This is a genomic window from Prevotella sp. khp1 (genome assembly GCF_900102205.1).
Lineage (GTDB): Bacteria > Bacteroidota > Bacteroidia > Bacteroidales > Bacteroidaceae > Prevotella > Prevotella ruminicola.
Map to the genome: position 1 here is coordinate 749,729 of NZ_FNJZ01000001.1, position 57,671 is coordinate 807,399.

Consider the following 57,671-nt stretch of genomic DNA (forward strand, 5'->3'; position numbering starts at 1 on the left):
CCCTGCAGGGATATTGTCAACAACAAGCATAAACTAAATATTGTTTTCATGCTAAAACGCATCAACCTTTAAGCTTAAACGAATTTTCGATGCTGCTGAGCTCGGCTACAAAGGCCTTATCAATCTTAAGGCGCTGCTCGACAGCATTGCAGCTGTGGATAACGGTAGAGTGATCGCGACCGCCGATGAGCTGACCAATACGCGACGAAGGCATCTTGGTGTGCTTCTGAGCTAGATACATAGAAATCTGACGGGCCTGCACAAAATCGCGCTTGCGACTCTTGCTGAACACACTCTGCTGACTTACACCATAGTGGTTGCAAACCTTATCAAGGATATCGTCGATAGTAAGCGGATGGTTGTCGACCTTAACTGAACGCTTAATCACACGCTCGGCCAACTTCATATCGATATTTGAGTTGTAAACAATCGAGTAAGCCATCAGCGAGTTTACCACACCCTCCAAGTCGCGTACGCTGCCATTAGCAGTCTGGGCGATATACTCGATCACATCTGCAGGAATCTTCAGTCCGTCGCGCTTACACTTAGCGTTCAGGATATCTACACACAACTGCACGTTGGGCTTCTCGAGCTCGGCAATCAGTCCGCAGGCAAAACGGGTAAGCAGGCGGTCCTTAACACCAGTAAGATCTACTGGGGGACGGTCGCTGGCCAGAATAATCTGCTTGCCGATACGGAACAGGTGATCGAAGATATGGAAGAAAGTATCGAGTGTTTTTGGCGAATTTACCCACTCCTGAATATCGTCGACAATGAGCACGTCGATACTCTGATAGAAGTTGATGAAATCGTTCGTGGTATTCTGACGTACAGAATCGGTGAACTGTACCTGGAACAGACGGGCACTTACGTACAGCACGCGCTTGTTAGGATAAAGCTCGCAGCACTTCAGTCCGATGGCGTTGATGAGGTGGGTTTTACCGCAACCTGATGGGCCATAGATAAAGAAGGGGTTGAAGGTGGTTTTACCTGGGTGCTCGGCGATAGAGAGACCAACGGTACGAGGCAGCTTGTTAGAGTTACCCTCGATATAGTTGTGGAAACCCTTCTTGGTGTCGAGCTGGGGGTTGAGCTGCTGCTGACGGGGTGCATCGAGCACATTGGGCGACTTGTTAAGATGCTGGCGGGCGGGTACAGTCTCCAAGCTGGGACCCTCGCTCTCAACATCGGTAGTAACGTCGTGCCCCTTAGCAGTAGCGGCCTTAACCTCAACGATTCTGTAATTGAGTTTTACATTGGTACCAAACACTCGCTCTAATACCTTACTTAATAATCCAACGTAGTACTGCTCCAAGAACTCGAATACGTATCGGCTTGGAACCTGCACCAGAACCGAACGGTTCGCTTCGTCGAACGACTCGAACACGATTGGTGCAAACCACGTTTTGTACTGTTGCTCTGTAACGTTAGCCTGGATGAGACGAAGGCAGTTGGCCCAGAGCGCCTGATGATTATTATTCATTTGGCGAATGTTATATTTTTTAAATTTTAATCGAACAATATACAAGACTTAGGCTTGTAGAGTTTATTGTTGTTTCCGAGTGCAAAGGTAAAACAAATTTTTGAAACTTGCAAATGCCCAATTTTCCTCAATGTGTGTACACGATTTGTAACTGCTTAAAAACGTGATAGTTACGATGTTTCACAAAAGCAGTACCAATTTTGCGCACTTGCAAACGCACCAAACCCTGAAAATCAGGCACTTACGCGTGTGCGAACACACAAATAATAATGGCCAAGGTACAAAAAACGTACCTATGGCCAAAATTTGTTATTTAGACAAAATCTAATTTACTTGTCTTTCTTGCCGAAAACTGAGAAGTGAACATAGCGTTTTGGATGTTGCTTCAGATCAAGCATCAGCGAGTCGGCATGCATCATGGTGCTGTTCAGGTTGTAATACAGACTGGGGTCGCGCATCAGCAGTCCGAGGGTACCCTCGCGGCTGTTCAGGGCGGCAGTCATCTGCTCTACATTCTTCAGCGTGGTGTTAACACTGGTCATGGTGGCAGCAAAATCCATGTTGCTGATATCCTTGGTAATCTGGTTGGTGTTAGCCAGCACGCCATCGGCATTCTGCAGCATCTGGGGCATCTGACGGTTGAGCTGTGCTGTGAGCAGGCTCAGATCGTGCGAGGTGCGTGTCAGGTCGGCAGTAATCTGATCGACATTATGCAGCGAGTTGGCGATGGCAGGATCGGCCAACAGGGTATTTACGCTGGCCAGGATAGAGTCGAGCTTAGGCAGCATCTGCTGTACGGCTGGAATCATATCGGCAGCCTTACCCATAGCGCCTACCTTCTGACTGCCTGTGATGGTATCGCCAGGGGCCACCATACCGTCGGCAGCATTACCCAGCACCAGCAGCACTTTTACATTGCCCATCAGGTCGGTAGCAATCTCGGCACGACTGCCCTTGGGCACACTCAGTTCGGTATCTACATCGATAGCAGCCACAATCTCGCCTGTGTTCTGATAGTCGAACATGATTTCCTCGACCACACCTACACGGTAGCCGTTGGCAAAGATAGGACTGGCCACCGAGAGGCCGCTTACATCCTTGAACTTAACGTAATATTTGTTGTCGCCAGAAAACAGCGTCATTCCCTTTAGAAAGTGCAAACCAAAATAGAGCACCAACAGACCAGCAATGGCCACCAGGGCAATCTGAATTTCTTTCGAAAACTTTTTCATATCTTATAGCTTATAATTTATTTCTTTGATTTAAACTCGCGGATAGCCGCATTCACATCTACACGCTGACCGCCCTTGAAGGCAATGATAAACGCCTCGGGGATGGTGGCAGCCACCTGCTTGCGCAAGCGGTAGATCTCGTTGTAATCGGTTGATGCGCCAACGGTGTACTTGTACATACCGCCATCGCGATACGAATCAACATCGGTAAGACCCTTAAAGCGGGCATCGCCAGCCTTGAGCTTGCTGGAGCTTGAGAGTATCTGCACCTTAAACACAGGGGCATCGCTGCTGGCAGCTGCTGCAGCAGGCTTGGGCTCGGCCTTTGCAGATACCTGTGCCTCTACTACAGGCTTGGACTCGTTAACCTGGCGCACCTCTACGGGTTCAACCCTGGCCTCGGCTACCTGCTCCTGTGGCTCCTCAACCTGCACATCGGGCAGTGGGGCCAAACGGCGCTCTGGCTCAGCCTCTTCAATCTTCTTATAAGGGATGGTGATGTTACCACCATGACGCTTACGATAGTTCAGGAAGGCATTGAACATACCTGTGGCATACAGGGTTTCGGCACGGGCCGAGTTCATAAACTCCTCCTCGTCGCGGGTTGAGATAAAGCCCAACTCCAGCAGCGCACCAGGCATCGACGAGAGTCGCAGCACAGCCAGGTTGTCCTGCTGGGCACCCATATCCTGGCGGCCAGTGGCCTGGCACACGTAACGCTGCATGTACTTGGCCAGCTCAACGCTGTTCTCCATATTCTTATCCTGGATAAACTCAAACATGATATCGCTTTCGGGCGAGTTAGGATCGTAGCCATGATAGGTTTGCTGGTAGTCCTTCTCCATAAAGATAACCGAGTTCTCGCGCTTGGCCACCTCCAGGTTCTGCAGCACACCAGTCTGCTTGCCTGTACGCTTGCTGGTACCTAAGGTGTAGGTTTGGAAACCACGTGCCACCCTACCCTTTGGCAAGGCATTGATGTGGACAGAGATAAACAAATCGGCCTTGGCCTGATTAGCTATCTCGGCACGACGGTACAACTCTACAAACTTATCGGTTTTGCGGGTATAAACCACTTTTACGTCGGGACAGTTCTGCTCAACCATACGTCCGAAGGCCAACGCAAACTTCAGCGTGAGATTCTTCTCCTTAGAGACGGCACCCACGGCACCCGTATCGTGACCGCCATGACCGGCATCGATCACCAACGTAAAACCATTTTTACCAGCTGCCTGGGCCATCATAGCCCCTCCCAGCAGCAGCACACATAATATATATCTTAACCTAATCACGTTCCTAACCAATCTTCAATTTTTTAATTTTTACATTTTTACATTTACCTCGACTCCCGCTCCAGCGGCATCGGCCCCCATCGGCGGATTCTTCTTGGTGATACGTAGATGGATGCTCGACACCTGCGGAAACTGCTCGTGGATGGCCTTTACGATGCGACCTGCCACATGTTCGAGCAGCTTTGAGGGGATGTCCATCTGCTGTTTTACCAACTGGAACAGTTCGGCATAGTTCAGCGTGTCGGCCACATCGTCGGTTTCCATAGCCCCCTGGATGGGATAACCCACACGCAAGCTAACCAAAAACTCGCCTCCAACCTGTGTCTCCTGGGGCATCACCCCATGAAAGGCATAAAAGCGAACCTCGTCCAGATATATGTAACTTTCAATCTCCAATGTTTAATGTTTAATCTCCAATGTTTAATGTTTAATCTTTAATGTTTAATGTTGTTTAATCCTCCATCTGGAGTTCCTCCTCATCGTGGCAGCCAGGAGCGTACTTCTTCAGTGCGCGCTCAACACCTGTTTTCCAGGTATTGATACTCTCATCCTTGAGCGAGAGCGAAGCCACCAGCTTGATGACATGTTCGATAGGCATGCGATAACGCAGCACACCTGATATCAGTTTAGCGTAGTTCCAGTACTCGGGGTTGAACTTCTCAGAGAGGCCCTCGACGGTGGTTTTATAGCCACGACGGTTCTCGAACTGGAAATCGTAACGCTTGGTGCCATCGGGGTTAACCTGCTTAATGATCTTACCCGTGGTAACGGTCTTGGGCAGCACAATGCCATCCTCGTCGTCGGCCAAGCCTGTAAATATCTCGTAAGGGTAGCCATTCAGCAAGCCTACCAATGCCACCCATTTTTCGCGGTTATTCTGGAAACGTACCACGTCGCACTCCAACACCTCAGGACGCACCTCGGTTACCTCGGGTCGGGTGCCCAACAAGAAGATATCGAATGCCTGATTGGCCAACGTGAGCAGCAATTCGGCATCATCGGCCTTAACCGATTTGAGGCACTGGTTAAGGATGCTGGCCACACGCTCCTCGGACAGAGTAGCATCGCTGTGCTGACCTATGGCTGTGAGTTCGTGAGCAATACGCTCAACGAGTTCACTTCGCAAGTTTTCTTCCATATCAAACTATTTTTGCGTGCAAAGTTAGATAAATTTGCCGAATTATTTGTATTTTTGCAACCAAATAATACAAAAAAGCAGATTTTTATAAGCAAAATTAAGAGATATGAAACATTTATTGACACGACGAACCATCAGAAAATACACCCAGGAGCCAGTGAGCGACGAGTTGCTGAACCGCCTGATGAACGAGGCTGCACGCACCCAGACCATGGGAAACCTGCAGCTTTACAGCGTGGTGGTGACCCGAAGCGACGACATGAAAGCCAAGCTGGCACCTGCCCATTTCAACCAGCCCATGGTGAAACAGGCGCCTGTGGTGCTTACCATCTGTGCCGATTTTAACCGCACCAGTTTCTGGGCAAAATGTCGCAAGGCCGAGCCTGGTTACGACAACTTCCTGTCGTTTATCAATGCGGCTACCGATGCCCTACTCTACACACAGACGCTGTGCAACCTGATGGACGAGGAAGGCTTGGGCTACTGCTACCTGGGTACCACCGTGTATCAGCCCCAGCAGATTATCGACGTGCTGCAGTTACCAAAGCTGGTAATGCCTGTGGCTACGCTTACCGTGGGTTGGCCTGATGAGGAACCCGCCCTGAGCGACCGATTGCCACTTGAGAGTTTTGTGCATCAGGAGACATATCAAGATTATCTGGGTGCTGATATCGACACCTATTATAATTATAAGGAGAATCTGGAGGAGAATAAGAACTTTGTTAAGATCAACAACAAAGAAACGCTGGCGCAGATATTTACGGATATCCGCTACACCCGCAAGGACAACGAGGCGATGTCAACCACACTCCTCCAAACCTTAGAACGCCAAGGTTTCCTCCCCCACACCATCCTGCTGCAGAAAATTTAGGCACGGATTACACGGATTTACACGGATTTTTTTTCGTCCTCGCGATTTTAATTTTGGCACGGATTAACACGGCTTTAATAAATTAAAGACACGGCTTTAGCATTGTAAACTAAGCCGTGTCTTTTTTATAAAAAAGGCCGTGTTAATCCGTGCCTAAATATATAGCAAAAATTACAATCTCTTACTCGAGTGTGATAGGCTTGTACTTTGGTACGAGTGCCTTCATGATGCACCAACCTATCAGGTAGGCTACAGCACAGATACAGAATACTACCATGTAAGCAGCAGGCTTGCCTTCGAAGCCGAAGAACTGGAAGGCGGCACCCTGATTGGCTGCCCAGGTAAAGAACTCACCCGAACCCATGTTGATGGCCATTGAGCCGAAACCACCAGTCATAGTACCCAGACCAACGATGGTGCCGATGGTGCTCTTGGGGAACATGTCGCCGATGGTTGAGAACAGGTTGGCACTCCATGCCTGATGACCTGCACCCAGCAAGCCAATCAGGATGGCTGGCCACCAAGCGCTATAAGCACCAAGAGGCTGAGCCAACAGACCTAAAACTGGGAAACAAGCGAATATCAACATGGCACGCATACGACCCAGATAAGGGTTCATGCCCTTCTTATCAACAAAGTAGGTTGGCAGATAACCACCACCGATACTGAGAACGGTTACAATGAGGTAGAGCGTAAAGATGAGCGCAATACCCATAGCCGAGTCGGAGGTATAGCCGTACTGGTCGCTGAAGTAAGCAGGTGCCCAGAACAGGAAGAACCACCAAACACCATCGGTCATGAGCTTACCTACGAGGAATGCCCAAGTCTGACGATAGGTAAAGCACTTGAGGAATGGGATAGCCTTCTCCTCCTTCACCTCGCCGCGATCCTTCACCTCTTCAAGGTCGTTGTCCTGCTCAATGTAGTTCAGCTCGGCCTGGTTCACGAACTTGTTGCTGCGTGGCTTCTCGTACAACCACATCCACAAGCCCATCCACACATAACCAAGCACACCGATGATGACGAATGCCATCTCCCATCCCCAGGCACGGGCCAACAGGGGAATAGTGGCAGGGGCAGCCAGCGCACCTACCGATGCACCACTATTAAAGATAGAGGTAGAGAAAGCACGGTCCTTCTTTGGGAAGTACTCGGCAGTGGCCTTGATGGCAGCGGGGAAGTTACCAGCCTCGCCCACAGCCAGAATCATACGGCATGAGAGGAACAACCATACTGAGATGGTGGCAATGGCCACAGCGGCATCGCTACCAGCCTGAACGGCACGCAGTGCCTCGATACTGTCGTAGCCCTCGATATTCATGGCCACCCAGCCGCAGCCTGCATGCATCACAGCACCTGTGCTCCATACAAAGATGGCGATGAGATAACCCTTCTTGGTGCCCATCCAGTCGATGAACTTACCCGAAAACAGGTTGGCGATGGCATAGAACAACGAGAACAAACCCGTAATCTTACCATAGTCGGCATCGGTCCAATGGAAATCAACAGCGATAAAATCCTTCCAAGTTAAAGAGAGAACCTGACGGTCCATATAGTTTACTGTGGTTGCCAGGAACAGCAGCGCACAGATAACCCAACGGAAGTTGGACATTTTTGTAGTCTGTACTGGTGTCATATTATCTCAAATCTTTAACCTCGATGTTATCTTTATCGTTATAGTTCAAGTTCTCGCCAGCCATACCCCAGATAAAGGTATAGTAATAGGTGGCCGAAGCGCAATGAATGCTCCACTCAGGACTCATGATGGCCTGCTCGTTCTTGAGCCATACCACACGGGTTTCCTGGGGCTCGCCCATCACATGACTGATCTGATGACCCTCGGGCAGATTGAAATAGTAGTATGCCTCGATACGACGACCGTGGGTGTGAGGTGGCATGGTGTTCCATACGCTACCCTCCTGCAACTGGGTCAAGCCCATCTGCAACTGGCAGGGTCCCTCCTCAAGGGCAGTATTTACAATCAGCTGGTTGATGGTGCGCAGATTACTCTCGGCCTTGGTGCCCAGAGGCTTTTCCTTTGTACCAACAATCACAGCCTTCAGGCTCTGAACCTTACCGTTCTTACGACCATCGAGTGTAACCCACTGTGTTTTATAGTGCTTGTGGGCTGTAGCCGAGTTAAGGTAAAACTTAGCAGGGTTACTGGCATCCTTTGAGCGGAAGATAACCTCCTTGTTGCAGTCGATATCGTTACCCTTCTTGTCCTTACCCAGCCAGCCGCGACCCACGTAAAGGGCCTCGCTATAGCCGAGTGGATACTCCTGACCATCGACGATAACCACGCCAGGACCACCAGTATTGATGATACCCAGCTCGCGGTTGCGCATAAAATAATCGGCACGCAGCTGGGGATGAGTCTCCAGCTTCAGATCCTTGTTAACAGGCATAGCGCCTCCGTAGATAAAACGATCGTAGTACGAATAAGTGAGGTTAATCTCATCGGGCGCCATCACCTTCTCCATCACAAAACGGTCGCGCAGGGTCTGCGTGTCGTAATGCTTCACGTCGGCGGGGTGACAAGCCGTCTGGAACGTCATGTTCTGCTGGCCAAAGGCCATCATCAGATTTCCCATAAGCATCAAAGTAAAAATAGATTTCTTCATATTGTTATTAATTAATAATTTTGCAACGGACTACAGAACTTCATGATTCTTTTTTTCGTCCTCAATAATGCGCTTGCGGTTGAACCACATCATAGCGGCAGTAAAGACAGTAAGCACGCCCAGACCTACCCACTGCAGGTTGTTAACGCACTTGTAGATAGTCCAGCCAAACAGGCTCGAAGCAAAGTCGAGCGCACCAGCCTCGAAGCCCTCAGGAATCTTGGCGGCGTTATCGCCCGTCTGCTCAAACACGGTGTGGGCGGCCTGTGTAAAGGCGGGCGCCATATCGGTTACAAACCACAGGCCGATGGCCAGAGCCACCAAACCTACGATAAAGGTCTTAACCACGTTACCCTTGGTGTAAGGCAGCACCATCACAAACACATAGAACATGCCAGCCAACGAGGCCAATGGCAGGAACTGGTTGCCTGGCAGGATAACAGCCAAGCCCAGAGTTACAGGTATCAACAGCAGCGATACTACCAGCGTGGTGGGATGACCGATGACCAATGCTGGCGACATGCCGATATATACCTTCTTACCATTGAACTTCTTCTTAACCACCTCCTGAGTTTTCTCTGAGATAGGCATCAAGCCATCGATAAACAGCTTGGTGATACGTGGGATGAGCTCCATCACAGCACCCATGGTAACACCCAGGAACAGGATTTTCTTAATATCCAACTGAGCCAAAGCACCAATCAGCGCACCTACGATAACACCCAACACCAGGGGCTCGCCCAGCACACCAAACTTCTTTTTCAGGCCCTCGGCATCGATATCCAGCTTTGAGAAACCAGGAATCATATCCAAGCCCTTATTAACGAGCATGGCAAACGGGGTGAAACTCTGCACAAAAGGCTGCGGGATAGAGATACCCTCCATACCCTCGTAATAGCCCTGGAACTTAGGCGCTGTAAGGTCGGCCATTACCAACGTGTTGATGTAGCATACGATAGCGGCGAAATAGCCCCATGCCAGACTCTGATCCATCACGAAATAGGCTACGGCACCAATAAAGGCAAAGTGCCAGTAGTTCCACAGGTCGATATTAACGGTGCGGGTGGTTTTGGTGATGAGCATGAGGAAGTTTACACCCAGACAGATGGGGATAATGAGTGCGCCTACAGCCGTGTTGTAAGCCACAGCAGCTGCTGCCGGCCAACCCATATCGAACACGCCGAGCTGCAGGTTGTACAAACGCGAAATCTCAGAAAGCGGATCGCCAAAATTGTTAGTTAGCAGGGCCGTTACAATGCCCAGACCAACAAATCCTACACCTACGTAAAGTCCTGACTTCAAGGACTTTCCGAATTTTAATCCAATACAAAGTCCAATAATAGTAAACAGTATGGGCATCATGACTGATGCACCAAGACTGATAATGTAACTGAATACTTGTTCCATTGTTTTTAGTCGATTTTTGGTGCAAAGATACACATTTTTGCCGAACAACACGAGAAAGCGAACGTTTTTTTTACTCAAACGTTAACGTAAGTCGTCGTGCAGGTCAACCCATGCCTCTTCGTCGGGTATCACAATCACAAATCGTGAGCCGTTGGTATAGGTGGCATCCAGCTTCAGCTCGCCTCCAATCAGGCGCACCAACTGGCGGCATACTGGCAAGCCCAAGCCTAAGCCCTCGCTAAAGATATCACCCTTCTCGAACGTATCGAAAAGATTCTTGCGAACACTCTCACTAATACCAGGACCTGTATCCTCGACAAAGAACATCACCTTGAGTCCATCGGTCTTTACCGACAGCTTTACATGGCCCTCGGTAGTAAACTTCTTGGCATTGAACAGCAACTCGTTCAAGGCCTTGGTAAGATAGTCGCGATTGGTTTTAACCGTACGTGTATCATCCACCTGCACATCGGTAGTCAAATCGATGGTGTGCGGCGGGCGCGAGGCATAGATATCAGCCACATGCTGAATCAACTCCTTAATGCAAACACGCTCATGGGTATCCACCTTTACATCCTTACCGGCATTCGAGGCTACAATAAGCATACCCACCATGCGACTGATGAGGATGGCGTTGGTTTGCATAGTTTCTGTAATATTGCCGAGCTCCTCCTGAGGGATGCTCTCGTAATCGTCGCGCAGCACCTGGGTAAAGCCGTTGATAATGTTGAGCGGCGTACGTATCTGGTGGGTTATATCCTGCAAGAACTCGTTCTTCTTCTCGTCGGCCTTATGCGCCTGTTCGTTGGCCTCGGCCAAATCCTGGTTCATCCGCTCGGCCTCCACGTTGGTTTGCTTCAGGTTCAGGATATGACTACTCAGGGCCTGTTGCATCTCAGCAAAATTATTCTGCAGGCGACCTATCACATCCTTACGCCTACTGAAGCTGATGGCCTCGTGGAAGTGGCCGTTGGTAATGTAGCTGATTTGATGCGTCAGGTCGTTAAGCGGCTGCACCATCATCGACACCACATTGAGGCAGAATACCAGAATGAGCAGCAAACCAAACGTAAGCACAGGTATCAGAATGTAGAGCAGTTTGTTGTAGCTCACAAAGACATCGCTCTCATAACAAATCAGCGCCATGCTCCACGGGGCTTTGGTGAGCGACTGATAGAGCACCACGCAAGGCTCGCCATTCACCTTTACGTTGAGCATACCCTTCTTGCCGGCTATCATCTGGTGACCAAGCGAAATCAAATCCTGCTGCTTGGTGGGGTCGGCATCGTTGAAGATGGTACGACTCTTAAGCTTCGTGGTATCGGGATGCACAATATACTGGCCATTGGCACCCAGCAACATGACATACGATTTAGGATACGGCTTATACGACGATATCACCTCCGACAGCCAGTCGATGGCCAAGTCGGTTGAGATGACACTCATCAGACGCTTGTGGCGATCGTACATCGGCACGCAGTACGACACGATCATATCGTCGAAATCAGTCGACTCTACACCCTGCAAATCCTCGGCATAAGCCTCAACCCAGCAGGGTTTGCCTAAGGTGGCGGCTGTGCGATACCAAGGTTTGTCGAAATAGTTGTAAGGCTTCTCAATATTAGCCACTACCGTATCGGCATTTTCTGGATTATAGGCATAAACAGAGAAATAGCGGCCACGATCGGGGAAGAAATCGGGCGCCATAGCCACCGAACAACCATCAAAGTTTGGATTCTGCCCTACTACCAATCGGATGTAATTAAGCAGCGAGTCGGGGCGTATGTCGTCGCCCAGATGCCATACGGCAGTACGGGTGGCAGTCTCCACCTCGTTCATCAGCTCGTTTACACGCTCGGTACAGTTCTCGAGCTCAAGGTTGGCGCGCTCCATAGCCTGCTGCTTTACCAGCTGGCGCGAATAGAGGAACAGGGTGCCGATAGAGAATGTGAACACCACTACCAGGAACAAGAGGATGCCCAAACTGAGTTTGAGCGACAGCTTGCGTTTGATGCGATTCAATAATATACTCATGCCTCGTCCTCCTCTTCTTGATTTTTAGTTGCAACTTCGAGCAGTTTGTCCAGCAACTGAGTAACAGTAAACGTATGGGCATCAACCTGATTAGCCAGCTCTACAATCTGCTCGTGCGGCATCTCATGATGATGCTGGCGCACCTCGGTTACCAGTCGCGATATCTCGTTAACTGGTTCATCCATCTGGTCGGTCATATTCTGCAGGAAGGCCATCTTCACCCTATCAGCCTCGGTCTTATGCTTCTGAGCCTCGGTAAGCAGCCAGTTCTGCTCAACCAGCATCAGATTCTTGTGGTCGATCTCGTCGAGGTGATGCCTGATGGATTGTTGCATGGTAATAAAGCTGTTGGCCAGAACACCCACCTCGTCCTGGCGGTTACTGGTCTTGATAGGCACATCGTAATGACCGTTCTTAATCAAACGGGCCGACTTCTCGAGAGCGCGCAACGGGTGCAGCTCGCGATGGATAAATACTGAGCAGAACACCACGATAGCAATCAGAGATAGCAGTACCACAGCAAACATCAGCGGAATCATCGTGTTGTAGTTACCCATAATCTCGTCCTCGGGGCATGCCACCGTAATCTCCCATTTGGTTTTCTCGAAAGGCTTATAAGCTAACACACGGGGCGTACCGTTCAGGCTGAGCTGCTCGGTACCACTCTGGCCGTTCATCATCCTATAGGCTGTTAAGCTGTACTTCTCCTCAGGATACTGCTCCATCAGCTTAAACATGGCGCGTGGGCGCAGCAACGAGGTATCGGGGTGGATGACAAAAGCTCCCGAATGGGTCATGAGCGAACCTGTTACATTAGGCAACGGGCGCTGCTCGTGAACGATTTTCGTCAACCAATAGATAGAGATATCTACACCATACACACCTACTACCTTACCATCCTTGTGTATAGGCATGGCGTAGGTGATAATAGGCTCATCGTCGGTTCGGTAATCCTCGCGGGGCTCTGTCCACATATTCTTATCGCGGGCCATAGGCTCCTCGTACCACTGCTGGTGCAGATACGAGTCGTGGGCAAACTGCTCGCTTCTGACTATCTTCCCTTTCTTGCGATGATAGTAAATCATATAATCCTTTTCGCCACGATCGGGGAAGGTGCCAGGCACAAAGGCAGTGGCAATACCTATAATCGTGGGTTCGTTAGCCAGTATCTGCTGGGTGTACTTCCCAATCTCGAGCGTGTCGGTCATGTTCTGCTCTACCCACCAATGCGTCTGACGGGTTATCACCTCAATCTCGTGCAACTTCTGCCCCACCACAATCTCAAACTTATCAAGTATATCCTCGGCCTTACCCAGCGATTCGTCGTGAACCGCCTGGCGGGCATAATAGAACATCAAGGAGAAAGTGGCGGCAAACAATATTGACACGAACAATACCACCCACAAACTGAGCTTTGCAGATAGTGATTTTATGATGGTATATAGAAAGTTCGGTTTCATTGTTCCAAAATTAATAGAAGATTGTTTGGGTACAAAGATACAAAAAAAATTAATACAACCAAACTTTTTACCATATTTTTACAAAAAAAGATCGGAAGCCCGCATCACTGCGAGCTCCCGACAATGGACTCTATGTATGAAAGATTGTGCTGGTATTATCAGCTTACACGCAAACAGAGCATGGTTAAATCGTCGTTTGGATCGGCTCCGTTACGATGGGTGTTAACCTCGGTCTGCAAACGGTTAATCATCTGGCGGGCCGATACAAATGGAGTATAGCGCAGGATTTCGAGCAAGCGCTCATCGCCCAGCTGCTTCTGCTCCAGGTTCTCGGCCTCGTTCAAACCATCCGAGTAAACCAGCAGGGTGCGGCCCTTGATACTCTCAATCTCCTCGCCAATATACTCTACCTCGGGCCACAAGCCAATAGGTGCGTTAGGCTCGATGGTAAGGAAATCGGCAGCCTTGATGCCACAATCAACGATGGGAGGATTATGACCGGCATTACAGAAACTGAGGTGACCATTATCGAGATCAAGCAGACCGACAAACAGGGTTACGAACATACCATTGATATTATCGTCGCCCGACAGTTCCTTATTCATGATATTACAAATCTGGGCGGGCTGCAGGTGCTCATCGGCCAAGGTATGGAACAGGCGGGTTACCTGCGCCATGAACAGCGAGGCAGGAATACCCTTACCACTCACGTCGCCAACAGCAAAATACAACTTGTTATGGTCGAACACGTAACCATACAGGTCGCCACCAACCTCCTTGGCAGGCTCCATATAGGCAAACATATCAAGCCCGTGGTGCTTGGGGAACTCGTGAGGCACCATACTCATCTGGATATCGCGCGCAATCCGTAACTCGCTCTCGATACGCTCCTGAGCAGCCTTCACCTCGGCCAAACGGCGACTGTGACGACGGTTACGAACGGTATAGCTAGAGAAGAAGCCTACCATCAGCACAATGAAACCCGACAGGCCCCAGGTGCGCTGCTGGATAATGTGCTCTTCCTGCTCGATAATCTTCTCCTCTTTCTTCAGCGAGGCATAGATATGACCCAGCTGACTACCCTCGTCGTGCATGTACTTGGTAAGGGTGGTATCAAGGCGCTCGCAAATCATAGCGGCCTGCACGTAAGCCGAGTCGCGCATACCTGCATTCAGGTTGGCTTCGAACTTAGGCAGATAGTACTCGTGAATCCAGTCGAGCGAGATGCTGGGGCTATAAACAGCCAGCGCCTTATCCAGACTCTGGAAGATGATAGCAGCCTCGCGGTAGTGGTGGCTGGCCGAGAGATAGAAGGCGCGATTAAGGCGACCGATAACGGTGTGAGCCATATCGCTCTTCAGGTATTTATTGTAAGCCTCAGCAGCTTCATCAGGTCTGCCCAAATGCTCGAGCGCAACAGCCTTACATATCTGAGCACCAGCAAGATAGCCCTCAACAAACTGTGTGGTGGTGTGAGGCATATCCTTAAACTCGGGCGACTTGTAATACTCATCAACCGACTCCTCGCAACGCTCCACCCAAGGCAGCACACGATCGTACTGACCGCTGGTGGTGTAGGCACGGATGATAATCTCGAACAGCTCGAAATGGCGTGGATACCACTCGGCCAGTCGCAGCACACCATCCTTCATCTCGTTAGAGAGATCGAAGTACTTCCGGAACTGCTTTTCAGCCTCGTCATAGTCGCCTGTCGACACCATACCGTCGCCCACAAAGGTTCCTAAGCGGATATAGCTCTCGAGGGCAATCTGGTCCTGCAGCGCCTCGTCGAGCGAGAATCGCTGCATGGCATCAATGGCTGTAAGCATCGAAGTCTCGATATGACCCTGATAGCGCAGAATCATCGTCAGCTCCGAAGCAGCATAAATCTGAAACAAGCGCTCCAGCGAGTCCTCTGTGCCTTCCTTCAACATCTCGCGGAAAATGGGAACGGCCGCGTTAAACTGGTGATGTTTACTACAGAGAGGGTAAGCGTGATAGAACTTGCGGCAAAGGTCGGTAATCTGTCCAGCCTCGTACAAGCTATCACCACGTTGTTCCATGCCCTCTACGTTGTAGGGAGCAAGCAATGTGTAAAGAACATCGTCCTGAATCTGATAATCGTGTTGGTTGTCACATGATGTAAAGAATAGCAGAACTCCTGAAAACAATAAGGCCACTGCGGCCATCATACATTTTAATCTCATAATTTTTGTTTGGTGTTGGTAATTAAAAATCCCTTTTTGGTGTTGGTGTTACTGAAAACAATCCATTTTTGTGGCGCAAAGGTAAGCATTATATTTGGTACTACAAGCGCCTGTTAATTAATTTTAAGGAAACCATTTTTTGAGTTTTGGTTTTATGGATATGAGCTGTATAAAAATAAGTCCCACAACACAGGTTGCAGGACTTAAAATATAGTATTACAGAGGGTTATCGCGCCAAGAAGAACTTGCGGAACTCGCTCTCGAAATTAGGCGTCAGGAATCCGCGCCCCATCGCCAGACGTATCTCCTGGATGCTCCAGAACCGTCCACCATCAAGCTCAGAGGCCGAAGGGGTAACAGGACCATCGTAAACGGTGCGATGTACATATACCAATTCGCGCTCGCGTGCACTCTCAAATACGTACATTCCTACCCGCTCGGGCTTAAAGTCGGTCATGCCAAGTTCCTCGCGCACCTCGCGCACCAAGGCCTGCTCTGGGTTCTCGCCATAATCTATATGACCGCCCACGCTGGTATCCCACTTGCCTGGCTGAATATCCTTCCATTCAGGGCGGCGCTGCAGATACACCTCGCCCTTACTGTTAAACACATGCAGATGCACCACAGGATGCAAAAGACGAGAGCCACTATGGCACTCGCCTCGTGTGGCTGAGCCGATAACGCTGCCGTCGTCGGCCACCACAGGGAATAGTTCCTCACTATTATCGCTCATCACCACTTATTATTTGTTGCGATAAAAAACAAATGGTGTGTCCTTGCTAAGATATGAGGTAAGCTTATCGTCCATATAGATGGCACCCTCGATAATCTCCATCGAGAACTCCTTAGTGCTGGTGTTATAGATACCGCTTGAATAGGTGTTGGTAGAATAGAAAGCCACCTGTACCTTGTGCTCGCCATCGTTGAGCTTAACAGTATATTTTGGAGCCTTGGGGTTAATGAGCCAGTAGATAGGCGAAATCTTCATAAAGCCAATGTAGCAATCGATGTCCTGATCGGGACAAGCCTGAAGGGCAGCACGCAACTCCTTACCCTGAGTACTTACGCTATCGATATTGTGAGCCAGCAAACGGGCGGGGAAATCGTGAATGGTCATGGTGCTATCGGTAGAGATAGTCCAGCTGATGTCTACTGAATCTACATTGTTCACATCCTTCTGGGTGGGAGCCGAATAATACACCTTACCAAGATGAGTGCCACGAACGGCATTCAAACAGGTAGCAATCTCGCCTTGAGTAAGGTTCTTAACCTCACTGCTATCATCACCAATACACGATGTTAAACAAACAGCTGCCATGCAGCATGCAACAGAGAAAATTTTTAATGCTTTCATTTTTTTACTTATTGTTTTTGTTTTGTGATTTGAATTGTACACACACTAAATGCACCACAACCCGAAATCTTGCATCACTAACCGTTAATAATATTTAATTCGTCGCTTTTTTAGGTTTCGACCCTGCAAAGGTATATTGTTTTTGCGAAAAACACGAAACTTTAATCAGAATATCAACAAAAAAATGTAATTTTGCACCATGATATTCTATTTTACAGGCACAGGAAACACCAAATGGGTGGCTCAGCAGATAAGCGAGGCCATCGGCGAAGAGCTTTATTACATCCCCGACTTGATGCGCGAGGGACAGTATCAGTTTGAATTAAAGCAGAACGAAAGCATCGGTTTCTGCTTCCCCACCCATGGCTGGCAACCACCCAGAATCGTGCGCGAGTTTATCAAAAAATTAATTATCAATTATCAATTGTCCGCTCCAGCTCCGCTGGCTTGCAAGGCAAGAACTGTCAACTGTTACTGCTGGGCGCTGACCACCTGTGGCGACAACATAGGCGAAACGATGACGATACTGAACAAGGATTTAGCCACTATCGGCTTGCAGGCCACCACGCAGTTTGCCGTTGTGATGCCCGAAAGCTATGTGTGCCTGCCGTTTATGTACACGGATACTGAGGAGAAAGAGCACGCCAAGATAAACCAGGCACGAAAGATGCTGCCACATATCATATCGGTTATACGCGAACGCACGACGGGTGTTGAGGAGTTAGTAAAAGGCGGCACTCCCCGACTCTACTCGTACGTGATTGGTGCTTACTTTAATGCCCGCATGGTAAACGACAAGAAGTTTACGGTTGATGAGGATGTGTGTATCAAATGTGGCAAATGCATAAAAGTGTGCCCTGTAGATAATATACAAGGAACACCGCCCGAGTGGATTCACAACGGACGGTGTACCTCTTGTTTAGCCTGTTATCATTATTGCCCCGTGCATGCCATCAACTTTGGCAAGATTACACGTAAGCGCGATCAGTACTACTTTAATAAACGCGGGGACCAAAAATCTTAGTGCCCACACGTATCATGGTTGAGCCTGTCTGCAGGGCGATGGGATAATCATCGCTCATACCCCACGAACGCTCACAAAACGCATCGTCGTCGGCAAAATACAGAGCCTTCACCTCGTCGAAGAAATCGCGAGCAGTCTGCATCTCCTGGCGAATCTGCGCTTCGTCATTCACAAACGATGCCATCATCATCAAGCCACAAATCTGCACATGCTGCAGCTCGCGCCACTCGCCAGCTGCCAACAGCTCACGACAGGCATCGAGTGTAAGACCATACTTGGTAGCCTCCTCGGCAATATGCAGCTCGAGTAGCACCTTGATACGGCGGCCACACTTTTCGGCCTGCTTGTTAATCTCGCGCAACAACTTGAGCGAGTCAACAGCCTCGATCATCGTTACATAAGGTGCAATGTACTTTACCTTGTTGGTTTGCAAATGGCCGATAAAGTGCCATTCGATATCCTGAGGCAGCGAAAGATGCTTCTGGCGCAGCTCCTGTTCATGACTCTCGCCAAACACACGCTGACCCTCCTCGTAGGCTGCCTCGATATACTCGTTAGGGTGATATTTAGAGATAGCCACAAGGCGAACACCTTGTGGCAATGTATCGAGCACCTCGTGCAGATGGGATTTAACGTCGTAATCCATCATCGTATCGTTTGCGTTTCTTACTGCTGCTCGTATTCGGGCTTATCGTTCTTTTTGCCGTACTCGTAAACGTCCATCAACGTTGTCTCGGCTACCGACGAAACCACATAATCAATCATGGTACCGCCCATCACCTCGTCGATATTCTTCATGGCACCATTCATCGAACCAGCCTGAACCAGGTAGTTAACGGTTGAACGCTTCTCCTTCTCAGTCTTCTCATCGATAGTGATGAACTGGAGCTTAGCCTTGTACCACTTATCGGCAATGTTATCATCGGTAAAGAATACCTCTTTGTAAGCTGCTTTCTTGATATCGGCCACCTCGAACTCGCCGCTGATATACGACGACATCTCCTCGGTGACGCGAGTCTCGGCCTCGCTGAAACTCAGGGCGTCGACTACATAATTTTCGTTTACTTTCTTCTGCAAGCCGTCCTCGGTTACCTTCTCATAACGGATCTTGCATTCAAACCACGTTGCTGTTCTACTTCTCATTTCTTTTCTGTTTTATTCTTTTTTATTCCCATATAATCTTTGTCCAGCGCCTCCATTTTCTTGGTGGTAAGCTGGTCGATAATCTCACTGGCAATGCGCTGCGAGCGCTCGTTACCCAGGTTGCTTTGCTTGGCAAGATCCTGTTCGGCCTTGGCCAACTCCTGAGTCATACTACGGCTGCGCGCCATAAAATCCTTTTCCGAAAGGTTCATCTGCTTGTTGTTATAAACCTTCGATAGGATGCGGTCGGCCTCTTTGGTAAACTGCTTGCGGAATATCTGCTCGGCCTTGGCCTGATACTCCTTCATCTCCTTCTCGTCGATAGTGAGCGAATCCTTCATACGCATCTGCCTGGCCACGATATTGGCGATGGTAGCCGAATCGGCATCGGCACCCAAGCCGTAAAGCAGGTTCTCCTCGTCGAGCATATCATCGGGGATAGGCTCCTCAACGGCCTTTACGTATTCTACGTCCTCGGGCTGGGGCAACATATAGAAATAGCTACCCACAATGGCCAGCGCAATAGCAACTGCTGCAAAACCCACCAAGGCTGTGCGACGCATCTGCTTGCGACTGATGAGCGCATGGTAGAAATCGTGAACCGACTGATAACGGCGATCAGGGTCCTCGGCTGTGGCCTTAGTGATAATCTGGCGCCACTCGAAAGGCAGACCGGCTGAGTGATACAGCCACACCACAAACTTGGCCATCGAGTACACATCGGCACGGGCATCAATCTCGCCACCAGCCAACACCTCGGGCGCTACGTAATCCTCAAGTCCGTCGTACAGTATCTCCTGATCCAACTTAGCATAGAACGAACCATGACAAAGCAGGCGGATGGTAGCATCGTTTTTGCGAGCCAGCACATTACAGGGGGCAAAACATACATGGTACACGCCCTGCTCGTTAAGCTGATGGGTGAGTTCTACCAGATCGCGCAACGTGTTGTTGGCAAAATCCTCGCGCGCCAAAACAGCCGGATTCTCGTTCAGCAGCTGCTCGAAAGTAACAAAGTTACCCACCTCAACCGCTATGGCATAAACACCACCGTCGCCCTCGTTGGGCACAAAGTGCAACTGGTGCTTATCCTTTACCTTATCCATATCGGCAGCCTCGGTACGCACACAATTACTAAAGGCGACATGATCGGCCACCTCGTCGTGGAACTCCACGAAGTTAGAGTACTTTCCATCGATCAACCGCTTGTAGAAGTAACCGTAGGGAAGACGGACTTTCGTGGTTTTTCTAACGTCACGCGTTTCTAATAATTCCTCGAAATTCATCGTAAGCTCACAATTTTGCTGCAAAAGTAAACAAATAAATCGAAAAAAAGCACGATTTAAAAATATTTTAGTAACTTTGCACCGCAAAATAATGAAATAGTAAATTGTCAAATCGTAAAATAGAAAAATGCCTGAGATATCAGTTCGCGGACTAGAGATGCCCGAGTCGCCTATCAGAAAACTCGCCCCTCTCGCTGTAGCCGCTAAGAAAAGAGGTACCAAGGTGTACCATCTGAACATCGGTCAGCCTGACCTGCCAACACCGCAAGTAGGACTCGACGCCCTGAAGCAGATAGATCGCAGTATCCTGGAGTATTCACCCTCGCAGGGTTATCAGAGCTATCGCGAAAAGTTGGTAGACTATTATGCTAAGTACAATATCAACGTAACAGCTGATGATATCATCATTACCAGTGGTGGTAGCGAGGCGGTGCTGTTTGCATTCCTGAGCTGCCTGAATCCTGGCGATGAGATTATCGTACCAGAGCCTGCTTACGCCAACTATATGGCCTTTGCCATTTCGGCAGGAGCAAAAATCCGCACTATTGCCACTACCATCGAGGAGGGTTTCTCGCTCCCCAAGGTAGAGAAATTCGAGGAGCTGATTAATGAGCGCACACGCGCTATTATGATATGTAACCCCAACAACCCAACGGGTTATCTGTACACACGCCGCGAAATGAACCAGATTCGCGACCTGGTGAAGAAGTACGATCTGTATCTCTTCTCCGACGAGGTGTATCGTGAGTACATCTACACTGGCTCGCCTTATATTTCGGCTTGCCATCTGGAGGGTATCGAACAGAACGTAATCCTGATCGACTCAGTATCTAAGCGTTACTCAGAGTGTGGTATCCGTATCGGCGCCCTGATTACCAAGAACGCTGAGGTACGTAAGGCCGTGATGAAGTTCTGTCAGGCTCGCCTCTCTCCCCCACTCATCGGACAGATTGTGGCCGAGGCTTCGCTGGATGCCCCTGAGGAATACTATCGCGACGTGTACGACGAGTACGTTGAGCGCCGTAAGTGCCTGATCGACGGACTGAACCGCATTCCTGGTGTTTACTCACCTATCCCTATGGGTGCTTTCTACACCGTAGCAAAGTTGCCTGTAGATGATGCCGAGAAGTTCTGCCGTTGGTGCCTGTCGGAGTTTGAGTACGAGGGCGAGACCGTGATGATGGCCCCAGCAGCCGGATTCTACACCACCCCAGGTGCAGGTATCAATCAGGTACGTATCGCCTACGTATTACAGAAGAAAGACCTTGAGCGCGCACTCATCGTACTGCGCAAGGCACTCGAAGCTTACCCAGGACGAGTGGATGAGGACTAAAAATTGAAGGATTGAAGTTTTGAATTTTCCTCTATACATAGCCAAAAGAATATATAGCGATCAGGGCGACAAACGAAAAGTGAGTCGCCCAGCTATTCGTATAGCCACCATCGGCGTGGCTATCGGACTGGCTGTGATGATAGTAACGGTAAGCGTGGTACTTGGTTTTAAGCATACCATCCGCGACAAGGTGGTGGGCTTTGGTAGTCATATCCAGGTACATAATATCATGAACTACAATGGTTCTGACCCTCACCCTATCTGCGCCAACGACAGCTTGATGAAGGCTGTTGGCAAGCTGCCAGGTGTGGCCAAAGCCGAACGCTTCAGCATGACGCAGGGTATCCTGAAAACCGACGAGGATTTCTTGGGAATAGCCATCAAAGGTATCGCCGAAGAATACGATACCACCTTTCTGAGTCAGCACCTTATAGCAGGAAACATTACTTCATTCAGCGATAAAACAAGCAAGTATAAGTTACTGGTTTCCAAGATGATAGCAGACAAGATGCGCCTTAAGGTTGGCGACAAGGTATTTGGCTATTTCATCGACAATCAGGATGTTCGCACGCGTAAGTTCACCATCAGCGGCATTTACCAGACAAACATGACGCGCTTTGATGAGACGCTATGTTTTACCGACCTGCATACCGCCAACAAACTGAACGGCTGGACCGATAATCAGGCTACTGGTATTGAGGTGTTGGTGAAGGATTTCGAGAAGGTGAACGAAACAGCCAACCAGTTTATCGACAACATTAACCGCACCAGCGACGAGCAGGGCAACTCGCTCACATCCGAGACCATTTACGAGTTGTATCCACAGGTATTCTCGTGGTTGGAGCTGCTTGATATCAACGTATGGATTATCCTGGCACTGATGGTTTGCGTGGCAGGCTTCACAATGATTAGCGGTTTGCTCATCATCATTCTGGAGCGCACACAGATGATTGGTATCCTGAAGGCCTTAGGCGCCCGCAACAAGACTGTTCGCCACACGTTCCTGTGGTTCTCGGTATTCATCATCGGTCAGGGATTGTTCTGGGGTAACATTGTGGGTATCGGCATCGTTCTGCTCCAAAAATACACCGGTTTTATCACCCTCGACCCACAAACCTACTATGTGAGCGAGGCTCCCATGGAGCTGAATCTGCCATTGGTAGCACTCATCAACATAGCCACTTTGTTGATCTGTGTGTTTGTGCTGATAGCACCAAGTTACTTGATTTCGCACATTCATCCAGCGAAATCTATGAGATACGAGTAAATTTTTAAAAAATTGCACAAAAACATTTGGTAGTGTGCAAAAAATGAATTACCTTTGCACAAAATTTCAAAAATTGTGCAGTTTTAATGAAAGAATTTAGCAGTTTTAATGCTTTAATACAGAAAGCGATTGTAGACAACTGGAATCAAGATGCCCTTACTGATTATCAGGGCATCACGCTTCAGTATCACGACGTTGCACGCAAAATTGAGAAACTCCACATATTATTCGAGAACAGCGATGTAGTAAAGGGCGACAAGATTGCCATTTGCGGTCGCAACTCTGCCCATTGGGCTGTTGCGTTCTTAGCTACACTCACCTATGGTGCAGTTGCCGTACCCATCCTGCATGAGTTTAACGGCGAGCAGATTCAGAATATTGTGAACCACTCAGGCGCTCGTCTGCTGTTTGTAGGCGATTTTGCGGTTAAGACTATCGACGCTGAAGCCATGCCTGCTTTGGAGGCTATCTTTAACTTGCCCGATTTCTCGCTTCACGTATCGCGATCTGAGAAGATCACATACGCACGCGAACATCTTAATATGATGTTTGGTAGCAAGTTCCCCAAAGCATTCCGTGCAGAACATGTAAAATACCATGAGGATACGGCCGAGGAGTTGTCGATGATTAACTACACCAGCGGTACAACGGGCTTTTCGAAAGGCGTGATGCTGCCCTACCGCGCTATTTGGGGTAACGTAGAGTTTTGTTTGCGAGTACTTGGTCGCAACGTAAAGGCCGGCGACAACATGCTGAGTATTCTGCCTATGGCACACATGTATGGTATGGCCGTTGAGTTCCTGTTCGGATTCTGCAACGGTTGCCATCTGTTCTTCCTCACTCGTCTGCCGAGTCCAGCTATCATTGCCGAGGCGTTTACTACCGTTAAACCCACATGTATCATTACCGTTCCGCTGATTATCGAGAAGATAATCCGTAAAAATGTATTCCCCAAGATACAGAACAACCGTATGCGCCTGCTGCTTAACATGCCAGTAGTGAGCAAGAAGGTTAAGAGCCGCATTTGCAATGAGGTATATAACGCCTTTGGCGGCAACCTGTACGAGGTGATTGTTGGCGGTGCCCCACTCTCTAAGGAGGTTGAGGAGTTCCTGCTCTCAATCGGATTCCCCATCACCGTGGGTTATGGCACTACCGAGTGCGCCCCACTGATTTCGTTCTCAGACTACCACGACTTTATAGGAGGTTCGGTTGGACAACCTGTCGACCGTATGGAGGTGAAGATTCTGAGTTCTGACCCACAGAACGTGGCTGGCGAGATTGTTACCAAGGGTACCAACATGATGTTAGGTTACTACCTGAACGAAGAGGCCACACGCGAGGCTATCGACGAAGAGGGTTGGTATCATACTGGCGACTTAGGCACCATGCTGCCAAGCGGACACATTTTTATTCGCGGACGCTCGAAGAACATGCTGTTGGGCGCCAACGGACAGAACGTATATCCAGAAGAGATTGAGGACAAGTTGAACACGATGGCTATGGTTTCAGAGAGCATCGTGATTCAGCGTGGAGAAAAACTGGTGGCTTTGGTTCACCCTGATCAGGACGAGGTGGTAAGCTTCAGTCAGGAGGAATTGGAACACATCATGGAGCAGAACCGTCAGGAGCTTAACAACATGCTGCCTGCTTACAGCCGTATCTCGGCTATCGAACTGCATGAAGAGGAGTTCGCCAAGACACCAAAGAAGAGTATAAAACGCTACCTATATAAGAATAACTAATAGCTTATGGAACATATACCTAGTTTTAACGCTCTGATTCAAAAGAGCATCATTGATAATTGGGATCGCGACGCGCTGACCGATTTTAAGGGTCAGACACTGCAGTTTCATGACGTAGCCAGAAAAATCGAAAAGTTGCATATCCTTTTCGAAAACAGCGGCATTCAGAAGGGCGATAAGATTGCCCTCTGCGGTCGCAATTCATCACAATGGGCTGTGGCCTTCTTAGCCACACTTACCTACGGTGCTATTGCTGTGCCCATTCTGCACGAGTTTAATGCCGAGCAGGTACACAACATCGTGAACCACTCTGAAGCCCGCCTGCTGTTTGTGGGCGACCATGTGGCTACCATCATCGATCCCCAAGCCATGCCAACACTCGAGGGTATCATCAACAACCCCGATTACTCACTCATGATTTCGCGTACCGACAAATTAACCTACGCGCGCGAACATCTTAATGAACTCTATGGAAAGAAATTCCCCAAGTACTTCCGCAAGGAGCATGTACATTATTATATGGAGGAGAGTCCAGAGGAAATGGCCGTTATTAACTATACCAGCGGTACAACAGGTTTCTCCAAAGGTGTTATGCTGCCCTATCGCGCACTCTGGTCGAACTTCGACTTTGCCGTGAGCGTATTGGGCAATACCATCAAGGCTGGCGATAAGGTTATCTCGATGTTACCAATGGCACACATGTATGGTATGGCATTCGAATTCATATTCGAGTTCCTGTACGGTTGTCATGTGTACTATCTGAACCGTGTACCTTCGCCCGCTATCATCGCGCAGGCCCTGGCTGAGATTCGTCCACGTATCGTCATCGCCGTACCTCTCATCATCGAGAAGATTATCCGCAAGAAGGTATTCCCAAAGATACAGAACAACCGTATGCGACTGCTACTGCAGATGCCTGTAATCTCAAAGAAGGTTCGCGAGATGATCTGTCAGGAAGTGCTGAAGGCCTTTGGTGGCAACATGTACGAGGTAATCATTGGTGGTGCTGCCCTGAACCAGGAGGTAGAACGATTCCTGAAGCGTATCGACTTCCCCTACACCGTAGGTTATGGCGCTACCGAGTGTGCACCTATCATCTGCTATCGCGACTGGCATACTTTTGCCCCAGGTTCGTGCGGACGTGCAGCCCTGCATCAGGAGGTAAAAATTGTATCACCCGACCCACAGCGTATTCCTGGTGAGATTCTTACCAAGGGTCCAAACGTGATGTTGGGATACTATAAGAACCCTGAGGCCACAGCCGAGACTATCGACCGCGATGGCTGGTACCACACTGGCGACCTTGGTACAATGGACGCCGATGGTAATGTGTTTATCAACGGACGCTCAAAGAACATGCTGTTGGGTCCTAATGGACAGAACATCTATCCAGAGGAAATCGAGGACAAGTTGAACTCGATGACCATGGTGCTTGAGAGTGTGGTAGTACAGCGTGATAACAAACTGGTAGCTTTGGTTCACCCTGATATGGACGAGGCTAAGAATATGGGCTTCTCAGAGGAGGATCTGAAGAACATCATGGAACAGAACCGCAACGGTTTGAACGAAATGATTCCTGCTTACGAGAAGATCTCTGAAATCGAAATCCACGAAGAGGAATTCGAGAAGACACCAAAGAGAAGTATCAAACGTTACCTCTATAAATAATTAGGCACAAATTACACGGCTTTAATAAATTAAAAACACGGCTTAGTTGCAAATACTAAAGCCGTGTTTCTTTATATAAAGAGCCGTGTAAATCCGTGCCAAAAACTATTCGTACCAATAGTAATACCAATAAGTACCAAAGTACTGGTCTTCTACCTTACCTTTCTGTTCCATTTTATTAGGATACTGGCTGCGCAGCTCGCGGAAGTTTTCGTAATCCTCGTCTAACACGGTGTTACGATAAACAGCCACAGGCTTTGAACGCAGATGACCATAGAGCACCAAGGCCTCGCGATAATGCTTAGGCAGACTATCGTTCAGGGCATAATACTTACCTACCTCACCAGCAAATTTATCAATCTGCTTATCGATAAGATACCCCGTCAACTGATAATCGGCTACCACCTTGCTGGGTACAGTATCCTTACACAACACATGGTGCTGCACCAACTCGAGATAATGCATGGGTTCCATCTGATAGGCAGGAGCTGCACCCATGAACTTATACACGCTGTCGACAGGATATAATAATAAGGTAGAATGTCCATCGGTAGGCAGAATGCTCTTACTGTTACCACACACCTTATACTCGAAGAGTTTATCGCCTATGGCGTCCTTACGAGCCAACGCCTGCATACGTAGCATCACCAGATGCTCGTCGCACTCTAACGATTTTTTACCTGCGGCCAACGCGCCATCCACATCGCCCTCGAGCAAACAACGTTCTGCTCGCATACGATAATGGAACACAGCATTGGTATTGCCGACACTAACCGTCAGAACCATAAGAAGTACCATGATAAGCAAGTTCATCCACATGGAACGCGACAGGATGTGGGGATTAGGATCATCGTCGAGCTCCTGCAGTTTGGTAAAGAAATAGGTGCATCCACCCCAAAGTAAGAGATAAATAATGATAAGCCACCACGAGAACATGTGCGTGATACCACCAGCTGGATCGGGCACAATATCAGTAAGCATGCCCAAAGCCAACATAGATGGGAAATAAGTAAGCGCATAAAAGCTCTTATTAAGGTGGGTTACCTTATGAATAAGGTGCTGGAGCAGATAAAGCACAAAGGTGATACCTACAGCACCAACCAAACGATTATAATGCGTAATACCATGACTGAGCACATGCTGCGCCATCATCAGCAGATCGTTCTGGAAATAATACAACCAGCACCAAGAGAAGAGAATAAAAACGATAGCGCACACAACGCGTATGGTTATGGCGCTACCTTCTTGTTTCTTTTTACGATAATTCATATTTTAAATTTTCTTCAACACAACGGCTGAACGAGCCGGGATATAGAGTTTGAGCCACTCCTTATGATCGGCCACATAAAGCGGGTCATAGTTCGTGAAGTGGGTAACGGTGTCGTCGGCAAAGCCGTTTCCACCAAAGTCTTTCGAATCGGTATTCAGAACCACCTTATACGAACCGGTGGGAACTAGGAAGCCATAATCGGTATAGCTACGTGTGGGCGAGAAGTTGAACACAAATACCAAGTCGCCACGCATAAAGCAGAGCACCTGGTCGCCATCATCGTGCCATATCTCAGTAACAGGTGTAGCCTGGAAGTTGCGCACGCTCTTAATCACCTTCAGCATCTCGCGATCAAAGTCGCCCAGCCAATGGTAGCAAAGGTCCTTGTTATCTACCAGATTCCACTGACGGCGTGCGTACTTATAACTCCAACCATTACCCTCGCGTGGGAAGTCGATCCACTCTGGATGACCGAACTCATTACCCATAAAGTTCAGGTAGCCACCATTAATGGCAGCAGCGGTAACCAAGCGGATCATCTTATGCAGGGCAATACCGCGCTGGGCAATATCGTTCACATCCTTCTTAGCAAAGTGCCAATACATATCGGCATCAATCAAACGGAAGATAATGGTCTTATCGCCTACAAGTGCCTGGTCGTGACTCTCGCAGTACGAGATAGTCTTCTCATCGGGACGACGGTTCTTAACCTCCCAGAAGATTGAGCACACATTGATATCCTCGTCGCGTACTTCTTTAATCGTCTTAATCCAGTAATCGGGGATGTTCATGGCCATACGATAGTCGAATCCATATCCACCATCCTCGAACTTAGCTGCGAGGCCAGGCATACCTGATACCTCTTCGGCGATGGTGATAGCGGCAGGATTTACCTCGTGTATCAGCTTGTTGGCCAAGGTGAGATAACAGATGGCGTTATCATCCTCGTGACCATTAAAGTAATCACCATAACCACCAAAGGCCTCACCCAAACCATGCGAGTAGTAAAGCATAGAGGTAACGCCATCAAAGCGGAAACCATCGAACTTAAACTCCTCGAGCCAGTATTTGCAGTTAGAGAGCAGGAAATGCAGCACCTCGTCCTTACCATAATCGAAACAGAGCGAATCCCATGCCGGATGCTCGTGACGATCGCCTGGGTAGAAGAACTGATTAGGATCGCCAGCAAGATTGCCAAGACCTTCAACCTCGTTCTTAACAGCATGCGAATGCACGATATCCATAATAACTGCCACACCATTCTTATGAGCAGTATCAATAAGCTCCTTCAACTCCTCTGGAGTACCAAAACGACTACTTGGTGCAAAGAATGATGATACGTGATAGCCGAACGAACCGTAATAAGGATGCTCCTGAATGGCCATCACCTGAATGCAGTTATAACCATCCTTGATAACGCGTGGCAACACATTATCCTTAAACTCCTTATAGGTACCAACCTTCTCGGCATCCTGTCCCATACCTACATGGCACTCGTAAATGAGCAAGGGATTCTTCTTGGGTTTGAAGTTCTTTTTCTTGAACTCGTATTTCTCCTCAGGATTCCAAACCTGAGCCGAGAAAATCTTTGTATTCTCGTCTTGAACCACACGACGGCACCAAGCGGGAATACGCTCGCCTTCTCCCCCATTCCACTTTACCTTCATCTTGTAAAGCTGACCGTGTTTCAGGGCCTTTTCGCTGAGTTTCAACTCCCAGTTGCCCGTACCCTCGATACGCTTGCAACGGTACTTCTCGTTCTCCTGCCAGTTATTAAAGTCGCCAATCAGATAGATATCGGTAGCGTTAGGAGCCCACTCACGGAACACCCAACCCTTTGACAACTTATGCAGACCAAAATAAAGATGACCAGAAGCAAACTGACTCAGCGTTTTCTTGCCATTCTGTGTGAGCTGGTTCATCTTCCAAACAGCATGGTCGTGACGGCCACGGATAGCTCCCTCGAAAGGTTCCAACCACGAGTCATTACGTACCAAGCCGATATGTTCAGGCTGTGTAGGAGCAGCTTTCTTGGCCGAGGTCTTTTTGGCTGCCGGTTTCTTGACAGATTGTTTCTTTGTTTCCATAGTTATTGTATTTTTATTGTTTTGCTTTTAATGTTTTATGCCTTAACCTTGAAAATAGCTTTCTTGATTTCAGGCTGGTTGATGATGCAAGGGGCATGACCATCTTGCGGAAAGAAGATGACGAACTGGTCAGGTTTAACCGTTACATAGGTCTGAGCCTTGGTGTCGCCATACTTGGTAATATCCTTTTCGGCATTATACTCAAAATCGGGCAGATCGCACAGAGGGGTATAGCCGAATGTTTCTTCACAGGTGATAGGAATCTGGATATCAATCATCTCGATATGTGTTTCGAGAACTGCAGCATCCTGGGTTTTGCCCTTAGCCACCTGAATATTTACAAACAGATCCTTATCCTTGATGAAGTGCTTACCCTCTTCTATTGTCTGAAGATCGTTGTTTTTCAGGAACTCAACCACATCGGCAAACAACGGATTAAGTGCTACGTATTTGCCCAGATTCTCAATTGTATCAATAATCATAATCAGTAAAATATTTAAGTTGTTTGTTACTTTAATTGTCTGTGTCCACGGGTATAGGTTCCTTGAGCAGTAACCTTACCATTACGGTCTTTTTCAACAAAGTTGCCATCACGCACATCGTCGAGATAGGTGCCTTCGAAACGATTGCCATCTTTATCCTCCTCGATAGCCGCACCGTTACGTCGACCGTTCTTGAAAATACCTTTGAATTTAGAGCCGTCGGCAAAACGTGCAATGCACTCGCCATTGGGCTGACCAGCCTTGAAAGTGCCCTCAACGGTATCGCCGCTCTTCTTGGTAAGCTTACCACGACCATCCTGTTTATCGGCCTTCCACTGACCCACATAGGTATCGCCATTCTGCCATACCAGCGTACCCTGACCTTGCTTGTCGCCCTTAAAGAACTGACCAGTATATACATCGCCATTGGCATACTTAAAAATGCCCTGACCAGTACGTTCACCTTTTACGTAGTCGCCCTCGTAAACGTCGCCGTTCTGGAACTTATAGATGCCACGACCGTTCATTTCGTCATCAGTCCAAGGACCAATATACACATCGCCGCCAGCATACTTGAAAGTACCTTTACCCGAGCGCATATTCTCTTTCCAATCGCCATCATAAACAGAGCCATCGCCCCAGTCGTAGATGCCTTTGCCGTTCTTTTTATCGTTCAACCAATCGCCTTTGTAGAAAGCGCCACTAGCAAAAGTATAGGTTCCAAAGCCCGAACGCTTGTCCTGTCGCCATTCGCCGTCATACTTATCGCCGTTATAGTAGTACATTACACCATGGCCCTGCTGATAATCGCGAAACCACAAGCCATCGTAACGATTGTTATTTGCAAAGTAATATGTTCCCTTACCATGCTGCTGATCCTGAAACCACTCGCCCTCGTACTTTTCGCCATCAAAAAAAGTAAAAATACCAAAACCCTGGCGCTTACCTTTAACGTATTCACCCTCGTAAAGATTACCATTCTTATACACAGCCTTACCCTTACCGTTTGGCTTACCCATGACCATTTCGCCCTGATATTCGCCACCATCCTTTGTTGTGGCCGAGCCGAGTGTTATCTTCTGTGCTCCTGCAGTAAAAGGCAGAAACATTGTGAGTGCAATTATCGAAAGTTTGTTTATATTCATTTGTAATACTATCCTTGTTTTAGTGTGCAAATTTAAATAAAAAAATTGATGTGCGCAAATTACACAGCCATATATTAATATATTTTTTCACTTTTAAAATTTGGTTTTCTTCTCACTTATTCGTAATTTTGCACCCGTTATGAAGTTTATGGCTATTATTCCTGCCCGTTATGCTTCTACAAGATATCCGGGCAAACCGCTTGCAATACTGGGCGGAAAATCAGTGATTCAGAGAGTGTATGAGCAGGTGAAGAGCGTGCTCGACGAAGTATATGTAGCTACCGACGACCAGCGTATTTTCGATGCTGTAACAGCATTTGGTGGCCAAGCGGTGATGACCCGTGCCGACCACAAGAGCGGTACCGACCGCATCGAAGAAGCTGCCGAGAAAATCGGTTCGGATGCCGACGTGATTATCAATGTGCAGGGCGACGAGCCTTTTATCCAGCCCTCGCAGATAGAAACGTTGATGCACCTTTTTGATGCACCAGAGACTCAGATTGGCACATTAGGCAAGTTGTTTGAATCAATCGAAGCAATAGAGAATCCCAATTCGCCAAAGATTGTGACCGACAATCGCGGATTTGCACTCTACTTTAGTCGTAGTGTGATTCCTTATATCCGAGGCAAGGAGCGTAACGAGTGGTTTGGCGAATACCCATTCCTGAAACACTTGGGAATCTACGCATATCGCCGTGAGGTTTTGGCCGAAGTAACAAAATTGCCCCAAAGCAGTCTGGAAAAAGCAGAGAGCCTGGAGCAATTACGTTGGTTACAGAACGGCTACCGCATCCGTGTGGGTATGACCGATATCGAAACTGTTGGTATCGACACCCCAGAGGATCTGACCCGCGCCGAAGAATTCTTACTGAAGCATCTGGCGTAAAAGATCCTTCTGACGTTCTGTAAGATTTGTTGGAAGTTTTACCTGATAGGTAATGATAAGGTCACCAAAGGTGCCATCGCCCCTATCATACCCTTTACCACGCAGTCGGACCTTAGTGCCTGGCTGCGTTTCTGGTTTAATCTTTAGCTTCAATTTCTGACCGTTCGACAGGGTAACAATCACCTCGCCACCTAACATGGCAGTGTAAAGATCTATCGTAACATTAGCATTCATTTCGCCGCTATGTGTTCGGGCCTGGCGACCGCCGCCAAAACCTTGGAACCCACCAAAGCCTCCGCCTTGCTGACCTTTGCGACCAAACAGATCCTCGAAGAACGACGAGAAGCCACCTCCACCCTGGAAGCCGCTAAAGTCGAAACCACCAAACGGATTGCCGCCGCCCTGACCGCCACCTCCAAATCCTTGGAACTGTTCGGCCTCGCGCCACTTCTCACCATACTGGTCGTACTTCTTACGTTTCTCAGGATCACCAATCACATCATAAGCCTCCTGCAAGGCCTGGAACTTAGCCTGAGCCTTGGGGTCGTCAGGATGCAAATCGGGATGAAACTGCTTAGCACGTTTCAGATAGGCCTTCTTTACATCCTTCTGCGCAATTGTTTTATCTACGCCTAAAATCTTGTAATAATCAATAAATGCCATAATCTTATCCTCCTATTTTTTTAACTTTTCCAGCAAAAAATGTGCCAAACAAAATACAAAATAATCGAATAAATATTTGGGCATATCAACTTATTTATGTAATTTTGCAAACAAAAAGAAGAATATTGATGAAAAAGCTTGCTATCATACTGATTTCCACACTGTTATCAGTGGCGCCCATCGAGGCAAAAGACAATAAGACCGTAAAAATTAAGGTGATTGAAACCAGCGATGTGCATGGACATTTTTTCCCCTACGACTTTATGGAGCAAACCCCCATCAAGGGTACACTTTCGCGTGCAAACACCTATATCAAAAAGCAGCGTAAAAAGTATGGCGAGGATCATTTCCTGCTGATAGATAATGGCGACATCCTGCAAGGTCAGCCTTGCGTATATTGGTCGAACTATGTGATGCCTGAAGACGAGAACATCGCAGCTTCGGTTATCAACTACATGAAATACGATGCCGAAACCGTAGGTAATCACGACATCGAGCCTGGTCACAAGGTTTACGACAAGTGGATTCGCGAGGTTCGCTGTCCATTGCTGGGCGCCAACATCGTCAAAGAGGAATACAAGAACGCAGAGGCCCGTCCTGAGCATATCTATACAGGACTGAAGCCCTACTCTGTACATTACAAAGATGGTGTTAAGATTGTAGTTATCGGCATGCTTACACCAGCCATCCCAAACTGGCTGAACAAATCCATCTGGAAAGGATTGGAGTTCGAGGAGATGACCGCATGCGCCAAGAAATGGATTAAGTATGTCAAGGAGAACGAGAAACCCGATTTGATTTTCGGTTTGTTCCACTCTGGTCTGAACGGTGGTATCAAAACTGCTGAATACGAGGAAGATGCAACAGAATCAGTAGCCCGTGAGGTTCCTGGTTTCGACATCATCTTCTTTGGTCACGACCACCAGGTACACAACATGCTGATTACCAACAAAGCTGGCGAAAAGGTGCTTTGTGTAGATCCCTCGTGCTATGTAAACAACGTGGCTGAAGCAGAGATTACACTGACATACAAGGATGGTAAGCTTAGCAAGAAAAGCATTATCGGTAACATTGTAAATGTGCGCGACGAGAAGATCGACAAGCAGATGATTACCTACTTCCAGCCTACCATCGATAAGGTTAAGGAATACGTGAGTCAGAAGATTGGATACTTTAAGAATCCTATCTACACCCGCGAGAGTTTCTTTGGCAACTCGGCATTTACCGATCTGATTCACAATCTGCAGATGAGCATCTCGAAAGCCGACATATCGTTCAACGCCCCCTTGGCATTCAATACCACCATCGATGCCGGCGAGGTTACACAGGCCGATATGTTTAAGCTGTATCGCTTTGAGAACCTGCTGTTTGTACTCAAGATGACTGGCGAGGAAATCAGAAAACACCTGGAGTTCTCGTACGATATGTGGTGTAACACTATGACATCGCCCAACGACCACGCATTGCGTTTAAACAACGATTCGAAGGAAGACCAGCAACGTACCGGATTCCAATACTACACCTTTAATTTCGACTCGGCTTGCGGTATCGACTACGAGGTTGATCTGACCAAGCCCGACGGACAGAAGGTAAGGATTCTGCGCATGTCGAACGGAGAACCATTCGACGAGAAGAAATGGTATAAGGTAGTGATGAACAGCTATCGCGCCAATGGCGGTGGCGAGCTGCTGACTCGTGGTGCAGGTATCCCACAGGATTCGCTCGAGAGTCGTGTGCTCTTCCACACCGAACTGGATCAGCGCCACTATCTGACAGAAGAGATCAAACGTTTGGGTACTATCGACCCACAGAAAAATAACAACTGGAAGTTTGTGCCCGAGGCATGGGTAAAACCAGCCCTCGAGAGAGACCGTAAACAACTGTTTGGAAAATGAAACAACATTATTTCGTATTCTGTAAAGAAGACTTATTGTTAGAAAAAAACGCAGATGGCGGATATACCATCCCCTTTCAGGAAGAACCACCCACCGAGGTAAAACCTTGGACCAACGTAATGACCGTTACCCCGCTGGATGGCGTTGAGGTAAAAACATATAAGATAGACAGTCCGGTTTGCGACGACCCACGCTACGAGATGTGCGGCCTGCGACAGAGCTTTTACAAACTTGATAAAGCCCTGTACCAGAAGGCAGGCAAATGTCAGGAACTGCTGTATTGGGATGCCAACACCAAGTATTGTGGCGTGTGTGGTGCCCCAATGCGAATGGATACCGACATCTCGAAGAAATGTACTGAGTGCGGCAAAGAGATATGGCCACAATTAGCTACAGCAGTCATCGTACTGATACACAAAGGCGACGAGGTTCTGCTGGTTCGCGCCAAGAACTTCCGTACCGATTTCTACGGATTGGTAGCAGGATTTGTTGAGACAGGCGAAACACTCGAAGAAGCGGTAGCCCGTGAGGCATTCGAGGAAACAGGCGTAAAGATCACCAACATCCGCTATTTTGGTTCGCAGCCTTGGCCCTACCCTTGCGGACTGATGGTAGGCTTTAATGCCGACTATGTATCAGGCGACATCCACCTGCAGGCCAGCGAGATAGCTAAAGGTGGCTGGTTCCGTAAAGACAACCTGCCTACTATCCCCGAAAAATTATCTATAGCACGTATGCTGCTCGATGCGTGGTTAGCCGAGAAAGATTAATACTCTACTAACTGCATCGATAACACACCCGTATAACTGATGGTTGATTCTACCATATAACAGGTAGCGCCATCAGGGATACATAGTGTGGCGTTAAAATGTAAGCCAGAGGCATCAATATGACTAAAGGCCATATTGGCCAGAATGGCATCGTTTAAGAATTCGGCAGGCACCAGACCTTGGTACTGCTGCTTATGGAAATCACTCGAATAGATCTGTCGCGCACCTTGGAAAACACTAATGTGCATGATGTTATCGTAGTACACATTCTCTACTTCCAATCCATCCTCGTTAAAAGTACGCTTTGTGACTTTATACTTGGTAGGATTAATGGCAATATACCAATGGTAGCGATTGCCGTTATAGGCAGCCACCGAGTCGATCTTAACCTGATGGGTATAGGTTAGCACACTCGGAGCAGCAGTCTCTATATCAGCATCATCAGCGTCGTCGCTCTTTTGCAGTTTCAACAAATCACCATTCTGATTGTTAAACCAGAAGAGGTGTTCGGTATGTTTAACGATACTATACGATGTGCCCGATGCCAGATAAAGCGAATCCTTGTAGATGCGGAAGTAGGTAGGCATACTGGTAGCATCGGCAAAGTAGAGCGTATCGCCGCTTACACGGAACGACACATAGCCACTCTCCTCATCTACCCAAACTCCCTGAAGCATCTCCTTTGCCGCCTTATCGTCGGGCAACGTTGATGAGTTGTTCTGGTTACAAGCCACCAGAACAACCATCAGCATTGATATCGTTAATAACTTCTTCATTTATTTACCTATGCAATGATATTCAAAGCCATTCTCGTCGAGCTCCTCGCTATCGAAGATGTTTCTACCATCGATAACCAACGGACGTTTCATAGCCTTTTTAATCACACCCCATCCAGGCAGGCGGAACTCCTTCCATTCGGTGAGCAGCAACAGGGCATCGGCATCCAGCACCACATCATACATGTCGCGACAATAGGTTACCGTTTCGCCGATTCTGCGCTTACACTCATCCATAGCAATGGGGTCGTAAACACGTACGTTACAACCAGCCTCAAGCAGTTTAGCAATCATCACGAGGGCTGTTGATTCGCGCATATCGTCGGTCTCTGGTTTGAACGAGAGTCCCCACATGGCGATGGTCTTACCCTTCAGAGCCTCAACGCTGCCAAATGCCTTAACCAGCTTCTCAAACAGCACGCTCTTCTGCTTTTCGTTCACACGCTCAACGGCCTTCAGAACCTCCATCGAGTAGCCATTCTGGTCGGCAGTCTTAATCAGCGCCTTTACATCCTTGGGGAAGCAAGAGCCACCATAACCGCAACCTGCATACAGGAACTTTCTACCGATACGCGTATCGCTACCGATACCAGCGCGCACCATGTTAACATCGGCACCAACACGCTCGCAAAGGTTGGCAATATCATTCATGAACGAGATACGGGTAGCCAGCATCGAGTTGGCTGCATATTTAGTCATCTCGGCCGATGGGATATCCATGAAAATCACACGGAAATTATTAATCAGGAAAGGCTTGTAAAGCTTGGTCAGCGTTTTCTTGGCCTTCTCGCTCTCAACACCTACTACCACACGGTCGGGACTCATAAAGTCCTTAATGGCGTTACCCTCTTTCAGAAACTCCGGGTTCGAAGCCACGTCGAACTCGATATCTACGCCACGCTTAGCCAACTCGTCCTCGATAGCCTTACGCACCTTTTTGGCAGTACCTACCGGTACAGTACTCTTGGTTACAACAACCACGTACTTCTTCAGGTTCTGACCGATGGTCTTAGCCACCTGCAGCACGTATTTCAAATCGGCCGAGCCATCCTCATCGGGAGGTGTACCTACAGCTGAGAAAACAATCTCCACATCATCGAGTACAGAGGCCAGGTCGGTAGTGAACTTCAAGCGACCAGCGGCCACATTCTTCTTTACCAACTCGTCGAGTCCTGGTTCGTAGATGGGGATTTCACCGTTTTTCAGGCGTTCTATCTTATTTTCATCAACGTCTACACACGTAACATTTGCTCCTGTATCGGCAAAGCATGTTCCCGATACCAAACCTACATATCCGGTTCCTACAATAGCAATATTCATACTGTTAACAACTAAATTTTGTGCAAAGGTACACTAAATTTTTAATATCACAAGCATTTTAAGTTTCTTTTATTTGTTTATGTCGAAAAAATACAGTAATTTTGCACCCGTGATTGAATTAGAAAGACATATTGAGATACTGCTGCTCGACAACGACTGCGTGATTGTGCCCGGTTTGGGCGGATTCATGGCGCATCATGTCGAGGCAAGATACGAGGAAGACGAACAGGCCTTCCTTCCCCCACTCCGTACATTAGGTTTTAACCCACAACTTAAGATTAACGATTCACTTCTGGCCCAGTCGTACATCGAGGCTTACGACATCAGCTACCCAGAGGCCCTTCAGCGTATTGAGGACGAAGTAAACGAACTGACGCAAATCCTGCAGAACGAAGGTCGCTACGAGCTTAATAATATAGGTATAATAGAGCTTAACGAGGATGGCAACTACGTGTTCACCCCTTGCGAGGCAGGTATTCTTACCCCAAGCCTGTATGGACTGAACTCGTTCGAGATGAGCCTGATTAAGGCTGTAACTCTGCCAGAGGTTGAGGAGACTCCTGCAGCTAAGGTTGTAGAGATGAAGCCCGAGCCCAAGCCCGAGCCCGAGGTTAACAGCGTGCTGCAGCAGAACCTGGTTGATATCAACGACGACGATACCGATGTGGTTCGCATCAAGTTCTCGTTGATTCGCAATGCCGTTGCTGTTGCCGCCATCCTGTTGGCTGTGTTCTTTGTAGCAATGCCTACTGGCAAGACCGAGCTGATGAAGAGCACCATCAACAATCTGAACAATCAGATTTTGTTTGGCATGATGACCTCGAAAGACACTAACACCAGCGCCATCGATTTTAAGCGTAAGGATGCACAGAAGCCTGCCGCAGTTAAAACTGCCGAGGCTATACTCGATACCATCAAGCCCACTAAGCCAGCCGAGGCTACCAAGCCCGTTGCCATCAAGACCGACAGTACTCGCGAGGGTTACTGCATTGTGTTGGCCAGCCATGTTAACAAGCAGAATGCTGAGATTTTCATCAACAACTTGGCAGAGCGTGGTTACAAAGGTGCCGAGATTTATGTGCACAACAACATTACCCGTATCGTTTACGGTCACTACGAGAATCAAGCCGATGCTTATACCCAGTTACAGAAGATAGCCAAAGAAAAGGATTTGGCCGAATCGTGGGTTTACAAATATAACGAGAAAAAATAATCAATGAAGAGAGTACGCTGCCCTAAGTGCGACCAGTACATCACCTTCGATGAGACCAAGTACGAGGCTGGTCAGTCGTTGGTTTTCAAATGCCCCGACTGCGGCAAGGAGTTTGGTATCCGTATCGGCGTGAGCAAGCTTCGTGAGCGTCAGAAAGATGAAAACCCCGACGAGCAGGCCAACGAACAGGGTTGCGGATCAATCGTTGTTATCGAAAACGTATTCCATTACAAGCAGGTTATCCCTCTTCGTATGGGCGACAACATCATTGGTCGTTATCAGAAAGGCAATCCCGCCAATACCGCTTTCGAGACAGTAGATCCCAGCGTCGATCTCAATCATTGCACCATCACCGTTAGTCGTGATAAGAAAGGTGGCTTGCGTTATACGCTGAAAGACAACAACAGCAACACTGGCACCTTTATCGATAACGTAGAGCTCACCCCAAAAGAGCGTCGCGTTATCAGCGATGGCACCCTCTTCACCCTTGGTGCCACCTCTATCATACTTCGCACATCCAACGACGAAGAATAAAAAATATGATTACCGAAGGCTACATGCCGTTTATGGGCTACCAAACCTACTACCGCATAGTAGGCGAGGCATCGGAGAAAGCACCGCTACTGTTGCTGCATGGCGGTCCTGGTAGTACGCATAACTATTTCGAGGTGCTCGACTGCATCGCCGAAACAGGACGACAGGTTATCTCGTACGACCAGATAGGTTGCGGCAATTCTTATCTCGACGGACACCCAGAACTTTGGACACAGAAGACGTGGATTGACGAACTTATCGCCATCCGCGAGTATCTTCAGCTCGATGCCGTGCATATACTTGGCCAGTCGTGGGGAGCTATGCAGGCCATCGCCTATGTCATCGACCATCAGCCCCAAGGCATCAAGTCGCTCATTCTGTCATCAGGCCATGCCTCCAGCAGTTTATGGGCCAGCGAGCAGCACCGTCTTATCAAATACCTGTCGGACGAAGATCAGGAAGCCATCCGTCATGCCGAAGCTACAGGCAAATGGGATGATGGAGCCTATCTGCAGGCAAACAATCATTACTTTGAGCAGTTTGTTATTAGCGTTGATGAGCACTCACCCGAGTGTCTCCGTCGTCCCAAGCGTGCTGGTGCCGAAGCCTACCTCTATGGCTGGGGCCCCAACGAGTATCAGCCCCTCGGCAGTCTGAAGGACTTCGAATACACCGATAAGTTAGACCAGATTTCTCAGCCGACACTTATCTGTAGCGGTACACGCGACATCTGTACCCCCGTTGTAGCAGCCTCACTCTACGAGCATATCCCCAACAGCCAATGGCATCTGTTCCGCCACTCGCGCCACACTTGCTTTATCGATGCTCACCAGGAGTATTGCCAAGTACTCACCAAGTGGCTGGAAGAAAACGAATAACATGACGTGGACTGTAATTTCAGATAACCGTTCGAACAATCCAGAGCTTGAAACAGAGCATGGATTGTCAATCCTTCTACAAACAGAGCGACATAAGATTCTGCTTGATACCGGAGCAAGCGATGTGTTTATGAGAAATGCAGAGCAGATGGGTATAAACCTAAGCGATGTTGACTATGTTTTTATTTCTCATGGACATAGCGACCATGCAGGAGGCTTACGCTACCTGTTAGAGCACAATCAGCAGGCCAGAATCATTGTCTCGCCCGATGCTATGAGCGGCAAATTCTTTTCAAAGCGAGGCAATCTTCATAGCATCACCACAGAATGGCCAGAGATAAGCGACGACAGACTTATCTTGATAGATCACACCTGCGAGATAGCTGACGGCATACAAGTTATTGCACATATATCTCAAACGCATCCGATGCTTAAAGGTAATTTGAATCTTTACGTTCAGGATGCCAACGGAAGTTTTGTACACGACGATTTCAATCATGAGATAGCTCTATATGTAGATGGACTCCTGTTTACAGGCTGTGCCCATAATGGTTTGGAGAACATTCTGGCCGCATGTCCTTGGCCCGTTCATACCGTTGTTGGCGGGTTCCATCTGCTCGATGGTCTGCAATCGGACGAAGAGATTGTAGCTTTGGCTCAAAGACTGAAAGCCAATTATCCCAATACCCATTTCTACACCAGCCATTGTACAGGCGACCATGTATTCGAACTCATGCAAACCATCATGCCCACCCAATTACACCCCTTCACCTGCGGCACAACTAAGGAATAAAAATAATATTGCAAAACATTTGTTTTTTCCATTTCTACACTAAAAAGTTAGAAAAAGTGTATCAAACATACACAAAATCGAACTTTGTAATGCGAATTATGAAGATAGAAAGGGAAATCATCAACCGGTTTAAAGCATGGATAGAGGCTCTAGACAGGAAGCCCATCCTGCTAAACATTCCCTGAAAAAGCCAGAACGCAGCATTTTTTTATCTTTTTATTGTATGATTTTTGCCCAAAAACTTGGTGTTTCAGATTATTTGGTTATTTTATAAACAGCGATTGCTGCCAATGCAGCAACCGCCATTATTTAGTAGTTTATTTTCAACACAAAATTTTTTTCATCAAAACACCCTCGCTATTAATATAACTTAGATTTTGGACGCTTAATACATCTGTGCACCTCATCTGTAGCACGTTGACTTCGAGAACAATACGCGACGGAGCAGCCCCCGACATCCTGAAATCTGCAAAATGACCCACTCTGGTTAACTACTGCATCACAACCTTTACAGTATTATTTCCGATACGGATTATTGCAATTTCGCCACCACGGATGTTAGTTGCTATAGAGGAATATCCCCCATGAGCAATTTCCTTCCCAACCATAACACCTGCAGTTGTGTAAATGCTAACGGTTTCTCCATCATCAACACCCGATACATTAATAATACCATCATGGCTCTGTATTAGAATGGCATTTCCTCTAACACTAGCAATGTTATTCGTCATTCCTTCGGTTTTTGGCTCAGTATCAAGCCAACATAGCGTCGCCGTAGCAACGTCACTATTCTCATAACCACTTGCGGTCGCGTAGACGCTGACAATATAAGTTGCCGTTAGTTGTACCTCATTACCGCTGAAAAAAGATATATCAGTATCAGTTATCGTAGATTGGCATTTCGCATTGGGGGTGGTGCATGAAAAAGTGAGTTTCCCATTAGCATAACTAATGGTAGGTTTCTCGCATTTATTTTTGTTATCGTCGATATTGGGTGTACCTTGTCCTTTCCACATCTTTTCTTTTTCCATTTCTTCTATAGAAAAGAATTGTTTCCAAACTTCTTTTGATTGGTAAGTTGATTTCGAACCCAATGGTACATAGAGTTTTGTATTAGCATATATTGCTCCTGTTAGTTCCATAATTGTGGGTGGATTGTCTGCTAAACAATAAATAGCTTTCAACTTGTTAGTTTGAGAATAGTAAACTGCACGAAATGGGACCATAGTGACGTTTGAACCAATAGATATTATTTCTGTACTGAGAATACTTAAATCAAGATAGTCTATTTTTGCTAACCCGCCATCAAAGTGATGACCAAAGTTTCTTCCTATATAAAAATACTTAGGTGCTATTTCTTCTTTATAATTAGAAAAATTTTTATTACCCAGCGGGGCTCCGTATTCACCTAATTCTAGGTCAGCTTCTCCGTCTTCAAATATAATTGTTTCAATTCCTGTACAGCCATAAAAGGCTTGGTCTTCTATTCTTGTAACACTATTAGGTATTATTAAAGTCTTGAGGGATGTGCACCCGCTAAATGCACCAACGCCAATTTTACCTAATGTATTAGGAAAGTCTATTGAATGGAGATTTATACATCCGTGAAAAGCATAATCGTTGATTGATGTAATTGATGACGGAAGTTTTATTGTTTTAAGTTCCCCACAACCATTAAAAGCATCTCCTCCTATTGCAATTACGTCCATTGTTTTTCCATTGAACGTTACAGTAGTAGGAATTGTAATATCTCCTTTGTAACTGTTGTCACCACTAGTTACATACGCACTTTGGTTAGTGGCATCATATCCATAATAAATGCCATCTACTTCAAAGTCATAAGCGTGCGATTTAATGCTCGCAAATAAAATAAGCAATAATAGGCTTGCTGTTTTTTGTCCTTTCTTCATACGTCTAATACAATTTAAGATGATAATACTTCAATTGTTTATATCGTTCATTATTTGATCTACTTCTGATAAAATGTTCCTCATGGTCTCAAATTTGTTTATACATTGGCGACTACGAAGATACATAAGTTCCCTATTCAAAGAATTATGTCCATCCATGATTGCGTTCATTGTATTGGTTGGCCATTCCATGTTGCACGCTATTTCGTAAAAACGTGATGACAATTCTTCAAATAAACCTATATTAGGTGGATAATCATTATGATTTGCACCAAATCTTTCTCCATTTACAATTTCTTTGATTCGGCAATGTATCCGAGATAGCTCTTTTCTCTTAATCTCATCCATATTTGCTATTTTATAACTATTTTTTCATATTACGAATTCATGTATCTTGGTTTACTACAGTACTATTCCCCTACATAATTATTTTCTAGGTGCATCATAATATTCGGGAGAAGGGCTATGAGAAGAACAACTTTTCTGTTCGTTGATGACGCACAAAAGCATAAATGCTCCCACAAGTAAAATGATTGCACAAAAGCCATCACTCCACAGTTCCACCAATGCCGAAACCTAATATGAAGAATACAATAGATAAGAGAACCTTCTGTTTCATACTCGTTTGTTTTAGGTTTGTACTACTTCAACAAGTTGCACAAGCCCATAGATACGGAACGAGCGCAGACTCGTCATATTCTCAGCCAGGCTCACCACAAGCCCCAATACTACTATGACAGAAGTCTACGCTCAAGCGTAGCTTCAATTGTAGTATTGGTTTGCTCTATTATTCTCTATCGAGGTGGTGATTCGGCTGAGAAAATCGAGCAATATGTCTTGCAGTCCTTTCGGATTGCTGCTGCAAATATACTAAAAGAATTCGATAAAGAGAAGATTTTTCTATTTTTTCTTTAAAAAAAGGACTAAATAATATATAGCATCACCGAATTTCTCGACAATTCTAAACAGTCGTAAAGATATCGATGCCATCACGTTCTATTTGTTCGCGGAAGAATGGACGCAGATTGTCATGATCCTGAATCAGATCGACTTTGCATCCTAAGAGTTCCTCCAAATACTGGGCAGCCAAAATGTAATTAAAAAATTTGGCTGGCATAACCACGAATAAGTCAATATCGCTACCATCGCGATGATCACCACGAGCCACTGAACCAAAAAGTCGCATGCTTACTATTCCGAACTGCTGCTGCAACTCAGACTGATGCTCTCGTAACAGAGCTATGTACTCTTGCGACGTTTTCATTCCTCTGTGTAAAGTTTGTCTTTCTCGAAGGTGATGCGCAATCTCAAAAATTGATTATTTCAAAACAATCATATTCGAAATCCGTCTTGTTCCTCCTTGTCTTAACTCAGGGGTGTTGATACGAATGTCGCAATCCACGACGAAAATAGCGTCAGACTTGTTGGAACGGATTACATTTTCGTCATGCATGTCGCTGAGGTAAATATCAGGTGTAGCATAGGTCCAGTTGCGAGGATTTTTTAGTTCAAAGCCCATCTGACGCATATAGTCAGCAATCTCTTCATCGCTCACTGGCTGACCATCGATGAAGGGTTGCTCAACGATAATCTTAAACTCCCCGTTCTTGTCGCGTCCAAAGCCAAGAACTGTCAGTCGAGTCTCAGGGAAATAGGTATTATGGAGTGTTATGCGGTCGAGGGCAAAGATGGGCTGGATAAAATAATCAAGGCCAATGGATTTTATCAGTGTAGAGCCATGATCATAAACTTTAGCCTCACCACCCTCTGCAATCTGTTCGCCAAGAACCTTGGGCAACTGCTCATCAACACTTTCTGTCCAGACTCCAACAGCTTTTGCCCATCGCTCTATTACACTTTCTTGCTGCGCTCCAAGTTGGCACTCTCTTTGGTAGTCGCTGAGTGCTGACGAATCCTGGCTATCTGAGCCAATTTCTGCTCCCGCGAGCAGGGATGCAATGACATTTGTAGCACCTCCCGCTGCGCAGCCATGCTGTTCCTGCGGTGAAAATCGTTGATAAACCAACCGTCCGCTAATAAATTGTTCTGCATAACTATCAAGTTTTTGCAGGCCTTCAGACGTAAAGCCCTCTGCAATTATGTTGTGGATGGAAGTCCAAAAGTCTGCATTGTTCATAATTAATTCCGATTTTGCTGCAAATATACAACTATTTTTCGAAACAACCAAAATATCGCTACTATTTTTCCAAGTCTGACATTTTACTCTTCACTATAGTTTTTATCTTTCTCGAAGGTGATGCCTTCGTAGAGTTCTTGGTGGCCTTCGTAGCTCTGGGGGAGGAAGTGGAGGCGGACACCACGGATGTGCTTTTTGGCTTTGAAATCTTTGAGGTTGTCAACCTTTTCGCTTTCGATTTCGAGCTTCATCATGCCCCAGTCCTCTAAGCGCACACGATCGCCCTCACGTAAATGATTGTTTACCACCTCGGCTACACTCGTCATGACTGCTAATACATTAGATGTATGCGTACCCATACGCTGGGCTACCTCTTTAATAAGTTGGCGACTCTCGACAGTATGGTAATGCACAGCTACTGCCTTGTACTTACCAAAAGTGGGCAACGTTGGTTTGGTTTCTTTCTTTAATCTATATTTCATAAGTAATACGTTTTTAGTGCTGCAAAAATACACATTTTCTAGAGAATAAACAAAATAATCGATGAAAATATTAATATTTTTGAATGCGGCAGAGAAATTACAATATATAAATATGCAATAAGCCTACATGCCTACATATTTTTGCCTTAAACACCTATTATACAATATGTTACACAGATTACAGCCTACATAAAGCCCCACAAAAGCCTACATAAAGCCTACATACAGCCTACATGTTTTTGCCGTTTACCCACGTACTAACAGATATTGTTTGCCTGGTTAGCAGCTTTTATCCTTAATACTCGTTACAAAATTCTCTAGAGAATTTTGCTACCGCCTAGGCACTCAGCAATGTTTAGTAAGGCACTTAGCCGAAAATTCTCTAGAGAATTTCACTACATCCTTTATGGAGAAATATTGCGAGTACATTAATAAGTATGTTTTCGCTAGGCAGGAAGTAGCTTTTTGTGCCTTAAAAAGTTACTTTTGGGATGTCGAAAAGCTACTTTTCGGTCGAATTTATGTAGGCTTTATGTAGGCTTTTGTGGTACTTTATGTAGGCTTGAAAACGCACAAAACCATCTGTACATGCGGTTTTTGAGCGATTTTATGTAGGCATGTAGGCTATATAGCAAAATTTTTTCTAAAAATGTAATTAATTCTCGAATATTTGTAGTACCTTTGGGGGCGATTTTATCATAAACAAATAACTAATAAACATAAATATGAAGATTACATTACTTAAAAAAGAAGGCCGTAAAGAGGTTATTAACCGTGTAGAGTTGGCTGAGATGGCCTCAGCCATCAAGAATGGTATGATTGAGAATACTGTGCGCCAAACACGCGAGGTATATCATTTGATGAATCCACACAGACTGGGCGACGGACAGATTACCACACAAATAGAGGGTGGCATTAAACTGCCACGCATCTGCTTTGTGGCCGACTACCAGAATCGCAAAGGCGATTGGCGCATGCTGGCCTATAACGGATTGGTAGTACTGGAGGTGAACGACCTGCAGACCTACGAAGAGGCTGTAGAAATAAGAGAGTTGGCCAAGAAACTGCCTGAAACTTTGATGTGCTTTCTGGGTGGATCGGGCCGAAGCGTGAAAATCGTCTGCCGAGGCGAGCTGTTTGAAGGTGGATTGCCTACAGGCGAACAGAACATCCGTCAGTTCCATCTTAATCTGTATAACACAGCCAGACAAGCCTATCAGAACCAGTTTGGATTCGACATCCAGTTTTTGGAGCCACGATTGGATCGCACCGTTTACATGAGTGCCGACCCAGAGATGGGCTATAATGCTGATGCTCGTCCGTTTTACGCCGACACCAATGAGCACACCCTACCCCAGCCTGTAACCATCAGTAGGGATGAAGATCATCTGATGCCAGGTCGCACCGTTACGCGAACCTATCATCTTAACTGGACCTTTATCGTCGAAACCATCATGGGGCGCTATTTTGATTTGCCCGATGAGAATAAAGAGGCAGAACTGCTAATGCAGATAGCTGCCCGATGTCTGGATGAGGGTATCCCTCAGGCGCATGCCAAAGGGCTAACGATGCTGCACCCAGTGCTGAATCGCGACAAGATGCTGGTTGAGAAGATTTTCCAGACCGTTTATAGCGTGACCGAACAGGAGGATTATCGCGAAAAGCATAAGATTAAGCCCTTGAAGAGTGTGCCCGAAGATACTATCCAGGCGATGAAGACTGAGATATTCCTGAACTCGAACTTCGACATGCGTAAGAACCTGCTAACAGGTGTGGCCGAGTATCGCGAGAAGTTTAGCAACGACCAGCGATTCAAGCCTCTTACCGAAGAGGTGCGTAACGATATGACGCTGAGAGCCACCGAGTTAGGACTGAAAGCATGGGACAGAAACGTGAACCGTTTTATCGACTCGACCCGTATTGAGCAGTTCGACCCCATCAATACCTGGCTTGATCAGTTGCCCAAATGGGACGGGCATGATTACATAGCCGAACTGGCAGCCCGTGTACCCACCTCGCAGCCACATTGGCCAAAGTACCTGAGATATTGGCTGATGGGAATGGTAGGACAATGGCGCGAAAGTGACAAACAGTTGACTGGAAATGCACTCACGCCGCTATTGATTGGTCGCCAGGGATGTGGTAAAACGCGATTCTGCAAAATCATCCTGCCACCCGAACTGCGCGATTACTACAACGACAAGCTGAACTTCAAGAACGAGTTCGACCTGAACATAGCCCTTACCAGCTTTGCCCTCATCAACATTGATGAGTTTGATAAGACCACCTCGTCGCAGCAGATTGTACTGAAGTACCTATTGTCGTCGAGCGACGTAAAGTTCCGTCCACCATACGGCAAAACCATCAAGTTGTATCGTCGCTACACCTCGTTCATCGGCACTACCAATCAGATGAAACCACTGGTTGACCCAACAGGAAGCCGCCGTTTTGTATGCGTAGGTGTAGAGGGCAACATCGACTTCAGCGACACGCTGAACCACGAGCAGCTATTCGCCCAGGCCCTATACCTATTTAACAAAGGTGAGCGCTTCTGGCTGAACGATGACGAGATTAAGCAGCTGATGGCCGAGAACGAGCCGTTCCAGAAACTGAACGACTTGGTAGAAATGATTGGCGAAACCTTCCGCCGCCCCAAGGAAACAGAGCAAGGCAAGTGGTGGAGTCTGGGCGATATCAGTCAGGTGCTGGCCACGCGCTATGCCAACTTCGACCCAGAAACGCCATTCCAGAAGATAGGCAACGCCCTGAACGATGTTCAGTTCAATTTTAAGAGCAAACGCAAAACCAACCACATGGAATACTGGTTGATTGAGAAATAAAACACATGCTGTAATGGTGCAATGAAATGCTGATTAGTAGTCATGAATCTGAGCCCGAATCTGAGAGGCAAAGTAAAAGGCAACCAACATTGAAGTGAAATCAACTATCGGCTGCACCCACATGCAGCCAAACAAAGGCCATAGCGCATTCATGACAATGAGCAGGGGAATATCGACAACACCTTTTCGCAAGATACTGCAGATAAGGGCCTCTCGTGAACGCTCCATAGCTTGAAAGAGCGTGATGGAGGGATAGCACACCGCCATGAATGGCATGGCTACTACCTGTATCCGGAGAAAAGGTACAATATATGATACCGTGAGCGATTCCTGTGTGAACAGCATGGCCAATTGGTATGCCCAAATTTCAAAGACAGCGAAGCACAGCATGGCAAATCCGAACGAAATGATACAGCCACACTTGAACACGTGATTGCGCCGGACAACGTTACCCGACGAGTGGTTGTAGGCAAGTAGTGGCAAGATGCCTTGAGAAAGTCCGATGGTAAAGTAAAGCGGCAGATAGTCGAGCCGTTTCACAATGCCAAGGGCTGCTGTTGCCTCAGTGTTATATTGGGCAACAAAGTGCGTCAGGGCTGCTACAGCAACCACCGTCAGCATATACTGTATAGATGATGGGAAACCAACCTTGGAAATGCTGCCTATATAATGTCTGGTATAGCGCAGAAGCTGTGGTGCAAAGGTCAACACGCCAGTCTCTCGGCGACGCCAGATGACGACAAGCAGCCACAATACCGAAACCATGTTTGATACTGCCGTGGCGATACCTGCACCAACAATACCCATATTACCCATGCTCGGCAGCATGAGCAGAGGATCGAGCAAGCAATTCAATATACCTCCTGCCGAGATGCCGATGGAAGCCTGGAGTGCCATGCCCTCTGCTCTGACCAGATTGGCAAGCACGAGATTCATGATGACCGGTATGCCGCCGATGGTAATCACCCAGAACGCATACTCCTTGGCGGGGGCAAGAGTTCGTTCGTTGGCACCGATGAGGCTCAGTAGTATGTCGCTATACAACGGAAAGGACAAACAGCATACCAATGCCAGTATCATACCCATCCAGAAGGTGATCGATGCCACACGTTGCGCCCCTGTATAATCGTGCTTGCCCAGATGATTTGCAAACTGACTTCCGCCGCCAACTCCAGGCAGGTTACCGATGGCGGTCAGCATCAGATAGAGGGGCAGTACAATAGTAGCCGCCGCCACCAGTTCCGGCTTGTTCAGACGTGCCAGGAAAAAAGTGTCGGCCCAGTTGTAAAGAAGCACTATCAGTTGAGCCACAATGGCTGGGATACTCTGAGCTAGTACAGCCCTTGCAACAGGCATTCGCTCAAAGACTTCTATGTCAACCTTATAGGAGCGCATTCTGATAGCTATACATGTTCATTATACACTCCCAGCAGTCCAGCCTGTTCCACCCGCTGCCTGATGGCTTCGATGTCGGTGGTGTATAGCTGCTTTTCCTTCATGCGGTTGAAGTAGTTTCCACCCGAGAAGGTAAAGCGCTCCATGGTGTCGTGCCTTTCCTTGATAGCACTGTTAGCCGCTGCAATGAGGTCGCCTACGGCAAGAGTCTGCGGCAGTGTCAGCAAGGGCTTGGCGGCAGCCAGTCGTGCAGCATTGTGACCAGCCAAGGTTCCTGTGGTAATGGCCTCTGTGTGACCTATAAACAGACCACTTTTCTCGCCAGCGCAAAGCAGGTTGCTGATACCATCCACAGTCATAGCATTTGAGCGGTAGGCTACTGAGAGGTAACGTATGGAGTTGCCCTTGCTGCCAGCACATGGATCTACGTAACGGGCATTTTCCATGCCGGGCAGCCGCCTCAACTTCTCGACGGGATAGTAGCTGGTCATGAGCTTGGCGTCGCCAGTATCGAGTAGGATCATATTCTCAGAGAAATCCTTGATGGCATATTGTTTACAGGCCTTTATCTTCAGTTTGTCGTAGTTGATCTCCTCCTTAGGAAGTGGTATCAAGGCTACACCTTTGCTGTTCAATTCTTCCTGCAGCGCTTCCGAAAGACTCTCTTTCGAAACCTTGCACGATCCAGAGAACACACCGAACATGTCGGGCTGGCGTTCGCCCTGATAATCCTGGCCTCCACAGCGCTCAGTGATACTGATGCGCGGACCAAAGGCTGGGCAGCGCAGCACGCACATGCAGCAACCATTGCCATATTTCAAGCAGTTACCCATTGGTCCGGCACTGCCTGTAGTTTCAATGAAGACATCACCTTCGAAAAGGTCGCCAGAGTCGGCATAGACACCTTTCAACTGATTGTTATCACACACTACATCGCAGATGTGTGTAGAACAGTGAACATCAATACCCATTTCCAGAACCAGTCTACGAACATGCGCCTCGATGGTGTTGACGGGATAGAGTGTGGCGTGATGATGACCTGGGAACTCCACATTGCGGTGCAACGCAATACGGTCAATCAACTGGAACAGTTCGCCACCTCCCAGCGCAATCATCTCTTCGGTAGCCGTGAACCTACCGTTGTTACGCATGATTCCACCTGCATTGCCACATCCCAGCAACATATCTGTTTTCTCTATCAGACAAACCTCGGCGCCAGCTTTTCTTGCAGCTATCGCAGCGGCTGTACCAGCCCATCCGCCTCCTATGATAATAACTCTCATATAACGTTTATTTTATTTTTACTTGTTCTTTACAATGATGAATCACCCGTTTGTCGGCAGTTGTTTCTGTGCATGCGCCGCACACACCTTCGCCGCAACACATCCTGGCATTGTTACAGGCCGAAAGCTTTACATGACGGTTGCCGATATAATGCAGATAGGCGGCCACCTGGTGTATCACATATTCCGAAGCACCGACATGAATCAGGCTGCCGCCATCGGCCACGAACCGTCTGATAACGTGCTTAGCAGGTGTGCTGAGCTCACCATCGTCATCAAGCAGAATCAAAGGCTTAAATGGGAGTTCAAACAGATCGAGCTGGAACTTCAGGATAGAAGGTGAGAAATTTCCTTCGTCAACATACAATTCTGTTTCGTTGTGCCTGGATTGAAGATATCTGACTGCGGATACCGATGGCAATAAACCAATGCCCTTGGTCAGTATCAGGCAGCGATTCGATTGTTGCGCTTCCAGATGCTGCAATCCTAACAGGCCGTTGTTGAACGGGCCGCGTAGCAGTAGCGTGTCACCCTCGGCCAAGTCCTTGAACTGGTTCGTCTTGACACCACGAAAAAGAAGCGTCATTCCGATGCTGCCCACCATCATCTCCTCAAATTGTACGGAGATGGGGACATCGTACCAGGAAGCCGCATCTTTACGGCGTACAAACACAAAGCCGCCCGGACGTTTCACCTCCCTCTCTAATGATATAGGAACCTTCACCCTTAAAAATACCAAGCCGTCGTAATGAATCACCGATATCACCTCGCATTCATACGTTAACCTACCGGGTTTTGCCTTCCCACCATTTCTGAGCAGTTCCTGCTTGATGCAGATACCACCACTGGCCTTACAGTCGCAAAAGGCCTTGCCATTGACCTGACTGCAAACTACACAACCACCCGTCACCGCCAAAATACATGGGCAGAAACGGCTGCCATAATCAGCACATAAACCGTTTATAATCACAAGTTTTCAATCTTTCAGTTAATAGATGCTGCAAATATAAAAAGAAATATCTGAATTTGGATCAATCCGATTGTTAATAATTATTAACGTGCAATTAGTTCTACTGGTTAAAGGAAAAAAAATAAAGAGCCCTCACGAGGGTGAGGCCCCTCTGGCGTAACATAGTGGAGCTGGAGGGAGTCGAACCCTCGTCCGCACAAGGAAACCATACGCTTTCTACACGCTTATCTTGGCCTTCATTTTCGAGCTGCGGCAAGACCCAAGCCACCAACCGCAACCTTATCTCCTAAAATTTCACCGCTACATCGGAGCCTGCAACGACTATTTCCGATTTAACCTGCGCCGCTTGATCTTTGGATTCGGAACAACATCCTCGGAGCGACGTCTCGTTCCTCTACCTTGTAAAGGAATAAAGCCAGTAATCTACTATACTTCGATTAGGCAGCGAGAGCATACTCATTGTTGCCAATTAAATTTTCCTTGACTCAGATTATGGAGGGAACCAAAGAAGCCTCCGCGTGCTTACGTACCATTTCATCTCGCCGTCAAATCCAGTCAACCCCAAGACGTAAATGTCGTAATTTCGAATCGCTCACTAGCTATTCGGCTGCAAAGATAGCACTTTTTCTGCTACAAACCATGTTTTTAAGCAAAAAATTAGTATTTTTGTAGCCGATTTCTATAATAATAAGGTGTAAGAAACGTTTTATAAGATATATGAAGACCCGTTTTTATATAGCCATTTGCGCGGCTATGGTGATGGCAAGCTGCTCGACGCCACGCAATTTCAACTATCTGCAGGACCTACAGAACGGTCAGCAGACGGATATCACCATCGACGGAACCATTAAACTGCAACCTAACGATCAGCTAACGGTGATTGTAAAGAGCAAGGACCCGCTGATGAGCAACCTGTTTAACAAGAGTCTGGCCACCCAGATTACCCAAGGTAACGCTGCAGGCAATCCCTATATTGCCCCCTATACCGTAAGTCCGCAAGGCACGATTGATTTCCCAGTCATTGGCGAGATACATGTGGGTGGACTGACCAGATATGAGGCCGAACAGACCATCAAACGCGAGCTGCAGAAGGAGCAGCTGAAGGATGCCAACGTAACTGTGGAGCTGCAGAACATGACCTACACAGTAACTGGCGAAGTAAAGGAACCGGGTGTTTACAAGATTGAGAAAGATCAGATAACACTACTGGAGGCGCTGGGCAAGGCTGGCGACCTGTCGCAGTATGGTAAGCGCGACTCGGTGATGGTCATCAGAACCGATGGCGGCAAACGTAAAACCTACGTATTGAGCCTTACCGACGGACAGAAGCTGTTAAACTCGGAGGCCTTTAACATCCACCAGAACGATATTATCTACGTAAAAGCCAATAACGTAAGAGCACGCCAGTCGACTGCCAACGGCAACGAGACACGTAACGCATCGTTCTGGCTGTCGATTGTATCGGTGCTCACCACCGTAGCCGTATTCCTATTTAAATAATCAAGCTGATATGGACTTAAAAACATACATAAACGAATGTAAGAAACACTGGCGATGGTTTGCAGCCACGCTTGCAACCACATTGGTAGCTGCAATCCTGTTCCTGCTGATGTTCGCCCCACGATATGAGCGTAGCGCCACTGTACTTATCAAGGACGAGAACGGTGGTGGCGGCTTGTTGTCATCGATGTCAGCCAGCATGGGTATGCTGGCCGGAATGGCAGGCATCAACATCGCATCGAACGTCAGCAATGAGATGGAAATCATGTCGTCGCCTGCCCTACTGATGGAAGTAATCAACCGCTTAGGTCTGGACACACGCTATGCCGCTTACGACGGGCTGATGAAATGCGACCTTTGGGAGGAAACGCTGCCAGTAAAGCTCACCTTCCCAAAGCTGACAGACAAAGACGGCGCCTACCTGAAGATGGACCTGCGAAAGGACGGAACATTTACGCTTTACAAGATGCGTAAGAACAAGGAAAAACTGAGCGGCGAGGTAGAAGGCAAGGTAAACACCGTATGCCAAACGCCTATCGGACCTGTTAGCGTGATTGCCACCAAATACTTTAAACAGGTGATGGACGAGAAGGGCGAAATGACCATCCGCATTACCAAAGAAAAGAAATACGATCAGGTGGAGCGCTGCATGGAGCAGTTGGATATCGACCTGACCGACGATCAGACCAGCATCATCCACATAGGCTATCGCGACCAGATAGCCGAGCGCGCCGAACTGATTATCAGCACACTGATAAATGTGTATCAGGAGGCTTGGATGAACGACAAGAAGAATGCTGCCGACATCTCTACCCAGTTTATTAACGAGCGCATCAAGGACATTGAGCAGGAGTTGAGCGGACTGGATAAGGATATCGCTCAGTTCAGAGGTAGCAACCTGATGCCCGACTACGAGGAGGCCGCCAAGATGTTTATGACCAATGCCAGCTTGACCTACGAACAGCAGGTAAAGGTTAACAACCAGTTGTATATGATGGAGCAGATGCGCAATCAGGTTAACCACACCGAAGGAACGAACCAGGTATTGCCAGCCAATCTGCTACCCGACAACGAGAATGTAGCCAAGCAGATTAACGAATACAACAAGCTGCAACTGCAACGCAACCAGATGGCCGAGAACAGTAGCGATAACAACCCGCTGGTAAAGGATCTGGATGTACAGCTTGGCAGTATGCGCAAGGCTATTGTAAACTCGTTGGATCATGGTGTGGCCCAGTTACGTGCAAGTCAGAAGGCTGTGAATCGTGAAGATCAGAAACTGAAACAGCAGATATCAGCAGCCCCATCGGCTGTAACAAAAGTTCTACCAGCCGAGCGCCAGCATAAAATCATCGAGGCCCTTTACATCTACCTCTTAGAGAAGCGCGAGGAGAACAGTCTTACCCAGGTGTACAACTCGCAGAATCTGCGCATCGTATCGCCCCCAATGGGACAACTTAAGCCTGTATTCCCCAAGAAAGGCATCACGTTGTTGATGGCCTTATTGCTCGGCATAGCACTACCTGCCATCTGGTTCTGTTTGAAGCTAAATGTAAAAAGCATCTTGAAAGAGCAATAAAGTAAGAAGGCAATGGTGTTGGTTTTCCTATATTTTGCCCTGTTTTTGATAGTACATTTAGTGGCAAAGCAGTTTAAAACCGCTGGAGCAGCCCGACTGTTTCAGTTGGTTTCATGCTTTATCCTGCTATTTGGCATATTCGGATTCAGAGACATCACGGTACTTAACGACACCTCGCATTACTATGGTTTCTACTACCTGAAAGCCCATTTGTTGAGCTACAAGACAGAGCCTGTTATCACCTTTCATCTGCTGGACAAATTTGAGTATGGATTCCAGATACTCATCCACCTGCTGGTACAATATGTATCGAAGAATCCCTATACCATCATCATCTTTTCGAGTCTGGTGATTACCATCGGCGAACTATGGGTTATCGATAAGTATGCAAAGGACATTGCCAAGGTATGCTTTTACATGCTGGTGGCCAGTTTGTTTTTTACTCATTACTGCGTTATCCGACAAGCCTTTGCACTCATATTCTTCTATGTGGCATTCGGCTATCTGGAGAAGGGTAAAACCGGCAAGTACTGCCTATTGATACTACTGGCGGGCATGTTCCACTATTCAGCCCTTGTACTCCTGATATTCCCAATTGTTATCCGCATAAAACCATCCAAAAGAAATGCTGTTATTGCAATAGGTTCAACATTGCTGTTAGCAGTTTTCCTGTTCGAGATTCTGTCGTTATTAGGATTACGCGATCATCCATACTATCAGAATGCAGTACAGAAAGGTGCATTGTCGATGATAGGTTTGGTTGACTTGCTGTTTATGTGTATTTTCCTTGCGCTATGTCTCTGGGCCAAAAAGCTCAACCAAGCCGCCTCTATGAGTCCCATTTACTTCTGGGTATTCCTTACGGCCTTTTGCGTTTGCCTGTTGGCACCAGTCATCTACCCAATCTCGCGCATCAACGAATACATGTGGCCCTTCATGATATTCCAACTCCTCCGATATATCGATCCTGCAGCAATGCGCCAACCATGCGTACAACCTAACAACAAGGCTAACAGCTTACTCCGCATCATGGTTATAACGCTATTTGCCATCAAGCTGATTGGCATTAACACCATCCGACCGGAGTGGTTGCATGTTGACGATTATCAGTTCTACGATTTCTCGAAAACGTATCACACCTACAATCTGTATCCACAAGAATGATAGATAGCATCAAAGAAAGATATCAGCAGATAAAGGCCTCGGATATTGCCCAGAGAATGAGGAGCGGAGCCTTTTGGTCGTTCACAGGAACGGCCTTAGGCAAGTTTCTGGTTTTTCTGAGCGGCATACTGTGCGCTCGCATTCTTGGTAAAGAGCAGTTTGGACAGCTGGGCATGGTGCGTTCAACACTTGGCATGTTCATCATTCTTGGAGCAGGCGGAATTGGCGTAACAGCAACCAGATACATAGCGGCATTCAGAAAAGAACAGCAAGCCCATGCAGCCTCTATCTATCGCATGTCGTTTCTTTTCTCATTAACGCTGGGCATCGCCATCACAGCTCTCGCACTTGCTACTTCACAGTTTCTGTCGGCCGACTACCTGAGAGCCCCAGAACTCACCAAGCCATTACTTATAGGTAGTGTGATACTGCTGCTATCGATATTAAACAGTTCGGAGAATGGCACACTGGCTGGCCTCGAAGATTTCAAATCAATAGCCATCAACACGCTGATAGGTAGCTTTTTCGAGGCCGCCTGTATGGTTGTTGGTGCCTATTTCTATCAGTTAGAAGGTGCAGTAGCAGGTTTTGCAATAGGTGTTCTATGTTTGTATATCGCCAACAAGCTGTCGGCCATCAAAGCACTCAATAAAGCTGGCATATCGGCTTACGTGAAAAGTGTTTATAAGGAAGACTGGGCCCTGATATTCAGCTACAGCATCCCCGCCACCCTATCGGCACTCACAGTTACCCCCGTTTTCTGGTTGGTTCGCTCTATGTTGGTAAGAGCCAGTAATTATGGAGAATTAGGTATCTTTGAGGCTGCCGACCAATGGAAGGTGCTGCTGCTGTTTGTGCCAGGTGCTATCTGTCAGATTGTACTTCCAATCATGTCGAGTATTACCGATTATCATACATTCCGCAGGGCCCTTATTGGCAACCTGGCCTTGATTGGTGGCATTGCTGCTCTACTGGCCTGTGCATCGTGGTTTGTGGCACCGATACTGATGCCGCTCTATGGCAGAACATTTACCGATACTGCCACCCTAACAGCATTGGCATTCTCAACCATCCCCACTGCGCTTGCACAGATTCTGGAGATGACACTTTATAGCAGAGAAAAGATGTGGA

At 47.5% G+C, this 57,671-nt stretch carries 48 protein-coding genes, 1 other RNA gene and 1 pseudogene (1 of these 50 cut by a window edge); 18 read left to right on the forward strand and 32 right to left on the reverse strand.

Annotated elements, in window-relative coordinates; all coding sequences use genetic code 11:
* Positions 1–61: 61 nt before the first annotated feature.
* The 5 genes and pseudogenes from dnaA to BLR73_RS03260 form a co-directional block, all read right to left on the reverse strand.
* Positions 62–1,483, reverse strand: a complete 1,422-nt coding sequence (gene dnaA, locus BLR73_RS03240) for a chromosomal replication initiator protein DnaA (RefSeq protein ID WP_091858900.1) — start codon at positions 1,481–1,483, stop codon at positions 62–64.
* 329 nt (positions 1,484–1,812) lie between these two features.
* Positions 1,813–2,715: an MlaD family protein gene (locus BLR73_RS03245; RefSeq protein ID WP_091858903.1), complete on the reverse strand. Its 903-nt coding sequence runs from the start codon at positions 2,713–2,715 to the stop codon at positions 1,813–1,815.
* Between the two features lie 17 nt (positions 2,716–2,732).
* Entirely contained in the window at positions 2,733–3,959 is a 1,227-nt protein-coding gene (locus BLR73_RS03250) for an N-acetylmuramoyl-L-alanine amidase family protein (RefSeq protein ID WP_091858906.1), read from the reverse strand.
* A 78-nt stretch (positions 3,960–4,037) separates the two neighbouring features.
* Positions 4,038–4,397: a dihydroneopterin aldolase gene (gene folB, locus BLR73_RS03255; RefSeq protein WP_369821134.1), complete on the reverse strand. Its 360-nt coding sequence runs from the start codon at positions 4,395–4,397 to the stop codon at positions 4,038–4,040.
* A 106-nt stretch (positions 4,398–4,503) separates the two neighbouring features.
* A pseudogene (locus BLR73_RS03260) lies at positions 4,504–4,944 on the reverse strand (ribonucleoside-triphosphate reductase); the annotation flags it as partial.
* A 307-nt stretch (positions 4,945–5,251) separates the two neighbouring features.
* Here BLR73_RS03260 and BLR73_RS03265 point away from each other — a divergent pair.
* Positions 5,252–6,016 (forward strand): nitroreductase family protein, encoded by a 765-nt coding sequence (locus tag BLR73_RS03265; protein ID WP_073043162.1) that lies wholly within the window; start codon positions 5,252–5,254, stop codon positions 6,014–6,016.
* A gap of 181 nt (positions 6,017–6,197) precedes the next feature.
* Here BLR73_RS03265 and BLR73_RS03270 read toward each other — a convergent pair whose 3' ends face one another.
* The 8 genes from BLR73_RS03270 to BLR73_RS03305 all read right to left on the reverse strand — a co-directional run bounded on the left by BLR73_RS03270 (position 6,198) and on the right by BLR73_RS03305 (position 17,102).
* Positions 6,198–7,652 carry an MFS transporter gene (locus BLR73_RS03270; protein WP_073043164.1) on the reverse strand — a complete coding sequence of 485 codons (1,455 nt, stop codon included), beginning with the start codon at positions 7,650–7,652 and terminating at the stop codon, positions 6,198–6,200.
* 1 nt (position 7,653) lies between these two features.
* On the reverse strand, positions 7,654–8,640 hold the full coding sequence (gene kduI / locus BLR73_RS03275; RefSeq protein ID WP_369821129.1) for a 5-dehydro-4-deoxy-D-glucuronate isomerase: 987 nt from the start codon (positions 8,638–8,640) through the stop codon (positions 7,654–7,656).
* A 30-nt stretch (positions 8,641–8,670) separates the two neighbouring features.
* Positions 8,671–10,047 (reverse strand): PTS galactitol transporter subunit IIC, encoded by a 1,377-nt coding sequence (locus BLR73_RS03280; RefSeq protein WP_033150025.1) that lies wholly within the window; start codon positions 10,045–10,047, stop codon positions 8,671–8,673.
* An 81-nt stretch (positions 10,048–10,128) separates the two neighbouring features.
* On the reverse strand, positions 10,129–12,081 hold the full coding sequence (locus BLR73_RS03285) for a sensor histidine kinase (protein ID WP_091858912.1): 1,953 nt from the start codon (positions 12,079–12,081) through the stop codon (positions 10,129–10,131).
* A complete protein-coding gene (locus BLR73_RS03290; RefSeq protein ID WP_091858915.1) occupies positions 12,078–13,541 on the reverse strand; it encodes a PDC sensor domain-containing protein in 1,464 nt (487 codons plus the stop codon). Before BLR73_RS03290 ends, BLR73_RS03285 begins: the two co-directional genes overlap by 4 nt.
* Before the next feature lie 158 nt (positions 13,542–13,699).
* Positions 13,700–15,748: a PP2C family protein-serine/threonine phosphatase gene (locus tag BLR73_RS03295; RefSeq protein WP_233456423.1), complete on the reverse strand. Its 2,049-nt coding sequence runs from the start codon at positions 15,746–15,748 to the stop codon at positions 13,700–13,702.
* 226 nt (positions 15,749–15,974) lie between these two features.
* Complete coding sequence (locus tag BLR73_RS03300; RefSeq protein ID WP_033150237.1) at positions 15,975–16,484, reverse strand: NUDIX hydrolase; 510 nt, start codon at positions 16,482–16,484, stop codon at positions 15,975–15,977.
* Positions 16,485–16,490: 6 nt separating this feature from the next.
* A complete protein-coding gene (locus BLR73_RS03305; protein ID WP_041385857.1) occupies positions 16,491–17,102 on the reverse strand; it encodes a DUF4840 domain-containing protein in 612 nt (203 codons plus the stop codon).
* Positions 17,103–17,301: 199 nt separating this feature from the next.
* Here BLR73_RS03305 and BLR73_RS03310 point away from each other — a divergent pair, with 199 nt between their 5' ends.
* Positions 17,302–18,126, forward strand: a complete 825-nt coding sequence (locus tag BLR73_RS03310) for an EFR1 family ferrodoxin (protein ID WP_091858918.1) — start codon at positions 17,302–17,304, stop codon at positions 18,124–18,126.
* On the opposite strand, the gene BLR73_RS03315 is transcribed toward BLR73_RS03310, so the two are convergent.
* The 3 genes from BLR73_RS03315 to BLR73_RS03325 are packed head-to-tail and all read right to left on the reverse strand — an operon-like array spanning position 18,098 to position 20,555.
* A complete protein-coding gene (locus BLR73_RS03315; protein ID WP_091858921.1) occupies positions 18,098–18,772 on the reverse strand; it encodes a YggS family pyridoxal phosphate-dependent enzyme in 675 nt (224 codons plus the stop codon). The two genes, BLR73_RS03310 and BLR73_RS03315, sit on opposite strands and share 29 nt — an antisense overlap.
* Positions 18,773–18,792: 20 nt before the next feature.
* The gene (locus tag BLR73_RS03320; protein WP_091858924.1) at positions 18,793–19,269 is read right to left on the reverse strand and encodes a DUF4494 domain-containing protein; all 477 of its coding nucleotides are present in this window, start codon (positions 19,267–19,269) and stop codon (positions 18,793–18,795) included.
* Entirely contained in the window at positions 19,266–20,555 is a 1,290-nt protein-coding gene (locus BLR73_RS03325; protein ID WP_033150018.1) for a protein kinase family protein, read from the reverse strand. Before BLR73_RS03325 ends, BLR73_RS03320 begins: the two co-directional genes overlap by 4 nt.
* Before the next feature lie 127 nt (positions 20,556–20,682).
* Here BLR73_RS03325 and BLR73_RS03330 point away from each other — a divergent pair, with 127 nt between their 5' ends.
* The 4 genes from BLR73_RS03330 to BLR73_RS03345 all read left to right on the forward strand — a co-directional run bounded on the left by BLR73_RS03330 (position 20,683) and on the right by BLR73_RS03345 (position 26,568).
* Positions 20,683–21,888, forward strand: coding sequence for a pyridoxal phosphate-dependent aminotransferase (locus tag BLR73_RS03330; RefSeq protein ID WP_013064730.1), 1,206 nt, complete (start codon positions 20,683–20,685; stop codon positions 21,886–21,888).
* A gap of 19 nt (positions 21,889–21,907) precedes the next feature.
* Positions 21,908–23,155 (forward strand): ABC transporter permease, encoded by a 1,248-nt coding sequence (locus BLR73_RS03335; RefSeq protein WP_013065170.1) that lies wholly within the window; start codon positions 21,908–21,910, stop codon positions 23,153–23,155.
* Positions 23,156–23,241: 86 nt separating this feature from the next.
* Positions 23,242–24,900 (forward strand): AMP-binding protein, encoded by a 1,659-nt coding sequence (locus BLR73_RS03340; protein WP_091858927.1) that lies wholly within the window; start codon positions 23,242–23,244, stop codon positions 24,898–24,900.
* Between the two features lie 6 nt (positions 24,901–24,906).
* Entirely contained in the window at positions 24,907–26,568 is a 1,662-nt protein-coding gene (locus BLR73_RS03345) for an AMP-binding protein (protein WP_033150015.1), read from the forward strand.
* A gap of 105 nt (positions 26,569–26,673) precedes the next feature.
* On the opposite strand, the gene BLR73_RS03350 is transcribed toward BLR73_RS03345, so the two are convergent.
* From BLR73_RS03350 to BLR73_RS03365, 4 genes are read right to left on the reverse strand one after another with little or no spacing between them, the layout of a single operon-like run.
* Complete coding sequence (locus BLR73_RS03350) at positions 26,674–27,837, reverse strand: DUF6057 family protein (RefSeq protein WP_091858929.1); 1,164 nt, start codon at positions 27,835–27,837, stop codon at positions 26,674–26,676.
* Positions 27,838–27,840: 3 nt separating this feature from the next.
* Entirely contained in the window at positions 27,841–29,925 is a 2,085-nt protein-coding gene (locus BLR73_RS03355; protein WP_091858932.1) for an alpha amylase C-terminal domain-containing protein, read from the reverse strand.
* Positions 29,926–29,960: 35 nt separating this feature from the next.
* Entirely contained in the window at positions 29,961–30,407 is a 447-nt protein-coding gene (locus tag BLR73_RS03360) for a NanQ anomerase/TabA/YiaL family protein (protein ID WP_091858935.1), read from the reverse strand.
* A 26-nt stretch (positions 30,408–30,433) separates the two neighbouring features.
* Positions 30,434–31,552, reverse strand: coding sequence for an MORN repeat-containing protein (locus BLR73_RS03365; RefSeq protein WP_013065480.1), 1,119 nt, complete (start codon positions 31,550–31,552; stop codon positions 30,434–30,436).
* A 139-nt stretch (positions 31,553–31,691) separates the two neighbouring features.
* Between BLR73_RS03365 and kdsB the strand changes: the two genes are divergently transcribed.
* Positions 31,692–32,438, forward strand: a complete 747-nt coding sequence (kdsB, locus tag BLR73_RS03370; RefSeq protein WP_013065425.1) for a 3-deoxy-manno-octulosonate cytidylyltransferase — start codon at positions 31,692–31,694, stop codon at positions 32,436–32,438.
* Here kdsB and BLR73_RS03375 read toward each other — a convergent pair.
* Positions 32,418–33,101, reverse strand: coding sequence for a DnaJ domain-containing protein (locus BLR73_RS03375; protein ID WP_013064824.1), 684 nt, complete (start codon positions 33,099–33,101; stop codon positions 32,418–32,420). The genes kdsB and BLR73_RS03375 overlap by 21 nt on opposite strands.
* Before the next feature lie 128 nt (positions 33,102–33,229).
* Between BLR73_RS03375 and BLR73_RS03380 the strand changes: the two genes are divergently transcribed.
* Both BLR73_RS03380 and nudC read left to right on the forward strand, forming a co-directional pair.
* Positions 33,230–34,996, forward strand: coding sequence for a bifunctional metallophosphatase/5'-nucleotidase (locus tag BLR73_RS03380; RefSeq protein ID WP_091858938.1), 1,767 nt, complete (start codon positions 33,230–33,232; stop codon positions 34,994–34,996).
* On the forward strand, positions 34,993–35,766 hold the full coding sequence (nudC, locus tag BLR73_RS03385) for an NAD(+) diphosphatase (protein ID WP_091858941.1): 774 nt from the start codon (positions 34,993–34,995) through the stop codon (positions 35,764–35,766). The genes BLR73_RS03380 and nudC overlap by 4 nt, the downstream gene beginning before the upstream one ends.
* On the opposite strand, the gene BLR73_RS03390 is transcribed toward nudC, so the two are convergent.
* Positions 35,763–36,542, reverse strand: a complete 780-nt coding sequence (locus BLR73_RS03390) for a DUF4738 domain-containing protein (protein ID WP_091858944.1) — start codon at positions 36,540–36,542, stop codon at positions 35,763–35,765. The genes nudC and BLR73_RS03390 overlap by 4 nt on opposite strands.
* Entirely contained in the window at positions 36,543–37,862 is a 1,320-nt protein-coding gene (locus BLR73_RS03395) for a UDP-glucose dehydrogenase family protein (protein WP_033150009.1), read from the reverse strand.
* Between the two features lie 109 nt (positions 37,863–37,971).
* Here BLR73_RS03395 and BLR73_RS03400 point away from each other — a divergent pair, with 109 nt between their 5' ends.
* The 4 genes from BLR73_RS03400 to BLR73_RS03415 are packed head-to-tail and all read left to right on the forward strand — an operon-like array spanning position 37,972 to position 41,280.
* Positions 37,972–39,075, forward strand: coding sequence for an HU domain-containing protein (locus BLR73_RS03400; RefSeq protein WP_176763600.1), 1,104 nt, complete (start codon positions 37,972–37,974; stop codon positions 39,073–39,075).
* A 3-nt stretch (positions 39,076–39,078) separates the two neighbouring features.
* A complete protein-coding gene (locus BLR73_RS03405) occupies positions 39,079–39,609 on the forward strand; it encodes an FHA domain-containing protein (RefSeq protein ID WP_013065595.1) in 531 nt (176 codons plus the stop codon).
* Between the two features lie 5 nt (positions 39,610–39,614).
* The gene (gene pepI / locus BLR73_RS03410) at positions 39,615–40,487 is read left to right on the forward strand and encodes a proline iminopeptidase (RefSeq protein WP_091858950.1); all 873 of its coding nucleotides are present in this window, start codon (positions 39,615–39,617) and stop codon (positions 40,485–40,487) included.
* 1 nt (position 40,488) lies between these two features.
* Positions 40,489–41,280 (forward strand): MBL fold metallo-hydrolase, encoded by a 792-nt coding sequence (locus tag BLR73_RS03415; RefSeq protein ID WP_091858953.1) that lies wholly within the window; start codon positions 40,489–40,491, stop codon positions 41,278–41,280.
* Between the two features lie 491 nt (positions 41,281–41,771).
* Here the strand turns inward: BLR73_RS03415 and BLR73_RS03420 are convergent, their stop codons facing one another.
* From BLR73_RS03420 to BLR73_RS03445, 5 genes are all read right to left on the reverse strand, one after another.
* Positions 41,772–43,190, reverse strand: a complete 1,419-nt coding sequence (locus tag BLR73_RS03420; RefSeq protein WP_091858956.1) for a leucine-rich repeat domain-containing protein — start codon at positions 43,188–43,190, stop codon at positions 41,772–41,774.
* A 30-nt stretch (positions 43,191–43,220) separates the two neighbouring features.
* Positions 43,221–43,538 (reverse strand): hypothetical protein, encoded by a 318-nt coding sequence (locus BLR73_RS03425; RefSeq protein WP_091858959.1) that lies wholly within the window; start codon positions 43,536–43,538, stop codon positions 43,221–43,223.
* A gap of 613 nt (positions 43,539–44,151) precedes the next feature.
* Positions 44,152–44,454: a nucleotidyltransferase family protein gene (locus tag BLR73_RS03435; RefSeq protein ID WP_091858965.1), complete on the reverse strand. Its 303-nt coding sequence runs from the start codon at positions 44,452–44,454 to the stop codon at positions 44,152–44,154.
* Between the two features lie 54 nt (positions 44,455–44,508).
* Positions 44,509–45,327: a putative polyvalent protein kinase domain-containing protein gene (locus tag BLR73_RS03440; protein WP_074762287.1), complete on the reverse strand. Its 819-nt coding sequence runs from the start codon at positions 45,325–45,327 to the stop codon at positions 44,509–44,511.
* 83 nt (positions 45,328–45,410) lie between these two features.
* A complete protein-coding gene (locus tag BLR73_RS03445; protein ID WP_091858968.1) occupies positions 45,411–45,809 on the reverse strand; it encodes an HU family DNA-binding protein in 399 nt (132 codons plus the stop codon).
* A 725-nt stretch (positions 45,810–46,534) separates the two neighbouring features.
* On the opposite strand from BLR73_RS03445, the gene BLR73_RS03450 reads away from it, so the two are divergent.
* Positions 46,535–48,649 (forward strand): virulence-associated E family protein, encoded by a 2,115-nt coding sequence (locus tag BLR73_RS03450; RefSeq protein ID WP_091858970.1) that lies wholly within the window; start codon positions 46,535–46,537, stop codon positions 48,647–48,649.
* Positions 48,650–48,682: 33 nt separating this feature from the next.
* On the opposite strand, the gene BLR73_RS03455 is transcribed toward BLR73_RS03450, so the two are convergent.
* From BLR73_RS03455 to ssrA, 4 genes are all read right to left on the reverse strand, one after another.
* Complete coding sequence (locus tag BLR73_RS03455) at positions 48,683–49,960, reverse strand: MATE family efflux transporter (RefSeq protein ID WP_233456422.1); 1,278 nt, start codon at positions 49,958–49,960, stop codon at positions 48,683–48,685.
* A gap of 92 nt (positions 49,961–50,052) precedes the next feature.
* Positions 50,053–51,327 carry an FAD-dependent oxidoreductase gene (locus BLR73_RS03460; RefSeq protein ID WP_091858977.1) on the reverse strand — a complete coding sequence of 425 codons (1,275 nt, stop codon included), beginning with the start codon at positions 51,325–51,327 and terminating at the stop codon, positions 50,053–50,055.
* Between the two features lie 7 nt (positions 51,328–51,334).
* Complete coding sequence (locus BLR73_RS03465; RefSeq protein ID WP_091858980.1) at positions 51,335–52,297, reverse strand: sulfide/dihydroorotate dehydrogenase-like FAD/NAD-binding protein; 963 nt, start codon at positions 52,295–52,297, stop codon at positions 51,335–51,337.
* Positions 52,298–52,459: 162 nt separating this feature from the next.
* Positions 52,460–52,860: a transfer-messenger RNA gene (gene ssrA, locus BLR73_RS03470) on the reverse strand.
* A 154-nt stretch (positions 52,861–53,014) separates the two neighbouring features.
* Here ssrA and BLR73_RS03475 point away from each other — a divergent pair.
* The 4 genes in view from BLR73_RS03475 to BLR73_RS03490 are tightly spaced (at most 60 nt apart) and all read left to right on the forward strand, a layout consistent with a single transcriptional unit that may run on beyond the window.
* Positions 53,015–53,797 (forward strand): polysaccharide biosynthesis/export family protein, encoded by a 783-nt coding sequence (locus BLR73_RS03475; RefSeq protein WP_233456421.1) that lies wholly within the window; start codon positions 53,015–53,017, stop codon positions 53,795–53,797.
* Positions 53,798–53,807: 10 nt separating this feature from the next.
* Complete coding sequence (locus tag BLR73_RS03480) at positions 53,808–55,376, forward strand: GumC family protein (RefSeq protein WP_091858983.1); 1,569 nt, start codon at positions 53,808–53,810, stop codon at positions 55,374–55,376.
* Positions 55,377–55,436: 60 nt separating this feature from the next.
* Positions 55,437–56,540 (forward strand): EpsG family protein, encoded by a 1,104-nt coding sequence (locus tag BLR73_RS03485; protein WP_233456420.1) that lies wholly within the window; start codon positions 55,437–55,439, stop codon positions 56,538–56,540.
* Positions 56,537–57,671: the 5' portion of an oligosaccharide flippase family protein gene (locus tag BLR73_RS03490; protein ID WP_091858989.1), read on the forward strand. The gene runs 176 nt beyond the window's last position; the window shows 1,135 of its 1,311 coding nt (coding positions 1–1,135); the start codon lies at positions 56,537–56,539; the stop codon falls past the right edge of the window. Before BLR73_RS03485 ends, BLR73_RS03490 begins: the two co-directional genes overlap by 4 nt.

Excerpts from the sequence above, each read along its gene's own strand:
- dnaA (WP_091858900.1), bottom strand. The coding sequence starts at position 1,483 with ATGAATAATAATCATCAGGCGCTCTGGGCCAACTGCCTTCGTCTCATC.
- BLR73_RS03245 (WP_091858903.1), bottom strand. The coding sequence starts at position 2,715 with ATGAAAAAGTTTTCGAAAGAAATTCAGATTGCCCTGGTGGCCATTGCT.
- BLR73_RS03250 (WP_091858906.1), bottom strand. The coding sequence starts at position 3,959 with ATGATGGCCCAGGCAGCTGGTAAAAATGGTTTTACGTTGGTGATCGAT.
- BLR73_RS03265 (WP_073043162.1), top strand. The coding sequence starts at position 5,252 with ATGAAACATTTATTGACACGACGAACCATCAGAAAATACACCCAGGAG.
- BLR73_RS03270 (WP_073043164.1), bottom strand. The coding sequence starts at position 7,652 with ATGACACCAGTACAGACTACAAAAATGTCCAACTTCCGTTGGGTTATC.
- kduI (WP_369821129.1), bottom strand. The coding sequence starts at position 8,640 with ATGAAGAAATCTATTTTTACTTTGATGCTTATGGGAAATCTGATGATG.
- BLR73_RS03280 (WP_033150025.1), bottom strand. The coding sequence starts at position 10,047 with ATGGAACAAGTATTCAGTTACATTATCAGTCTTGGTGCATCAGTCATG.
- BLR73_RS03285 (WP_091858912.1), bottom strand. The coding sequence starts at position 12,081 with ATGAGTATATTATTGAATCGCATCAAACGCAAGCTGTCGCTCAAACTC.
- BLR73_RS03290 (WP_091858915.1), bottom strand. The coding sequence starts at position 13,541 with ATGAAACCGAACTTTCTATATACCATCATAAAATCACTATCTGCAAAG.
- BLR73_RS03295 (WP_233456423.1), bottom strand. The coding sequence starts at position 15,748 with ATGAGATTAAAATGTATGATGGCCGCAGTGGCCTTATTGTTTTCAGGA.
- BLR73_RS03305 (WP_041385857.1), bottom strand. The coding sequence starts at position 17,102 with ATGAAAGCATTAAAAATTTTCTCTGTTGCATGCTGCATGGCAGCTGTT.
- BLR73_RS03310 (WP_091858918.1), top strand. The coding sequence starts at position 17,302 with ATGATATTCTATTTTACAGGCACAGGAAACACCAAATGGGTGGCTCAG.
- BLR73_RS03315 (WP_091858921.1), bottom strand. The coding sequence starts at position 18,772 with ATGGATTACGACGTTAAATCCCATCTGCACGAGGTGCTCGATACATTG.
- BLR73_RS03320 (WP_091858924.1), bottom strand. The coding sequence starts at position 19,269 with ATGAGAAGTAGAACAGCAACGTGGTTTGAATGCAAGATCCGTTATGAG.
- BLR73_RS03325 (WP_033150018.1), bottom strand. The coding sequence starts at position 20,555 with ATGAATTTCGAGGAATTATTAGAAACGCGTGACGTTAGAAAAACCACG.
- BLR73_RS03330 (WP_013064730.1), top strand. The coding sequence starts at position 20,683 with ATGCCTGAGATATCAGTTCGCGGACTAGAGATGCCCGAGTCGCCTATC.
- BLR73_RS03340 (WP_091858927.1), top strand. The coding sequence starts at position 23,242 with ATGAAAGAATTTAGCAGTTTTAATGCTTTAATACAGAAAGCGATTGTA.
- BLR73_RS03345 (WP_033150015.1), top strand. The coding sequence starts at position 24,907 with ATGGAACATATACCTAGTTTTAACGCTCTGATTCAAAAGAGCATCATT.
- BLR73_RS03350 (WP_091858929.1), bottom strand. The coding sequence starts at position 27,837 with ATGAATTATCGTAAAAAGAAACAAGAAGGTAGCGCCATAACCATACGC.
- BLR73_RS03355 (WP_091858932.1), bottom strand. The coding sequence starts at position 29,925 with ATGGAAACAAAGAAACAATCTGTCAAGAAACCGGCAGCCAAAAAGACC.
- BLR73_RS03360 (WP_091858935.1), bottom strand. The coding sequence starts at position 30,407 with ATGATTATTGATACAATTGAGAATCTGGGCAAATACGTAGCACTTAAT.
- BLR73_RS03365 (WP_013065480.1), bottom strand. The coding sequence starts at position 31,552 with ATGAATATAAACAAACTTTCGATAATTGCACTCACAATGTTTCTGCCT.
- kdsB (WP_013065425.1), top strand. The coding sequence starts at position 31,692 with ATGAAGTTTATGGCTATTATTCCTGCCCGTTATGCTTCTACAAGATAT.
- BLR73_RS03375 (WP_013064824.1), bottom strand. The coding sequence starts at position 33,101 with ATGGCATTTATTGATTATTACAAGATTTTAGGCGTAGATAAAACAATT.
- BLR73_RS03380 (WP_091858938.1), top strand. The coding sequence starts at position 33,230 with ATGAAAAAGCTTGCTATCATACTGATTTCCACACTGTTATCAGTGGCG.
- nudC (WP_091858941.1), top strand. The coding sequence starts at position 34,993 with ATGAAACAACATTATTTCGTATTCTGTAAAGAAGACTTATTGTTAGAA.
- BLR73_RS03390 (WP_091858944.1), bottom strand. The coding sequence starts at position 36,542 with ATGAAGAAGTTATTAACGATATCAATGCTGATGGTTGTTCTGGTGGCT.
- BLR73_RS03395 (WP_033150009.1), bottom strand. The coding sequence starts at position 37,862 with ATGAATATTGCTATTGTAGGAACCGGATATGTAGGTTTGGTATCGGGA.
- BLR73_RS03405 (WP_013065595.1), top strand. The coding sequence starts at position 39,079 with ATGAAGAGAGTACGCTGCCCTAAGTGCGACCAGTACATCACCTTCGAT.
- pepI (WP_091858950.1), top strand. The coding sequence starts at position 39,615 with ATGATTACCGAAGGCTACATGCCGTTTATGGGCTACCAAACCTACTAC.
- BLR73_RS03415 (WP_091858953.1), top strand. The coding sequence starts at position 40,489 with ATGACGTGGACTGTAATTTCAGATAACCGTTCGAACAATCCAGAGCTT.
- BLR73_RS03420 (WP_091858956.1), bottom strand. The coding sequence starts at position 43,190 with ATGAAGAAAGGACAAAAAACAGCAAGCCTATTATTGCTTATTTTATTT.
- BLR73_RS03425 (WP_091858959.1), bottom strand. The coding sequence starts at position 43,538 with ATGGATGAGATTAAGAGAAAAGAGCTATCTCGGATACATTGCCGAATC.
- BLR73_RS03435 (WP_091858965.1), bottom strand. The coding sequence starts at position 44,454 with ATGAAAACGTCGCAAGAGTACATAGCTCTGTTACGAGAGCATCAGTCT.
- BLR73_RS03440 (WP_074762287.1), bottom strand. The coding sequence starts at position 45,327 with ATGAACAATGCAGACTTTTGGACTTCCATCCACAACATAATTGCAGAG.
- BLR73_RS03445 (WP_091858968.1), bottom strand. The coding sequence starts at position 45,809 with ATGAAATATAGATTAAAGAAAGAAACCAAACCAACGTTGCCCACTTTT.
- BLR73_RS03450 (WP_091858970.1), top strand. The coding sequence starts at position 46,535 with ATGAAGATTACATTACTTAAAAAAGAAGGCCGTAAAGAGGTTATTAAC.
- BLR73_RS03460 (WP_091858977.1), bottom strand. The coding sequence starts at position 51,327 with ATGAGAGTTATTATCATAGGAGGCGGATGGGCTGGTACAGCCGCTGCG.
- BLR73_RS03475 (WP_233456421.1), top strand. The coding sequence starts at position 53,015 with ATGAAGACCCGTTTTTATATAGCCATTTGCGCGGCTATGGTGATGGCA.
- BLR73_RS03480 (WP_091858983.1), top strand. The coding sequence starts at position 53,808 with ATGGACTTAAAAACATACATAAACGAATGTAAGAAACACTGGCGATGG.